Genomic DNA, 54,162 nt, shown 5'->3' with positions numbered 1-54,162 from the left:
ATCGGCGGGCGGCCCGGCACATGCACCAACTGGGCTCTGGTGTCGATATGCTCTGCCGCTCCCAGCACCACGCGGGCGCCGGCAAAACGGGCGAGGCGGACCAGGTCAATGTCCAGCTCCTCGCGCCCGTAATGGCCTGCAACAAAACCGGGCAGCATGCCGGAATAGGGCGCGGTAGGGCCAGGGTTGATGACGGTCAGCCGGGCACCGGGCAGGGGTTTCATGCCCCATTTGCGCAGCACCAGCGCGTGGGTGTGGCCGCCGCCGACCAGCACCAGATCTCGGGTTAGCGGCAAGCGGGAGGTGTCCATCACGGTTTGTGCCTTCCTGACTGCCCCGCACTTACTCTTCGGCGGGCGGGTTATGGGCTGCGTGCCGGCGTTCCTCGTCCTCAGGCGTGTCGTGGGTGGCCCAGTGATCGTCGCCGCCGGCCTCGGGCATGGTTTCGCGGGTCTCCTGCCGGTGGATATGCACCTTGGCGATGAAGTTCGCGGTGATCGGCGCGGTCAGGAACAGGAACAGGGTGATCATCAGTTCGTGGTAGGAGAAGTGCTCCTCGAACGCGGCCGCATGCAGCATCGAAGCAAGCAGCACGCCGCCGACGCCCAGGGTGGTGGCCTTGGTCGGGGCGTGCAGCCGCGACATCGGGTCGTTCAGCTTGATCAGCCCGAATGAGCCGACAATGCCGAAGATCCCGGCAATCACCAGGAAGGCGGCAACGAGGAGTTCAAACAGGTTTTCCATGGATTTGCCCTCACTCGATAATGTTGCCGCGCAGGATAAAGCGCGCGTAGGCCACGGTGGAGACAAAGCCGAGCATGGCGATGATCATCGCGGCCTCGAAGAAGATCTCAGTTCCCAGGGCCATGCCGTAAAGGACCATCAGGGCGATGGCATTGATGAACATGGTGTCGAGTGCCAGGATACGGTCGGCCACGTCGGGGGCGGTGACGACCTTCCAGAGGTTCATCAGCATGGCGAGCGCGAAGCAGGCGAAGGCGAAGGTGGCAGCGCTTTCGATCATTCGAAAATCTCCATCAGCCGGCGCTCGTAGCGCTGTTTGATCTCATCCCGCACCGCGTCCGGGTTGGGGGCGTCCAGGCAGTGGACCAGAAGGGCGTGGCCCTCGTCTGAGACATCCGCCGACAAGGTGCCGGGGGTCATGGTGATGGTGCCCGCGAGGGCGGTGATCGCCTCCGGGGTTTTCAGCTCCAGCGGGATGGTGATCCAGTTGGGGCGGCGGTCGGCGTTGGGTTTGAACAGCACGATGCGGGCCACGATGATATTGGCTTGGATGATGTCCATCAGCACCACCAGAATGTACTCCGCGATCTTCAGCGGGCGGCGCAGGTTGGGGCGGTTGGGCCAGTAGGGCTGTGTCACGAAGGGGATGATCACGCCTAGCATGAAGCCGAAGACCAATGAGTTCAGCGACCAGCGGTTTACCATCAGAAGCCAGGTGAGGGTGAGCAGAAGGGTGAGAAACGGGTGCGGGAACAGCCGCCAGATCAGTTTCATTCCGCGGTCCTCCCAAGCACGGTGTCGATATAGGCTGCAGGCGCATAGAGCTGCGCAGCCGTTGCCTCGGCATAGCGTGTGGCGGGGCCTGCAAAGACAGTGAGCGCCACCAGCCCGCCAAGGAGGCCGAAGCACGCCACAAAGGGCAGCTGCGCCGGTTTGGCGGGCAATGTGTCCACGGGCGGCGCCTCGCTGGTGGCGGGTTCTTCGGACTCCAGCCCATGGCCCTTCCAGAACAGTAGCGAGCCTGCGCGGGCCATGCCGATGATGGTGACGAGCGAGCCCAGCAGGATCACCCCCCAGATCCAGGGCGCCAGATCGGCGCCGCGGGTGGCGTCCAGCACCAGGAGCTTGCCTAGGAAGCCCGACAGCGGCGGCATCCCCGCCAGCGCGATGGCGGCAGCGAAGAACAGCGCCGAGATCAGCCCGGTCTGCGGCATTGGCAGTTGCGGCAGGATCCACTGGCCCTGGCGTTCCATCACTAGGTCGGCAACCAGGAACAGCAGCGCTGCGGCGAGGGTGGAGTGCACCAGGTAGTAGAGCGCAGCGGCGGCGGCGGTTTGGGTGAACAGCGAAACCGCAATCAGCAGCGTGCCCATGGAGGCGATGGCGCCGAAGGCCGCGAGGCGCCCCAGCTTCTTGGAGCCGAGCACTCCGATGGCGCCTGCGCCAAGTGTCAGCAGCGCGGCGGGCAGCAGCCAGGCCTCCGTCAGGCCCGCTGTGGCCTCGACCTCAGGGCCGAAGACCAGCGTGTAAATGCGCAGGATCGAATAGGCGCCGACCTTGGTCATGATCGCAAAGAGCGCCGCCACCGGCATCGGCGCGTTGGCATAGGCCGAGGGCAGCCAGAAATGCAGCGGCAGGAGCGATGCCTTGATGGCGAAGACCAGCAGGAGCATCACCGCGCCGACCCGCAGGAGGGCCGTGTCCTCTGCCGGGATCTGGGCGACCTTCACCGCGAGGTCGGCCATGTTAAGCGTGCCGGTCACCGCATAAAGCGTGCCAAGCGCAAACAGAAACAGGGTGGAGCCCAGGAGGTTGAACACCACATACTGCACGCCGGCATGGAACCGGCGGGTGCCGCCGGAGTGGATCATCAGGCCATAGGAGGCGATCAGCAGCACCTCGAAGAAGACGAACAGGTTGAAGGCGTCGCCGGTCAGGAAGGCGCCCATGATGCCCATCAGCTGGAACTGGAACAGCGCGTGGAAGTTGCTGCCGCGGGTGTCCCAGCCGGAGCCGATGGCATAGAGCAGCACCGGCAGCGCCAGCAACGACGTGAGCACGATCATCATGGCTGACAGCCGGTCCAGCACCAGCACGATGCCAAAGGGCGCGGGCCAGTCGCCCAGCTCATAGACCTTGACGGTGCCGTCCGCGGCCTGTGCGGCCAGCGCCAAGGTGATGCCTGCCAGCAGCACCGCGCTGGCGAGCGAGAAGATCCGCTGCAGGTCCAGATGGTGGCGCAGCACCATGATGATGAAGGGCGCAACAAGGGCGGGCAGCACCACCGGCGCGATCAGCAGATGCTCCATCATGCCTCCTCCTCTGCGCCGTCTGCCTCAACCGGCATGGCGGTGCCGTCATCGCGAGACGAGAGGTAGGCCCCCAGCGCGATCATTACCACCACGGCGGTCATGCCGAAGGAGATCACGATGGCCGTGAGCACCAGCGCCTGCGGCAGCGGGTCGGTATAGGCGACTTCCTTGTACTTGTTCAGGATTGGCGGCGCACCGGTGACCAACCTGCCGGTGGCGAACAGGAACACGTTGACCGCATAGGTCAGCAGCGACAGGCCCAGGATCACCGGGAAGCTGCGGCGGCGCAGGATCAGGTAGACGCCGGCCGCCGTCAGGATGCCCACGGCCGAGGCAACGAGAAGTTCCATTCTTATCCCTCCGTCCCGGTCTTGGCCGCTTCGTCGCGGGCCGGGTTGATGTCCATTGCGTGCTCAGAGCTGATGCCCGGCTGCCAGGCGAAGCGCGACAGGCTTTCCAGTGCCAAGAGCACCGCGCCCACAACGGCGAGGAAGACGCCGAGGTCGAAAAGCGCGGCGGTGGCCCATTCGAACTCCTCCAGCGGCGCCCAGTGCAGGTAGCCGAAATCGCTGGTCAGGAACGGCTTTCCGTTGAACCAGGCCCCCATGCCGGTGGCGGCGGCGATCAGCACGCCTGAGCCGATGATGGCGTGATAGGGGTAGCGCTGCCGCTCGGTCGCCCAGGCAAAGCCGGAGGCCATGTATTGCATGATGATGGCGATTGCGGCGACCAGCCCGGCGATGAAGCCGCCGCCCGGCAGGTTGTGGCCGCGGAAGAAGATATAGGCCGCAACCATCAGCGCCAGCGGCATCATCACCCGGGTCGCTACCACCATCATCAGCGGATGGCTGTCGCCTGCCTGCGGCAGGTCCGGTTTTCGGTTCAGCAGATAGGCACGGACCTTGGAGGCCAGCACCGCCTCGGTCAGGGCGAAGATCACCATGGCGGCGATGCCCAGCACGATGATCTCGCCGAAGGTGTCGTAGCCGCGGAAGTCGACGAGAATCACGTTCACCACGTTGGTGCCGCCGCCGCCCTTGTAGGAATTGGCGAGGTGGAAATCCGATATCGTCGGGAAGGCAAAGTCCCGCATCAAGAGCGCATAGATCAGCCCGCCGGCGCCCAGTCCCGCCACCACCGAGATCGCGCCGTCGCGCAGGCGGGTGAGGGCCGGGGTTTCCACCGGGGTTTCCTTGGGCATGAAGTTGAGGGCCAGCAGCATCAGGATGATGGTGACCACCTCAACCGAGATCTGGGTCAGCGCCAGGTCGGGGGCCGAAAGGTAGTTGAAGGCCATGGAGACGACCAGGCCGACGACGCCGATCAGAACCAGCGCCAGCAGTCGGTTGCGGTGCTTGGCGACGATGAACAGCGTCGCCACCACCAGCGCGAACCAGCCGACTACCGGAAGCATGCCCGGCTCCTGCAACTGGCGGGTCTCAGTGCCCAGGGTGCCGCCGCGGTAGGCAAAATAGCCGATTGCCACTGTGAAGGCGACCATGATTGCGGCGTACCGGGTCAGGACACCGTTGTGCAGCCCTTCGGTCACGAACTGGCTGAGACGGGTGAAGGCGCCGATCAGGGCATCGAATATGGTCTTGGCCTCAGGCCGGGGCAGGGCGTTCCAGATCCGCTGCAGGGGCGCATGCAGCGCCAGCAGGGCGAGGCCGCCGATGGTGGCTGCCACCGACATGTAGAGTGCCGGGGTCAGCCCGTGCCAGAGCTTGAGCGAGTAATAGGGCAGCTCGCCGCCGCCGGTCACCGCGCCTGCGGCTGTCGCGACCATCGGGCCTGCAATCTTGGCCGAGGCGAGGCCGATCAAAACCACCAGTACCACCAGGAACGCCGGGCCGATCCACATGCCGGTGTTCGGGTCATGCGGGTGTCCGGGATAGTCGTCGCGCTTGCGGCCGAGGAACACATGGGCGATGAAGCGGAAGGAATAGGCGGCTGAGAACAGCGCCGCCACCGTGGCCAGAGCAGGCACGATCAGATGCGAGCCGTTCCAGATGGTGTGGGCGGTTTCCTCCAGCATCATCTCCTTGGACAGGAAGCCGTTGAGCGGCGGGATGCCGGCCATCGACAAAGCCGCCACCATGCCGATGGTGAAAGTGACCGGCATCAGGTGGCGCAGTCCGCCCAAGCGCTTGATGTTGCGGGTGCCGGCCTCGTGGTCGACGATGCCCGCAGTCATGAACAGCGCCGCCTTGAAGGTGGCATGGTTGATGATGTGGAAGACCGCCGCCACCGCCGCGATCTTGGTGCCGAAGCCCAGCAGCATGGTGATCAGGCCCAGGTGGCTGACGGTGGAGAACGCCAGCAGCGCCTTGAGGTCGTCCTTGAACAGAGCAATTACCGCGCCGACCAGCATGGTAACAAGGCCTGTGGTGGCGACGATGTAGAACCACTCCGGCGTGCCGGCCAGCACCGGCCACAGGCGGGCCATCAGGAACAGCCCCGCCTTTACCATGGTGGCGGAGTGCAAATAGGCCGAAACCGGTGTTGGCGCCGCCATCGCGTGCGGCAGCCAGAAATGGAACGGAAACTGCGCCGATTTGGTGAAGGCACCCAGCAGGATCAGGATCAGTGCGGGCAGGTAGAGATCCGAGGATTGGATCGCTTCCTTGTTCTGGAGAATGACACTGAGATCATAGGAACCTGCGATATGACCCAGCATCAGCATGCCGGCAATCATCGCCAGCCCGCCGGAACCGGTGACGGTCAGCGCCATGCGCGCGCCTTGGCGGCCTTCGGGCAGGTGTTTCCAGTAGCCGATCAGCAGGAAGGAACTAAGCGAGGTGAGCTCCCAGAAAACCAGCAGAAGCAGGATGTTGTCGGACAGCACGATGCCGACCATCGCGCCCTGGAACAGCAAGAGGTAGCTGTAGAACTGCCCCATCGGATCTTCGCGCGACAGGTAGTAGCGGGCGTAGAGGATGATCAAGAGGCCGATGCCAAGGATCATCGCCGCAAACAGGAAGCCGAGCCCGTCGAGAAAGAAATGCGCGTTGACGCCGAGTGCGGGCAGCCAGTCCACGGCGGCGTAGACTGTCTCGCCGCGGAACACGGCGGGAATGTGCAGCATCAGCCCGATAAAGGCGAGCAGCGTGGTCAGCCCGGCGGCCGAGGCCGCAGCATTGCGCCCGGCGCGGATCAATAGCGCGGGAAAGACGGCTCCGAGGAAGGGCAGGGCCGCAATCAGGAAAAGGGACACGTGCAAGTCTCCTGTCGGGTTGGCGCTTCGTTGTTATTGGGCCAGTGCTAGACAATTTTGTTGCCCGCAGCCACCCGGCCGCCCCTGGTGCAGTGGTAATACCGCAGCCAGAGGCGGAGTGAATACGCTTGTTACGGGCATAATTGGGCAACGGACGCGCAATAACAAGAACTTGACCGGCGGATTCGGTCTGTTTCTGGTGATTGACGGCGCCTGTGCTGCTAGTTCTGGGGGCAGGCCCGCCAGCGGGCCGGTGCAAACTGCAGGCGGCGGAGGAAGGATGCCTGAGGCAGAGGTGCAGAGCCCGAAGCTTACGCGGCGGCTGATGCTGCTGGGCGGCGCCGCGGCGGCGGCGGGCTACGGCTATTGGTGGCACCGGCGGCAGCCGCCGGTGCATGATCATCCGCGGCTAACGGCAACAGAGGCTTTCGCGCTGGCGCAGGCAGGGGAGATTACCCTGGTGGACATCCGCACGCCGCGGGAATGGCGGGCCTCGGGGGTGCCTGCGGGCAGCCATCAGATCGACATGCGGCGCCCGGATTTCATCGAAGCCCTGCAGGCGGCAGCAGGACCGGACCCTGCGGCGCCGGTGGCGCTGATCTGCGCCCGCGGCGTGCGCTCCGCCCGGATGACGCTGGCGCTGGCTGAGGCGGGGTATTCCAACGTGATCGACGTGCCCGAGGGCATGCTGGGCTCCGGCGCCGGGCCGGGCTGGATTGCGGGCAATCTGCCGGTGGCCCGGTGGACAGAATGAGGAAAGCGCTGCTGGGCGCGGCGGCGGCAGCGGTCTTTGCGCTGCGGGCCGGCGTGGCGGCAGCCGGCTGCGGCGGGGAAGCAGCCAAGTGCAGTGCCGAGGGCGGCAACTATCATATCGCATTGCCGGAACGCGCCGCCGCCGCCCCGGTGGTGATGTTCCTGCATGGTTACGGCGGCAGCGGAAGCAGCGTTCTGCGCAACAGGAGCCTGGTGGAGGGGCTGACGCGGCGCGGCTATGCGGTGATTGCGCCCGAGGGGCTGAGGCGGGACGGCAGCGGCCCGCAGTCCTGGGGCTTCGGCCCGTTCACGGGCGGCCGGGACGAGGGCGCATTCTTTGCCGCGGTGCTGGCGGATGCGGCGGCGCGGTTCGGCACCTCAAAGTCGAAGACGGTGCTGGCCGGGTTTTCGGCCGGAGCCTTCATGGTGCATTACCTGGCCTGCCGCGATCCTGCAGCCTTTGCTGCTTATGCGCCGGTTTCGGGGGCGTTCTGGCGGCCGCAACCGGAGCGCTGCGCAGGGCCGGTGCGGCTGTTGCAAGTGCATGGCTGGAGTGATGAAGTGGTGCCGCTGGAGGGCCGGGTGCTGGGCGGCGGACGCTTCGAACAGGGGGATGTGTTTGCCGCGCTGCAGGTTTGGCGCGCGGCCAATGGCTGTGCCTCGCACGCGCCGGACCGGGCGTGGAGCGCCGAGGGCCTAATGCGCCGCCGCTGGGATTGCGGGGCGGGTGCGGATATTGAGCTGGTGCTGTTTGACGGCGGCCATACGCTGCCCGAGGGCTGGGCGGAGCTGATGGCGGATTGGTTCGAGGATCTGCCTGCGGTGCGCTGAGCAGCGGCAGCATTGCGCAAGACGCAAGAGCGCCCGCCCCTTTGCCCGAAAATCACAGATTTGCGGCAAAGCGTTGGGCCGGGCAGCGCGCCCTGGCGGGCGCGCTGCGGCCGTTATTCATGAAAAGAAGACGCTTGCGGAGCTGTTGCATGGCGTCTGCCGCGGGCCGCGCCGCGCATCAGCGCGGCGCCTGGTCCAAGGCTGCCAAGGCGTCCCGGCAAGAGCCGGGGCATCCCGCGGGTGCGGGTGCCGCTTGGTGCGACAGGCTTACTCTGCCGGGGTGCCGTGCGGCGCGCTGCCGTCCAGCAGGGCCTTCAGCTCGGCGCGGGCAGCACGGGCTGCGCGGGTGATCTGAGGCTCAGTGAACTCCTCCCGGGTAGCCATCCAGTGGCGGATGCGGTTGACGGTCTTGACGCCGGACAGCGCCGACAGCGGCACCGCCAGCACCAGCGACAGCGCAATCGGCGCCAGCCACAGCGACACGGTGCCGGTCAATATGCCGGCCCAGAGCGCAACGCCGCTGACGGTTTCCAGCGCGTGGCAAGTGATCAGCGTGCGCAGGGAATAGCTGCCGCCGTCGCGTGCCTGCGGCGCCCAGCCGCGCTGCAGGCCAAGCGCGGTGCGGAACACGGCGATCATCTGCTGCACCATCAGGATCGGCGCATAGAGGATGGCCAGCACCACCTCGGAGAGGAAGGACAGCGCGAAATGCACCGGGCCGCCGTACTCAGAAAACCGGCTGCCGGTCATCGGCAGCGCCGCTGCGGCCAGCATCTTGGGCGCCAGCAGCATTGCGTAGATCAGGATGATCACCAGAACATGCTTGGGCTCGGACATGTCCGGCCAGCTGGGGCGGAAGGGGTTGGCCTCGCTGAAGTAGCTGATCACCGAGGCTTCCTCGCTGCGGCCGATCACCGCCCAAAGCACCAGCAGCGCAAACCAGACCGGTGCCATCAGGTAGCCGATCGCGCCGGCAAACAGGTGGAAGCGGGAGATCGCGCGGAAGCCCTTGGCGTGCAGCAGGTTCAGGTGCTGCAGGTTGCCCTGGCACCAGCGGCGGTCGCGCAGGATGTGGTCGATCAGGGTGGCGGGGGTTTCCTCATAGGAGCCGCGGATGCGGGGCAGGAAGCGCACCGACCAGCCTGCCCGGCGCAACAGGCCTGCCTCGACGAAATCGTGGCTCATGATCAGCTTGTCGCCGCCGCCGAAGCGCGAGCGCAAGAGCGGCAGGCCGGCGCAGGCGGCAAACGCGCGGGTGCGGATGATGGCGTTGTGGCCCCAGTAGTTGCCCTCGTGGCCGGCCCAGCGGGCCAGGCCTTCGGCCAGCGCCAGGCCGTAGACGCCGTTGGCAAACTGCTGCATGCGGCCAAAGACCGACTGCGCGCCGATCAGCTGCGGGTAGCTCTGGATCAGGCCGGCGCCGGGATCGCGCGCCAGCGCATCGGCCAGCCGGGCGATGGCGCGGCCAGTCATCAGGCTGTCGGCGTCCAGCACCAGCATCGCCTCGTAGCCCGCGCCCCAGCGGCGCACCCAGTCGGAGATATTGCCGACCTTGCGGCCTTCGTTGTCGTCGCGGCGGCGGTAGTAAAGCTCAGTGCCTTCCGGCAGCATGGTGCGCAGCGCCTCGACGCTGGCACGCTCCTGCGCGGCAATGGCGTCGTCGCGGGTGTCCGACAGGATGAACATCGCGTATTCATGCAGGCCGCCACGGCCATGAAGCTCCTGCAGCATGGTCTGGGCGTTACCCAGCACATACCAGGGCACCTCGTTGTAGACCGGCATCAGCAGCGCCACCTTCATCGGCCGGGCCGCGCCGCGGGTGACCGTGCGTTCGCGGCGCGACAGACCGTAGAGGCCGAGCAGCACGGTGGAGACGGTGAAGGCGATCCAGAAGAAGTTGAAGGCGATCAGCGCCAGCAGGATCACCTCCAGCACCGAGAAACCGCCGTCGGTGAACCAGCCGCCCATGATCCAAGTGAGCACTCCTGTCGCCGCCATCGCAGGCGAGAAGGCCAGCAGGCGCCACAGCGCCACCTGGCCAGGCGCGGCGCCGCCGGGGGCGGCCGAGTCGCGGAAGTCCTTGCTGAAGTCCTGTTCCGGCATCGCCAGGGGCTGTTCCGGAGGCATCAGATCACATGCAGTCATGCGGTCCACCTGTAAAGCCAGACTTCGGAAGCGGGGCTGCCGCCTTTCCTGAGCTGGGCGCGAAGTTCGACGTGATCCCGGTCGCCGGGATCGAAGTAAAAGGCGAGCCGCAGACCGCCCGTTTCAGGGTTGCGCTGCAGCACGCCTTCGCTGGTCGCCACATGGGGAGAGTGGATGTGGACGTCAAGGGTCTCGGGACCGCCATCAAATAGCGGGTGCGCATCGAAATCGATGGTGACGATCCGGCCCGGCCCGCCGAAGATCCGCGCGCCCTCGGCGGTGTCGATAACCCGCGGCACCGACAGCACCGGTTCCTCGCCCCAGGTGAGGCGGTAGTTGAGGCTGATCTCCGATCCGGCGGCATAGGGCTCGCGCGGGCGCCAGTAGGCAACGATGTTGTCGTAGATTTCTTTGTCGGCGGGGATTTCCACCAGGGTGACGGCGCCTTTGCCCCAGTCTTTCCTGGGTTCCACCCACAGGCAGGGGCGGTCGTGATAGAAGGCTTCCAGGTCGTTGAAGTCCGACAGCCTGCGCGCGCGCTGCATCAGCCCGAAGCCCTTGGGGTTCTCATCGACGAAGGAGGACACCTGCAGGCGCTTTGGGTTGGCCAGCGGCCGCCACAGGGTTTCGCCATTGCCGTTCTGCACCAGAAGGCCGTCGCTGTCATGCACCGCCGGGCGGAAATCGTCGAAGCGGCTGCGGTTGGTGGCATCGAACAGGAACATCGAAGTGAGCGGCGCCAGCCCTGCGTGGGTCAGCTCCTCGCGGGCGAACAGGGTGGCCTCCACATCCATCACGGCGCTGCTGCCGGGGGTGATGGTGAACCGGTAGGCACCGGTCACGGAAGGGGAGTCCATCAGCGCATGCACCACCATGGAGCGCTGGCCGGGGGCGGGGGCCTCGAGCCAGAACTCGATGAATTCGGGAAATTCCTCGCCCTCGGGATCGGCGGTCTTCAGGGCCAGGCCGCGGGCCGACAGCCCGTAGGCATTGCCGGTGCCGATGGCGCGGAAGTAGCTGGCGCCCTGAAAGACGCAGAATTCGGTTTTCTTGCCGGGTTCGGATTGCTCGGTGCGCAGGCGCAGGCCGGAGTAGCCCAGATGCCCGTCGGTGGTCAGCTCCGGTGCCTTGTCGGTCTTGTCGAACAGCGACAGGTCGAAAGCCACCGGCTTGGCCAGGCCGTCTGCCACGGTGTTGATCTGCACGGCGCGCGGGAAATAGAGGCCGGGCAGGAAGAAATCGACGTTGTAGCTGCGGTCGGTCTTTGACCACAGCGCGTCCTTGGTGCGGAACCAGCGGGCCTTGTAGTCGTCATAGGACTGGTCCAGCCAGTCCTGCGGCACGGCCGGGCGCTCGGCATAGTCTTTGCTGGCAAGCGCGCGCGCCTTTTCCACGACCACGTCGCGGGTAAAGGTGGTGGCTTCGCTAGCCAAGGCAGGCAGCGAGGCCAGGGCGGTGCTGCCAAGCGCGGCGGCTAGGAACGATCTACGGGTAAAAGAGCTCATTTTTTGGCTCTCCAAGGCTGTGACTTGAACCAGGCTGCGGTGTAAGCGCAGACAATGATTAGGAAAAAGCCAACCAGGTTGGCGAATGCCGTGGTCATAACCGCGCGGTCGGTCTGGTCAAGCGCAAAGCCGATGAAACGGGCCAGCGCCATGGAAAAAACAAACACCGCAAGCGATTGCTGGCCGACCTTGGTCACAAGCTGCAGCAGCACTGCCCAGACGCGCGCGGCCAGAGAATTGCCGGTTGCGATCAGGCGCTTGCCGCCGGTACCTGCAGCCACCCAGCCGAGATAGGCCAGCGACAGGAAATGGGCGTAGCGCAGCAGGCCGAAGTCGGTCTTTTCGCGCCACTCCGCAGTGATCTCCCATGTTGGGCGGATCAGGTCGGCCAGATCCTTGTTCGCGGCTTCCACCCACAGGAACACTTTCCAGGAGCCGAACGGCGCTGACAGGATCACAAAGGCTGCGGCCAGAACAACCAGTGCCTTGGACACCGGCGGCGCGGGCAGCCAGCCCTTCATGAAGGCAAAGCCGGTAAAGAACAGCAGCTGCCAGCCGAGCGGGTTGAAGAACCACTCGCGGTCGGACCAGGGCTCGGCCGGGAAGGAGACGCCGTTGGGGCCGAGGCCGATCATATAGGGGTTCGCGGTGAGCCAGATCAGGATGCTGGCGGCGGCCACGGTCCACAGGCCCGCCTTCTCCAGCCCCATCATCAGCGGCATCAGCAGCAGCACCACCAGATACATCGGCAGGATGTCGAAGTAGTTCGGCACATAGGTAAGAGTGAACAGGCCGGTCAGTTGCTGCACGGTATTGGTGAAGAACCAGTGCAGGTTCAAGGAACCGATATAGCTCTTGTCGAAGCCACCATAGAGGTCGAGCAACGCCATTGAAGCGGCAAGGAAAAAGAACAGGCCGATATGGGCCCAGTAGACCTGCCAGCAGCGGAACACCACGCGGGCGGAGCCCAGCCACCATCCCTGCCGGGCAAAGGAACTGCCGAAGGCTATGGCCGAAGCCATGCCGGAGCAGAAGACAAAGATCTCGGTTGCGTCCGAAAAGCCGAACCGTGCCGGAATCCAGCTGGCCCAGCGGTTGCCCGGGATATGGGCCACGAGGATGATGAACATCGCAATGCCGCGGTAGAAGTCGAGCCGCGGATCGCGGACGCGCGGCTGGGCCGCCTGCGGCGGAGGTGCTGCACGGTTGGCGGCACTGGGATCTTTCTGAGGCCCGGGGAAGGGCGCAACGCTGGACATTGGATGTTTGGTCCTTGAGGGTCTTATTCGGCGGGAACGCTTTTGGCGCCGGAAGGGTTCCGCCCTTCGGCGATCAGGGAGCGGCGGGCGAGGGCGTAATTATCCTCGGTGCCACCGCGCTTGACGCGGCGGTCATCCAGGATTGCTTCGACTTCGTCAAGCCGTCCTGCACGCAGGCCGGCGTCGATGGTTATCCGTTCGAAAACATCGCGTTGCGCGTGGCTGCCGCCGGCCAGCACAAGGCTGTCGCGGGCTGTGGATAAATTTGTGAATGCGGCCTTGTAATTACCGTCTCCGAAGGCCTCCAGCCCGTCGGCGGCGGCGCAGCCGGGAGCCGCCATCCGCTCTTTGGCTTCCGAGCCGCCGGCCGCCGCATCGGCGTGAATCCGCTGAACCAGCCGGTGCGCCTCCTCCTTGCGGTGGCCGGTCAGGGCCAGGAGGTAGTGCAAATCGGCAAAAATCAGGCTTCCATCCTCGGTCCGGTTGGCACAGAGATTCGCCAGCTCCTCCCAGCGGGAGCCGACATCAATGCCTTCCAGCTCCAGCCGCATCAGCAGCGAGGTTGCATTGGAGATGTCGCGGTAGTCATCGGTCTTGTCCTTGCGGACCTCGGTGTCGTACAGCGCGAGCGCCTCATCCATCCGGCCCAGGTCCAGATGCATCAGCGCCTTGTGCCACCAGACGTGATAGCGGAAGTTGTTGCAGTGGGACCATGCTTCCTCGCGGCCTTCCAGCCACTCCAACCCCGCCTTGGCGTTGCCGGTCATGTCATGAACGTGCGCAACCGCGTGCAGGCCCCAGGCGTCATCCGGCGCCATCCACAGCGCCTGGCGGCCGGTGTTGGCGGCACGTTCGAATTCACCGGTTTCCTCCAGCGCGAAGGAGTGGCAGCCCAACAAGTAGCCGCGGCCCGCGTGGTCCGGCTCGTAAGACGGCAGCACCCGCTCGATCGAGGCTCGCATGCCGGCGGGGTCGCCCATCATGAAGCGGATGCCGTGGCTGAGTTTCATCGCCAGGGTGTCTTGCGGAAATGCGTCTAGGACTTCCTCCATCCGCTGAATCGCGAGGCTCGGGCGTCCTGCAAGCCAGTTCTCCAGCGCGTCGATATATTTACGTTCGCGCGGCAGCGCGCCTTCGTAAAAGCTCTTTGCGTCGCGCAGCGCCTCACGGGCGGTGGGCAGCAGTTCGCTGCGCCCCAGCATCAGCAGCGACAATCCTTTGAGCGCATGGGCCAAGGCAAACTCCGGAGCCGCCCTGAGCACGGCGCCCAGATGATCCGCGGTTGCAGCCGCGTGGGCCAGAACACCCAACTGCACGTCGTTCCAATCCTGCAGCGCGGCGGTGTCAGTCAGGCTGCTGTCCTGGCCGAAAATATCATGCGTCATCGGAGTCCAATCTCTGTTAATTTAAGCGCGGGTTCCTGTCCCGATGGAGAGTAGATCATAGCAACGGTCCGGGCGAACCCTGCTCGCGGTTTGGTGATGGGCTGTGTGCACTCGGCCTTGAAATTCGCCGGATGTGTAGGATTTCCCGGGAAAATTCCGCAAGAGGCCGGGCCCGCAGACAACAAAAACACCGCCGGTTTGGCGGTGTTTTGCCGGAAACTGTAACACTTGGCGGAATGCCGCCGCGGATTTCGGCTGTCAGGGCTGCCCGAAGGGGGCAGAGGCGTCCAGAATCTCCCCCGTGCCCTCGCCGCATTGGGGCGGCGCATGGCGGTATGTGACCGGCGTGCGGGAAAAATTCAGCGGGTTGCCCAGAAGCCTGACCGGGCCGGCCGCGGTGTCCATACCGATCGCCATGCCGCGTGCCTCGACCTGATCGGTGGCGAACAGGGTTTCCAGGTTTTGCACCGGGCCTGCGGGCACCTTGCGGGCCTCCATTGCCGCCAGCACCGCGTCCGTGGTGAAGCGCTGCACGGAAGGGATCAGCACGCTGTTCAGCGCGTCGCGGTTTTGCAGCCGGGCCGGGTTGGTGGCAAAGCGGGCATCCTCGGCCAGGCCTTCGAGCTTCAGGAACTCCATGAAACGGCGGAACTGGCTGTCGTTGCCCACGGCCAGGATCACATGGCCGTCCGCGGTTTCATAAACGCCATAGGGCATGATGCTGGGGTGTTCGTTGCCGCGTCGCTTGGGGATCTGGCCGGTGTTCAGATAGGCGACGCCTTCGTTGATCAGCCAGGCGATCTGTGCATCGACCAGCGCCAAGTCGATCTGCTGGCCCTCGCCTGTTTTCTCGCGGTGGTGCAGGGCCGAGAGGATACCGATGCAAGCATACATGCCGCACATTACATCGGCGATGCCGACGCCCGCCTTCATCGGCTGGCCTTCGGGCTCCCCGGTCAATGACATGATGCCGCCGAACCCCTGGGCCATGATGTCATAGCCGGGCTTGTGGCTGTTGGGGCCGGTCTGGCCGTAGCCGGAAATCGAGCAGAAGATCAGGCCGGGGAGCTCGTCCTTGAGGCTCGCGTAATCCAATCCGTATTTTGCCAGCCCGCCGGGTTTGAAGTTCTCGATCAGGATGTCCGCCTCTGCCGCCAGGCGGCGGATCGCCTGCTGGCCTTCCTCCGTGGCAATGTCGATAGCGACCGAGCGCTTGTTGCGGTTGGCGGCCATGAAATAGGCGGAGAGATCGGATTGCTGCCCGTCGGCATCCACGACATAGGGCGGCCCCCACTGGCGGGTGTCGTCGCCGCCGGTCTTGGGGTTTTCCACCTTTATCACCGTAGCGCCGAGATCGCCCAGCAGCTGGGTGCAGGTCGGGCCTGCCAGAATGCGGGAGAGGTCGAGAACCTTGACGCCCTTCAGCGCGCCGTGGGGGAGCATGTCAGATGCGGCCATCGTAGCCTCCGCGGTCGATCACTGCCGAGATGACGGTGAAGGTGTCTGCTTTCATTGCGTCCTGCAGCGCTGCGCGCAATTCGCTTCGGCTCGTGACCGTGACGCCGTTGCCACCAAAGGCGCGGCCCATCGCGGCAAAATCATGCGCGGCAAAATCGACGCCGCCATTGGCAAGCTGGCGCTGGCGCTGTTTCAGCTCAATCAGGGCGAGGCTGGCGTCGGCGAAGACCACGAAGATCGGCGCCACGCCCAGTTCCGCGGCGGTGGCAAGCTCGCCCGCTACCATCAGGAAGCCCGCATCACCGGAGAAGCTGACCACGGGCCGGTCCGGCTGTGCCAGCTTGCGCCCGATTGCCATCGGCACGGCGCAGCCCATGGTGCAGAGGCCGGAGGACTGGATCAGACCGCGCGGCTCGGAACACTCCCACATCTGGCTGAGCAGAATGCGGTGGGCACCGCTGTCGGCGGTGGCGAGGGTTTCCGGGGGCAGCGTGCCTCGGCACTCGCCGATGACGCCGGCCGGACCCCAGTCTTCATCCTGCGGGAAGGCTTTGGCTAGTGCGGATTTGACAGCTGCCGGGCGGCCATTGGCCCAGGTTTCGCGCGGGGCGGTGCCTTCGGAGAGGGCTTCCAGCGTTGGGGCGATGGCGGTCAGCAAGTTCAGCCCAGCCTGATGCATGTAATGGGTGTTGGCCTCCGGTGCGATGTCGATGGCGTTCTGGGTTTCCACGTCCCAGACATTGCGCCAGCCGGGGCGCATCTCGATCGGGTCATAGCCGATGGAGAGAACCAGATCGGCCTCCCGCACCAGGGGCAGCAGGTTCTTGTCCGCCAGCGGCGACAGGCCCGCGCCGCCCAAGGCAAGCGTGTGGTCTTCGGGGAGGATGCCCTTGGCCTTGTAGCTGGTGACGAAAGGGATCTGGTGTTTTTCGAGAAAGGCGTGCAGGGCCGGGCCTGCGTTTTCCTGCAGCGCATCGAGGCCGATTACCGCCACCGGGCGTTCGGCAGCCGCCAGCCAGGACCGCGCCTGCGCCAGCGCTTCGCCGCTTGGCGCGGCCGGGCTTGCAGGCGCGCGGCGGATGCCGCGGTCCCTGGCCGGAGTATCTGCCACCGAGATCGGCACGTCGATATGCACCGGACCGTTCCGGGGCTCGGTTGCGATGGCAACCGCCTTGTCTGCGATCAGGTCCGCAGCGTCTGGATCGAGCCGGAAAGTGGCCTTGGTGATCGGGGTGAACACCGCGCGGTGGTCGAGCACCTGGTGGGTGTAGCTCTGCTCCTCTGCCGCATCGACGCAGCCGGTGAGCACCAGCATCGGCACCCGGTCCTGATGGGCGTTGGCCACTACATTGATACCGTTCAGCGCCCCGGGGCCGAGGGTGGCTACCAAGATGACCGGCGCGCCGTCGGCGTGATGCACGCCTTCGCCCATGAAACCAGCGCAGTTTTCATGCTTGGCCAGGTGAAAGGTGATGCCCGCCTTGGTCAGCGCGTCGACCAGCGTCAGCACCTCGCCGCCGGGCATCCCGAAGGCATGGCGGCAGCCCGCCTCGTAAAGCCGCCGGGCCAGAACATCGGCTGTGCGCAGGGTCTCTGTCATCTTGTCCGTCCAATCCGTTGAATTGCCGTCAGATTGCCGAGGCTGCGCCTCTGCGCAAGCCCTCTCACGCCAGTGTGAGAAATGCTGCGGCGGGATTCGGCGCAAATGGCGGCGGTTCGGGGGATTGTGACTAGAATGAAGCAGTCGGCTATTTCTGCGCCCGTTCCGCGATCAGCGCAAAGCGGCGGTCGAGCTGGCCTGCCAGGGCAGCCAGTCCCGCGCCGCCCTCATCCGCATAAGGCGCAAAGACATGAGTGGGCAGCTTGTAGGACAGGGTGGCGCTGCCGTCCGCCTCTTCGGTCACATACATGCGCACCGGCGCCTCGATCATCGCCGCGGTGGAGAGCGCCAGGATTTTCACCGCGAAGTCGTTGTTGAAGAGGCCAATCACCCTGTTGCCGGGGATGGTGATGCCGCGGGCGGCGGCGGCCTGGGTCGGGCCAGCCTGGGTGACAACGCCGAGGCCCTCTGCCTTGGCGGCGGCTTTGACGTCCGCGATCAGCTGTTCGAATGGTTTGGAGGTTTCATGTACTGCCCAGCCGTCGCGCGGGGCGATGCTGCCTGCAGAGGCTGTTGCGGCAGTCAGGATCAATGCGGCGGTCAGGTGTCTGAAAAACATGGGGCTCTCCAAGGCGTGCTTGCCCACATTTAAGGCATCGCTGCGGGTTTGAGGCTCACAATCGCGTGCGGCAGGCGGCGCCGGGTCAGGTGGCGATCTTACCGCCGCCCTGTCTGGTCACCACCACCACCGAGGGGCGCGGCGGCATCTGCGGGTCGAAATCGGGCCAGCGGGTGGCCGGGTCCTCGAAGGTGGAGTCGCGTTCGAAACCTTTCAGGTTCCTGGTGCCGTCGGTCCCGGGGTGCTGGACCGCCAGGAACAGGGTTTCCCCGCTCGGGGTGAAATAGGGGCCGCAGAGCTCTGCCCCGACCGGGCAGCGGAAAAACAGCTTGGAATGGCCGCGCAAGCTGCCTTCGGTCTCGACCCCGTAAAGCCCGTCGGATTTGCCGGTCTTGTCCCACCTGCGGCCCTGGTCGGTGGCGACCCAAAGCCGCCCGCCTGCATCAATGGCACTGTTGTCCGGGGAGGCGAACCAGCCGTTTTCCGAGGTATCCGGGTTCCACTGGGCGCCCACGGCGGCAATGCCCGGATCGCCGCATTGCACCAGGATGGACCATCTGCCGCGGGTTGCAGCGTGGTCGCCGTTCTCTTCCTTGATCTCGATGATGTGGCCGAAATCCGATTCTGCCCGAGGGTTGGCGGCGTCGGTCTGGCCGGGTTTGCGTTTGGAATTGTTGGTGAGCATCACATAGGCGGTGCCGTCGCCGCGGGGCGAGACATCTTCGGGCCGGTCCATCGGTGTAGCCCCCAGCGCATCCGCGGCCAGACGCGCATCAATCAGCACATCCGCCTGGCTGGCAAAGCCGTTCGCAGCCGTCAGTGGCCCGTGCCCGTGCACAAGCGGCAGCCAATGCAACGAGCCGTCCGGGTCAAATCGTGCGGCGTAGAGCGTGCCTTTGCTCAGCAACCGGGAATTGGCGGCGCGGTCCTCTGACACTGCGCCGTCGGAGACGTATTTGTAGACGTATTCAAAGCGTGCGTCGTCCCCCATGTAGATCACCAGGCGGCCGTCCGGGGACAGCGTGGTCTCCGCACCTTCATGCGCGAAGCGGCCGAGGGCGGTGTGCTTCACCGGCCTGGCCTCAGGGTTGCGCGGATCCACTTCAACCACCCAGCCGAAGCGGTTCACTTCATTGGGTTCTTTGGCGATGTCGAAACGGTCGTGGTATTTGCCCCAAGCGTACCACATGGAGGGGACATTGTAGCGCTGCATCTGCCGGGCCTCGGCCTGGCCGGTCACATCGGGCTCGCCATCGGCGTCCAGCTGGTCGGTCCAGAAGTAGCCGTGGAAGTTCTCTTCGGCCATCAGCCAGGTGCCCCAGGGGGTCATGCCGCCAGCACAGTTGTTCAAGGTGCCGATGACTTCGCGCCCCTTTGGATCAGCGCTGGTCTGCATCCGCGGGTGGCCCGCGGCAGGGCCGTCAATCCCCATCACAGTGTTCAGGGGCGAGATGCGGCGGTTCAGCTTGCCGTTCCGGACCACATGCCATTTGCCATCTGCGTTGCGGGCGATTTCCACCACCGAGCCGCCATGGGCGGCCATTTCGATGTCCACCAGCTCCTTCGTCATGCCGGTAAACTCCGCCTTGTCCTGACGGCCTAGGCCGGGGAACATCACCTCTTCATTGGTGTATTCATGATTGACGCACAGGAGGCCCCGGGAGCCCTCAGCGTTCAAGGGCAGGAAGCCAACATAGTCGTTGTTGTAGCCAAACTGCTGCAGCTGGGCCTCTGCGCTCTGGTTCATCACGTCGAACTCCGGCGCGTCTGCGGTGATGGGATCGCCCCAGCGCAGCAGGATGTCCGCGTCATAGCCGGCGGCGACGTGGTGGGTCTCGTCAACACCCGCCTCCAGTTCATCAAAAACATAGCGGCTGCGCGCGGCAGCGGCGGCAGCACTGGCCTGGCGCGCCGCGGTGAGGGCAGGGGCGCCGAACAGGGCAGCGGCGGCAGAAACGCCGAGCATCCCCTTCAGCATATTCCGGCGTCCGTAACGGGTGGCGATCACGCTGCCGATGGTGCGGGAAAGGTCCGGGTTGGCTGGAATGTTGTCTGCGGCCTCAAAGGTTTCCGCCTTGTTTCCGGTCTGCGATGCGCCGGTGATCTGCTTGCGGTTCATTGCCGGCCTCCGGTGTGCGTGCGGTCTGGCGAGGGCAGTCTTGCGATCTGCCGCAGGCGCTAGCGTCCCTGTGCGGCCAGCCTTCAGCCGCTGTCCTTGCAAAACAGTTCGTAGACAACTTCGAGGATACGGCGCGGCTTGTCATCTGCCAAGCGGTAGTAGATTGCCTTGCCTTCGCGGCGGGGCAGAACCAGGCCTTCCAGGCGCAGCCGGGACAGTTGCTGGGAAACGGCGGCCTGGCGGGCCGACAGCAGCGCTTCCAGTTCGGTAACCGATTTCTCGCCGGAGACCAGATGGCACAGGATCATCAGCCGGCCTTCGTGGCTAATGGCCTTGAGGAAGCTGGAGGCCTTGGTTGCGTTCTCAACCATCTTGTCCATCTCTTCCGGATCCATATCGGCGGAAATCTGCGGTAGGGCCATCTTCGTCTCCCGGGTGGCGCTGGCGCGCTGCGCTCCTGTTGCTTACCCGGTTCAGGCCGTCACTGCTGCCCCGGGGTGTGCGTATAGTCAGCATATCTTGCATGAGCGCTTAGCAAATCTGCAAGCTGTGGCCAAAGAAAACTTGTTCCGGGCAGCGATTTAGGTCCGGCGGCCTGCAGCGATTGCGCCCGACCGCTGCGCTCTGCACCGGCGGACAGGCAGATTTCACCGCAACGGCGGGCGGCCAGGCTCCGGGCGGGCTGGTGACGCTGTTAGGGCCAGGCATTCTGTGCCGCAGGCCCGTTGCGGCACGGCTGGGCGTGCGTTTTAAGCAGGCTCGCCTGCGGCCCTTTTCAGCTCTGCGGCTTCCGCCCGGTTCAGCATTTCGCCCTGCTTGCGCTTCTGAAGCGCCGCGCGGGCCAGCTCGTATTGCGGGTCCTGCCAGAAGATGAGGCAGCCGTTGCATCCCTTGCCGCAGCATCCTTCGGTGCCGACGCGGTTGGTCTTGAAGCGCCTCTCGTTGCTGTCCTGCGCAATGCTGTCCGCCAACGCGTCGCGGCGGCGCGCATAGGCTTTGGGATTGTCTTTTCCAGATATTTCAAGCGCCTGCGTCAGCTTGTCAAAGCGGACGCGGTTCCATTGCTCCTCCGTCAGGGCGCGTTCCTTGCGCAAGACGGTAAAGGCAGGGAAGCGGGCCTTGAGGGCGTCGATATCCTCATGATCGAACAGGGTGAACGGCAGGCGGATCACGGTCTGGGTACTGCCATGCACCACCTCCGTGCGGCCGCCGTCCTTGGCCACCTCGAAGTCATAGACCCGCAGCAGCACCGTTTCGCGGGCGATGGGGGAAACGAACTCCAGCACTTCGCCAGCGGTCAGCTTGGCCTTGACCAGAACGTGGAAGGCGTCATCGGCTACTTCGGTCACAACACCGGCGTATTCCCATTGCGCCAGCGAGGCCGTGTGTTCGTAGTCATGCGCGAGGTTGCTGAGGCGACCGTCGTGGAAGGCGAGCGTGTAGCCTCGGTTGCCGACGGCCTCCAGCTCGCGCATGTAGGGCTTCGGGTCCCAGTTTTCCGGGTCGGCGTAATAGTCGTCGATCGCCATCCGGTAGGCGCGGGCAACGATGGCGGCGTAATATTCCGATTTGCCGCGGCCCTCGACCTTGAGGCTGTCGACCCCGATCTTCAGGTACTCGTCAAGTTTCGGCATGATGCAGAGATCGCGGGAATTCAGGATGTAGGAGCCGCGGCCGTCTTCCTCGATCGGCATCAGCTCGCCGGGGCGGCAGCCTTCCTCCAGCAGAAACTCGAACATGCCCGCATTGCTTTCGTTGATGTCCAGCTCCTGCACGGTGCCGTCCTTGAGCCGCATCCGCACGCCGTAGTTCCAGCGGCAACTGTTGGCGCAGTTGCCCTGGTTGGCGCCACGTTCTGCCATAAAGTTCGACAGCAGGCAGCGGCCCGAATAGGTCATGCACATGGCGCCGTGGACAAAGGCCTCAAGCTTGATCTCCGGGCATTTCTCCCGGATCTCCACCAATTCCGGGTAGGAGACCTCGCGCGCCAGCACCACCAGATCGGCCCCCTGGTCCTGCCAGAATTTCACTGACAGCCAGGAGCAGATGTTGGCCTGGGTGGAGACATGCAGCGGGATTTCCGGCGCGCGGTCCTTCACGTACTGGAACACCCCCGGGTCGGCGATAATCAGACCGTCCGGCTGCACCTTGCGGACGGTCTCGATGTACTCGTCCAGCTTGGGGATGTCCTTGTTGTGCGAGAACAGGTTCAGCGTGAGATAGGCGCGCCGGCCGTGCCGGTGGCAGAACTCCACCCCCTCGATCACCTCCTCCAGCGAGAACTCGGACTTAGTGCGCAGGCTCATGTCCGGGGTGCCGAGATAGACGGCATCGGCGCCATAGAGGATTGCCATTTTCAGTTTGCGCAGATTGCCCGCGGGCATCAGCAGTTCAGAGCGCTTGGAAGTCATCGGTCCGGCCTGGCGAAAAGGAGTGTTTGAGGTGCTCCTTTACGCAGGTATTCCGTTCCGCGATTTGCGCTGGATCAAACCGGGGCGTTCAGCTCCAGCCCTTGCGGAAGAAATGCGGGGATGCGCCGAACTTGCGCTTGAACTGGCGCGAGAAGTGGGTGGCGGAGTTGAAGCCCGAGGCCAGCGCGATTTCGGTCACGCTCATCGAGGTCTCGTTCATCAGCGCAAAGGCATGGCTGAGGCGCATGTCGAAATAGACGTGCATCGGGCTCTGGTTCAGATAGCGCGAGAACAGCCGCTCCAGCTGGCGGCGGGAGATGTCGAGCCGGTCGCACAGCTCGCCGATCGACAGCGGCTCCTCGATCGATTCCTGCATCAGCTGCAGCGCATTCAGAAGGCGCTGGTTGCGGCTGCCGATGGCCACAGCGTAGTTCGACTTTTGCGGCGCCGCCTGGCCACCAGAGCGCACGTGGAGGCACATGTCGGCGACGATGATCGCCAGCTGCTTGCCGTGGCGCTCCTCGATCAGGTGCAGCATCATGTCGGTTGCGGCATTGCCGCCGCCGCAGGTCATCAGCGGACCGGAAATCTCAAAGATATTCGGCGAGGGCTCCAGGTTCGGATAGCTTTCCAGAAAGCCCGGCTGGTTCTCCCAGTGCAGGGTGAACTTGTGATTCTTGATCAGCCCGGCCTGGGCCAGCGCAAAGGCGCCGGTGCAGATGCCGCCGATGGACCGGCCAAAGCGGCTTTCGCGGCGCAGCCAGTTCAGGGTGATTTCGCTGGCAGCGGCGTGCGGTTCCACCCCGGCGCAGACAAACCCCATAGAATCCGAGGGCAGCGGCTGCAGCTGGGTGTCCGGCGTCACCACCATGCCGTTGGAGCAGCGCACCGGCTGGCCGTCCTCTGTCATGATGAACCAGCGGTACAGCCGGGTGCCGGTCACCTGGTTGGCAATGCGCAGGGGTTCGATGGCGGCGGCCACCGGCAGCATCGTCGCCTTGGGCAGCAGCAGGAAATAGAAGTCCTGCGGCTCGCCCTCGAACGGAATGGCGAGATTGGCGGCGGCGCCTTTCTGAACGAAACTGTCATCGGACATGGCGGAACCCCAGCGCGGCGCCCGGGTTTATGCACCGGGCGGGTATCGGACTTGATTGTGCTTCCTAAGGCGCCGCTGCCCGATGCAGCCGGAGAATAGCGACAGCGTTCCAGCGGATTGCGACACCGGATACAGGTTTGCGTCATCGCGAAAATGCCCGCCGCCCCTTGCAGGTCAAAAGGGGCGATACTAAGACTCGGGTAACACACTGTCGGGTATGGTGCCGGACATAAACAACGCAGGCAGGTCGCAATGATTGATCCCAGAGAAACATACATGAACACCCTGGTCCCGATGGTGGTTGAGCAGACCAGCCGGGGCGAACGGGCCTATGACATCTTTTCCCGCCTGCTGAAGGAGCGGATCATCTTCCTGAACGGCCCGGTGCACGACGGGATGAGCTCCCTTATCGTGGCGCAGCTGCTGCACCTTGAGGCGGAAAACCCGTCCAAGGAAATCTCCATGTACATCAACAGCCCCGGCGGTGTGGTGACCTCCGGCCTGTCGATCTATGACACCATGCAGTACATCAAGCCCAAGGTTTCGACCCTGGTGATCGGCCAGGCGGCCTCGATGGGCTCGCTCTTGCTGACCGCGGGTGAGCCGGGCATGCGCTTCTCGCTGCCGAACTCCCGCGTGATGGTGCACCAGCCCTCCGGCGGCTTCCAGGGCCAGGCCACTGACATCATGATCCACGCCGAGGAAACACTGAAGCTGAAGAAGCGCCTGAACGAGATCTACGTCAAGCACACCGGCCAGGACTACGACACCATCGTCGGCGCGCTGGAGCGCGACAATTTCATGTCGCCGGAAGAGGCCAAGGAATTCGGCCTGATCGACGAGATCGTCGAGAACCGCGCCAAGGGCGATGACGAGCAGGCCTGACGCCTGAGCTTGTGAACAGCCGTGTGCCCCGGTGTTTCAGAAGGGGCGCACTTTCACATTGTGGCGGCCTAAGCACTGGCTTAAGCTGGCCAAAAGATGGATTGCCCCGCAGCGCGGGCGCAGCGGACCGGGCGGACTGAAAGGTAGACCATGGCGACGAATTCAGGCGGCGACAGCAAGAACACTCTCTATTGCAGCTTCTGCGGCAAGAGCCAGCATGAAGTGCGCAAGCTGATCGCAGGCCCCACCGTTTTCATTTGCGATGAATGCGTTGAACTGTGCATGGATATTATCCGTGAAGAGACCAAGGCGTCCGGGCTGAAGGCCACTGACGGCGTGCCGACGCCCAAGGACATCTGCCAGGTTCTGGATGACTACGTGATCGGCCAAGCAACCGCCAAGCGGGTGCTGTCGGTTGCGGTGCACAATCACTACAAGCGCCTGAACCACGCCCAGAAGGCTGGCTCGGACATCGAACTGGCGAAATCCAACATCCTGCTGATCGGCCCCACCGGCTGCGGCAAGACGCTGCTGGCGCAGACGCTGGCGCGGATCCTGGATGTGCCCTTCACCATGGCGGATGCAACCACCCTGACGGAGGCCGGTTATGTGGGCGAGGATGTCGAGAACATCATCCTGAAGCTCCTGCAGGCGTCGGAGTACAACGTCGAGCGCGCGCAGCGCGGCATCGTCTATATCGACGAGGTCGACAAGATCACCCGCAAGTCGGAAAACCCCTCGATCACCCGCGACGTGTCGGGCGAGGGCGTGCAGCAGGCGTTGCTGAAACTGATGGAAGGCACCGTGGCCTCGGTTCCGCCGCAGGGCGGGCGCAAGCATCCGCAGCAGGAATTCCTGCAGGTGGACACCACCAACATCCTGTTCATCTGCGGCGGCGCCTTTGCCGGCCTCGACAAGATCATCGCGCAGCGCGGCAAGGGCTCGGCGATGGGCTTTGGCGCCGATGTGCGCGACAATGACGAGCGCGGCGTCGGCGAGATCTTCAAGGATCTGGAGCCGGAAGACCTGCTGAAGTTCGGCCTGATCCCGGAATTCGTCGGCCGTCTGCCGGTTCTGGCAACGCTGGAGGATCTGGACGAGGACGCGCTGGTCACCATCCTGACCATGCCAAAGAACGCCCTGGTCAAGCAGTACCAGCGCCTGTTCGAACTGGAAGACACCGAGCTGGACTTCACCGAGGAAGCGCTGAGCGCGATTGCCAAGAAGGCGATCGAACGCAAGACCGGCGCCCGCGGCCTGCGCTCGATCATGGAGGACATCCTATTGGATACCATGTTCGACCTGCCGGGCATGGACAGCGTCACCAAGGTGGTCGTGAACGAAGAGGCGGTGACCTCCGATGCGCAGCCGCTGATGATCCATGCGGATGCCGAGAAAGAGCCGGCCTCGGCGGGCTGATAGGCGAAAATTTCTAATTGAGCGGCGCGGTAATTTCCGCGCCGCTTTCATGTTGAGGAGAGAAACATGATCAAACGGATTTCTTCGGGCGGCGAGTTCGAGGCCAAGATCGGCTATAGCCGCGCCGTGGTTGCAGGCGGTTTCGTGCATGTGGCGGGCACCGTCGGCCAGGGCGATGACGTTGTTGCCCAGTGCCGGTCGGCGCTGGACACCATCGCGGCGGCGCTGGAAAAGGCGGGCGCCAGCTTTGCCGATGCGGTGCGGGTGAACTATTACCTGCCGGACGCGGCGGAGTTCGAGTCCTGCTGGCCCGTTCTGGCGGAAACCTTTGGCGCCAACCCGCCGGCGGCGACCATGGTGGAGTGCAATCTGATCGATCCCAAGTTCCGGATCGAGATCGAACTGACCGCGCTGGCGCCCGCGGAGGGCTGATCCGGCTGGCGGCGCATCAGCCGCTGAGGCAAAACTGCCAAATCCCGCCAAGTTACAGGCTGCCCAAGGCGCAAGCCACTGGACCTTGGCGGGAAATTGGGCCATATCGAAGTCGGAAAAATCCGGAGGCACCCATGGGAATCCTGAACACTCTTCTGCGCGCTGTGACCTGGTGGAACGGCTCCACCCTGAACACCCGGATCTTCACCGCCCGCAAGGGCATCAAGGTGGGTGAGGATGACCAGGGCAATGTGTTCTACCGCAATGCGGACGACAGCAAGCGCTGGGTGATGTTCAACGGCGAAGTGGAAGCGTCCCGCATCAGCCCCGACTGGCACGGCTGGCTGCACCGCACCTTCGACGAGGTGCCGAGCGAGAAGCCGCTGAAGCACAAGGCCTGGGAAAAGCCGCATCAGGAAAACCTGACCGGCACCATGATGGCCTATGCGCCGGCAGGGTCGATCCGCGCGGGCGGCGAGCCGAAAGAGCGCCGCGACTACGAGGCCTGGGTGCCGGAATAAACACATCTGCCAAAAGGCTGATTTCATGTCCCACAATCCCACTGAAGTTCTTGCCGGCGGCGTCGTGCTGGCGGCAGCCATCGGTTTTGCCGTCTACGCAGGGCAGGCGGCCGGCCTGTCCCGCAGCGGCGCGACTTATGACCTGAACGCGTCTTTCCGGTCGCTGGAAGGCGTTAGTGTCGGCACCGACGTGCGGCTGGCTGGGGTCAAGATCGGCACCGTGACCGGCGTTGACCTGAACCCGGAAACCTTCCGTGCCGACACCGTGTTTTCGGTGAAGGACGGAATTGAAATCCCCGATGACAGCGCCGTTGTGATCTCCTCTGAAGGTCTCTTGGGCGGCAATTTTGTCGAGATCATGCCGGGCGGTTCTGCGTTTGCTTTTGAAGCAGGGGATGAGATCGAGGATACCCAGGGCGCGGTCAGCCTGATTTCGCTGCTGGTCAAATTCGTGGCAGGCGGCGGGGAAGAGTCGTGAGACGCCTTGCTGCTGCGCTGACAGCCGCCCTTCTGGCCATGCCTGCCTGGGGGCAGGAGCAGGCCGCGCAAGGATCCGCGGCGGTCCTGCGGGCGCTGGACAAGGTCAACGGCCATTTCATGGATGCCGAGGTTGCTGTTGGCGCCAGCGCCGAAATGTTCGGCCTGCTGGTCAGCGTTTCGGAGTGCCGCTATCCGGCCGAGAACCCGACAGGCGATGCGTTCGCCTATCTTTCGGTGCGCGATCCAAGGGACGGGGCCGAGCATTTCAGCGGCTGGATGATTGCTTCCAGCCCGGCGCTGAACGCGCTGGACCACAACCGTTATGATGTCTGGGTCATCCGCTGCAAAAGCAGCTGAGGCTGCGGCACCGCTGGCACTGAGAAATCCGCATCTTTGTCCAGGGCCTCGCGCAGCAGCGCGCGGTATCGCGCGCGCGTGACCTCGATTCCGCCGAGCGAAGCCAGATGCGGGGTCAGGAACTGGGTGTCGCACAGGGTAAACCCCGCCTGCACCAGCCGGTCGGTCAGATAGGCCAGTGCCACCTTGGAGGCGTCGCGTCGGCGGGAGAACATGCTCTCGCCGAAGAACGCGCCGCCCAGCGAGACGCCATAGGTGCCGCCGGCCAGCTCGCCCTGGTGCCAGACCTCCAGCGAGTGGGCGTTGCCCATCAGGTGCAAATCCAGGTAGCGGTCGCGGATTTCGCTGTTGATCCAGGTCTCTGCCCGGTCGGCGCAGCCGTCCACCACGCCTGCAAAGTCGCGGTTCACGGTGATCTCGAAGCCGCCGTTGCGGATGCGCTTGGCCAGGGAGCGGGAGATGCGGAAGCCATCAAGCGGCAGAATCCCGCGCCGCTTGGGGTCGACCCAGAACACTTCGGGATCGTCGCGGTGTTCGGCCATCGGGAAAACACCGGCGGAATAGGCGTGCAGCAAGAGATCAGCAGTCAGGCTCATGGTGCCGCCAGTATAAAGGGTAAAGGCAGGGAAATGTAAAACGGGGCGCAACCGGATGGTGCGCCCCGAATGTTTCAGCCCGGTGTGTTTTCTTCCAGCCAGCGTTCCAGCCAGTGGATGCCGTAGTTGCCGGTGTGGATGTCTTCTTCCTGCAGCAGCGCGTGGAACAGCGGCACGGTGGTGTCGATGCCATCGATGATCAGCTCGCCCAGGGCACGGTTCAGGCGCGCCAGCGCCTCGGTCCGGTCGCGGCCGTGCACGATCAGCTTGCCGATCAGCGAGTCATAGTAGGGCGGGATCGAGTAGCCGTCATATAGCGCCGAATCCATCCGCACACCCAGGCCGCCGGGGGCGTGGTACTGGGTGATCTTGCCCGGGCAGGGCGAGAAATTCGGAAGCTTCTCGGCGTTGATCCGCACCTCGATGGCGTGGCCGTTGATCTCCAAGTCGTCCTGGGTGAAGGACATCGGCAGGCCTTCAGCCACCCGGATCTGCTCGCGTACCAGGTCAACGCCGAAGATGGCCTCGGTCACCGGGTGCTCCACCTGCAGGCGGGTGTTCATCTCGATGAAGTAGAACTCGCCGTCCTCGTAGAGGAATTCGATGGTGCCGGCGCCGGAATAGCCCATCTTGCCGACCGCGTCGGCGCAGATCTTGCCGATGCGGGCGCGCTCTTCCGGGCTGATGCAGGGGCCGGGGGCTTCCTCGAACACCTTCTGATGGCGGCGCTGCAGCGAGCAGTCGCGTTCCGCAAGGTGCACGCCGGTGCCCTTGCCGTCGCCAAAGACCTGGATTTCGATATGACGCGGCTTCTGGAGGTATTTCTCCATATAGACTTCGTCATTGCCGAACGCGGCCTTGGCCTCGGAACGGGCCGTGGAGAAGGCCGAAACCAGCTCTTTCTCGTCCTTGGCGACCTTCATGCCGCGGCCGCCGCCGCCGGCGGTGGCCTTGATGATCACCGGATAGCCCATGTCCTTGGCGGCCTTCTTGGCCGCCGCGATGTCGGGCACGCCGCCTTCGGAACCCGGCACAACCGGAATGCCGAGGTTCTTGGCGGTTTCCTTGGCGGTGATCTTGTCACCCATGATGCGGATGTGCGCCGCCGAGGGGCCGATGAAGGTCAGGCCGTGGTCTTCGATGATCTGCACGAAATTGGCGTTTTCCGACAGAAAGCCGTAGCCCGGGTGGATCGCCTGCGCGCCGGTAATCTCGCAGGCCGAGATGATGGCCGGAATCGACAGGTAGCTTTGGGCGCCGGAGGGCGGGCCGATGCAGACCGATTCATCGGCCATGCGGACGTGCATCGCATCGGCATCCGCGGTGGAGTGCACCGCGACGGACTTGATGCCCATCTCGCGGCAGGCACGGATCACGCGCAGGGCAATCTCGCCGCGGTTGGCAATCAGGATCTTGTCAAACATTGCAGATCCTTACTCGATGATGGCCAGGGGGGTTCCGAATTCCACGGCGGCGCCGTCTTCGACCAGAATGCGCTTCACGGTGCCGGACTTGGGCGCCGGAATGTGGTTCATGGTCTTCATCGCCTCAACGATCAGCAGGGTGTCGCCTTCGCTGACCTGTGCGCCAACAGAGATAAAGGAGGGCGCGCCGGGCTCCGGCTGCAGGTAGACGGTGCCGACCATCGGCGAGGTCACGGCGCCGGGGTGGCTGGCCGGATCGTCGTTTGCGGCTGCGGGGGCGGCAGCGGCAGGCGCGGCTGCGGCAGCAACCGGCGCGGGGGCAGCAGCGGCAGGAACCTGTACCTGCATCGGGGCAGCCGCCATCGCGGTCTGGCGCGACACGCGCACGTTCAGGCTGTCATCATCGCCGTAGTCGCGCTTGACCTGCAGCTCGGTCAGGTCGTTTTCGCGCAGCAGCTCCGCCAGCGCCTTGATGAATGCCACGTCAGCTTCGTGAGTTTTGTTTGTCATATTGTCCTCAGCCAATTCCGACAGGCCCGCCGGTTAGGGCAGGCAGGAAATTAGGGCGCTTATAGGGCAAGGATTACCGCAAGGAAAGCACTCCTGAACTGCGCGGTAACATGAGGTCTATGGCGCGGATTCGCAATTGCCGGCGTGAAATTCCTGGTCAGAGCGGCATTCCGGTCAGTTTTGCCACCAGTTCCGGCAGCTTGCGGGCGCCGAACTTCTGCAACAGATGCGCCCGGTGGCTTTCCACCGTGCGGTAGGACAGGTCCAGCTGCTTGCCGATTTCCTTGGCGGACAGCCCCTTGCAGGTGAGGATCGCCACCTCGCGCTCGCGGGGGGTGAGGGAAACGACGGGGCGGTCGTCGGAGATATCGGCAAAGGACCAGATGCCGGTCTGAAACGGCGCCTCCGGCGTCACCGAGCGCCCGCGCACCCGGCACCAGAACAACCCGCCCGCCCGGCGGCGCATGATGCGCTCGTCGCTGTAGCTGCCGCCCTGCGCCTCTGGCTGCTGCAGCAGGGCGCCAATGCGGTTGAAATCCTCCTGGCTGGGATAAAGCTCTGCAATCAGCATGCCGGTATAGTCGCCGGGCGCGCCGCCAAAGGTCGCGGCGAATTGCAGGTTGCACCGGGTGATGACGCGGCGTTCCAGTACAGCAAGGCCCACAGGGGCATGGTCAAAGGCAAGATCGCTCATATGGTATTCTTACGCAGGTATTTTTGCGGAATTGAAGGGGCTTGGGCCTGCGTGCCAGTTTCCGGCCGCAACAGCAAGCCGGGGAGGGGCAGCAGATGAACATTGCAGTATGGCTGGCACGGATGGCCGCGGCAGAGGGTGCGCGGCCGGCTCTGTACCTGGGGCAGGCGCTGGTTGCGGATTATGCCGGGTTTCATGCGCGCGCAGCCTCGGTGGCGGGCTGGCTGCAGTTGCAGGGCATCATGCCCGGCGACCGTGTCGGCATCTTCATGAAGAACTGCCCGGACTACCTGATCGCGCTTTACGGCATTTGGTATGCCGGCGCGGCGGCTGTGCCAATCAATGCCAAGCTGCACGGCAAGGAGGCCGAGTTCATCCTGCAGAATTCCGGTGCCGGGCTGGTCTTCACCTCACCGGGGCTGACGGAGGCGGTTGCGGAAACTGAGGCCGAGGTGCGCTGTGTGGACATCACCGGCCCGGAGTATGCGGATGCCTTGCAGGCTGATCCGGTGGCGGAGCCCGCGTCGCGACTGCCGGATGATCTGGCCTGGCTGTTCTACACTTCCGGCACCACCGGGCGACCCAAGGGGGTGATGATCACCCACCGGATGCTGATGAACATGGCCATCGCCTATTTCGCGGATGTCGATCAGGTGAGCGCGGAGGACCACGCGCTTTATGCCGCGCCGATGAGTCACGGCGCAGGGATCTATGCGATACAGCATGTGCTCGCCGGCGCGCGGCATGTCTGCCCGGTTTCCGGCGGCTTTGACGAGGCGGAGATTTTCGATCTGGCTGCGCATTTTGGCCGCGTGCACATGTTTGCCGCGCCCACAATGGTCACGCGGATGACGGCTGAAGCGAAACGCCTGGGCCGAAAGGGCGAGGGCCTGCGCACGGTCGTCTATGCCGGCGGCCCGATGTATGTCGCCGATATCATGGAGGCGGTGGAGCATTTCGGCCCGGTCTTTGTGCAGGTCTATGGGCAGGGCGAATGCCCGATGGCAATCACCGCGCTGCCGCGCCACGACGTGCAGGACCGCGCGCATCCGCGCTGGAAGGAGCGGCTGGCCAGCGTCGGCCGGGCGCAGAGCGTGGTTGAGGTGCGGATCGGCACGCCGGAGGGTGATTTCCTGCCAGCGGGGCACCACGGCGAGATCATGGTGCGCGGCGATACGGTGATGCCCGGGTACTGGGAGAACCCGGAAGCGACAGGGAAAACCCTGATCAACGGCTGGCTGATGACCGGCGACATGGGCGTGCTGGACGAGGACGGCTACCTGACCCTGCAGGACCGCTCCAAGGACATGATCATCACCGGCGGCTCCAACGTCTATCCGCGCGAGGTGGAGGAAGTGCTGCTGATGCACCCGCAGGTGCGCGAGGTCTCCGTGGTGGGCCGTGCCCATGCGGACTGGGGCGAGGAAGTGGTGGCCTTTGTCGTGGGCGATGCGCCGGATGCAGAGCTGGATGAGCTGTGTAACAGCCAGATTGCGCGGTTCAAACGTCCCAAGGCCTATATCCGCATCGAAGCGTTGCCCAAGAACAACTATGGCAAGGTGCTGAAGACAGAGCTGCGGAAGATGGTCTGAACGCGGATCAGGCCGGGCGGGAAGCCGCGCCTTCGCCCGTGTCCGGCTGCCGCTGCCCCATCATGGTGTCAATCAGCAGGCTCATCAGCTCGGCCCGGTTTCCGGTGCCGGATTTGCGGTAGATGGCATTTAGCTGCGCCTTGACGGTGCCTTCGGCACTGCCGCGCATGGCGGCGATTTCGGCGGTGCTGAGGCCTTTGACCAGAAAGGTCGCGACGTCCAGCTCGGCGGGCGTCAGGCCCCAATTGGCAAACTCGGCGTCGATCACGTCCTGCACCGCAGCCTGGGCGGCGTTCAGAGTTTCCTCCAGATGCGCCTTGCGGCGCAGCAGCCACAGCAGGATGCGGGTCTCGATCACGATTGCCGCTGCCAGCGCCAGCGCCGCCAGCCCCTCGATATAGGCGTGCGGGCCTTCGCCATGCTCGGCTTCTCCCGCTTCCAGACCGCCGAGATCGGCAATCATGTCGCCAAGAAACACTGCCGCGCAGAGGGCCTGCACGGCAATGACGGCAATCAGGATCCAGGGTCTGGCCGGGTCTTGCCGGTGTGGGCGCATTGTCGGGTCTCCGCTGAGGTGCCGGGCATCTCCTTGTAGCCAGTGACCATTGCGCGCGCCAGATTGACTTTGGTGCGGCGGCTTTCGAACAGCACCGCTGCCACATGCAGCACGACCGAGAATTCTGCCCAGGCGGCCAGCGCCTCATGCAGCTCTTCCGGCCATTCGATGCCCCAGAACAAATCCGTGGTCATCAGCCAGCCGGTCAGGGCGATGCCGCTGACGGTCAGCAGCAGATTGTAGATCATCAGCGCACCGAGCGGCGTATGCCCCAGGTGCCGCTGGACCCGGCCAGTTGCGATGTCGCTCAGCTGCCCGGCTGCGGCGCCTGGATCAGGCGGAAAGCTGGAAAACCGCGCATAGCGGCTGCCGGTCATTCCCCAGAGCACCCGGACGGCGATCAGCGCGGCCACCCCATAGCCGATGTAGAGATGAAGATCGCCCTCCGGATCGGTGATCAGTGCGTTGGCGGCAAATCCCGCCGCCAGCGACCAGTGAAACAGCCGGACCACAGGGTCCCAGACGTATGTGCGGCGCATGCCGGCCCTCCTGCAATGACCGGGCACGGTATTGCGCCCGGCAAATTGTGATTTGTGCCGGTCAATCGTCTTCTTCGATCTTCACCACCTCGATCTTGTCGTTGAGGTAGAATTCGTACCTTTTGCCGTCCTTCAAGGCATAGGCTTCGTAAAGACCGTCTTCGGTTTCGATCTTGCGCACTTCATAGCCCTGGCCGGTCAGCAGATCGCGGATTTTGGCCTGGGTTTCGGCACTGGGGGTGCCGTCAGAGGCAAGCGCCGCTGCGGCTGGCAGTGCGAGGGCGAGGGCGGCGAGTTTCAGGGTTTGGCGCATCGGGTGTCCTTTCTGTGTCCTGCCGGGTGCCGCACCGGAATGGCGCGGGCCGTGGCAGAGATTTCGGGGACAGAACGGCGGAAAAGAATAGGCGCCAGGGTGGAAAGGACGCAAAAGCCGCGGGCGTATAACCAGGGTTTATTGCAGTGAAAACTGATCTTTACAGACGGCGGCTGCAGCTGTTGCCCAAAAAAGGAGGCCAGCCCTGAACAGAGCCGGCCTCAGTGACCCTGTGCCGGCACGCGGGCGGCCGGCACGGCGGAGATGATGACTTGGATGCGGTTCAGATCGCCAGGTATTCGGCGCGCAGCTCTTCGTTTTCCAGAACCTCGGCGGCGGTGCCGTCAAAGACGATGCCGCCGGTATCGAGGATCACCGCACGGTCCGCCAGTTCCAGGGCGCGGACCGCATTCTGCTCGACAATGATGGTTGTCATGCCCTGTTCCTTGATATGGATGAGGGTCTTTTCAATCTCGTCCACGATCACCGGGGCGAGGCCTTCGTAGGGTTCGTCCAAGAGCAGCACCTTGATGTCGCGGGCCAGCGCCCGGGCAATCGCCAGCATCTGCTGCTCGCCGCCCGACAGCGTCACGCCTTCCTGCTTGCGGCGTTCGCCAAGGCGCGGGAACAGGTCGTAGAGACGCTCCAGCGACCAGCCGATGGGCGGCGCGATCTGCGCCAGCTGCAGGTTTTCCTCGACCGTCAGGCCGGGAATGATGCGGCGGTCTTCGGGCACCAGGCCCAGCCCGGCCGCGGCGGCCTCGTGCGAGGCCATGTTGTGCAGCGGTTTGTGGTCCAGCCAGATCTCGCCGCGGGTCACCATGGGGGAGCCGGTGCGGGCGATGGAACGCAGGGTCGAGGTCTTGCCTGCGCCATTGCGGCCCAGAAGGGCCAGGATCTCACCCTCGTGGACGTTGAAGCTGATGCCCTGCACGATGTAGCTCTCGCCGTAGTAGGCATGCACATCCCAGACCGACAGGAATGCCGGTGCGGTGGTGGCGACGTTGGCGTTCTTGGAGAAATCGGGTTTTACGTTCATCTTGGTTCCTCCTTACGCCGACTCGCCCAAGTACGCTTCGCGCACCTTCGGGTTGCCGCGGATGTTCTGGGGGTCGTCCTCCACCAGGGGTGTGCCCTGAGCCAGCACGGTGATCCGGTTGGCGAGGCTGAACACCACATGCATGTCGTGCTCGATGATGGCGATGGTGATGTCGCGCTCGTCGCTGATCTGCTTCAGGAGATCGATGGTGTTGTTGGTGTCGGCCCGCGCCATGCCGGCGGTGGGCTCGTCCAGCAGCAGCAGGCGCGGTTCTTGGCTCAGGCACATGCCGATCTCCAGCCGCCGCTTGTCGCCGCGGGACATGGCGGCGGCGTGCATGTGCCGCTTGTCCGCCATGTTCATCTCTTCCAGCATGTGCTCTGCCTTTTGCAGAATGTCCTTCTGGCGCAGCACTGCAGACAGGGCGTTCAATTCAAACGCACCGTCTCTCTTGGCAAAGCAGGGGATCATCATGTTCTCCAGCACCGTCAGGTCGCCGAAGATTTCCGGCGTCTGGAACACGCGGGAAATGCCCATCTGGTTGATCTCGTAAGGCGCGCGGCCCAGCACCGACTGGCCGTCGAACATGACGGAACCGGTGTCGGGGATCAGCTTGCCCACCAGGCAGTTCAACAGAGTGGACTTGCCTGCGCCGTTCGGCCCGATGATCGCGTGGACCGAGTTTTCCTGAACGCTGAGGTTCACGTTCGAGAGCGCCTGCAGGCCGCCGAACCGTTTCCCCACGTCTTTGACTTCAAGGATGCCCATTGTTCTGTCTCCTTATTCCGCGGGGTTGGTTTCGCCGGCAGCCTTGCCGCTGTCTTTGGCCTTGCGTCGGCTGAGCCAGCCCTTGATCCGCTGGCCGCCCTCAACCAGGCCGCCGGGCAGGAAGATCACCACCAGCATGAACAGGATGCCCAGGGTCAGGTGCCAGCCCTTGCCGATGAAGGGGTGGATGATGAAGACCACTGCGTCCTCCATCCCGTCCGGCAGGAAGCTGAACCAGGTGTGCAGCACGTTGTCGTTGATCTTGGAGAAGATGTTTTCAAAGTACTTGATGAAGCCTGCGCCCAGCACCGGGCCGATCAGCGTGCCGGCACCGCCGAGGATGGTCATCAGCACCACTTCGCCGGAGGCGGTCCACTGCATCCGCTCAGCGCCCGCCAGCGGGTCCATCGAGGCCATCAGCCCGCCTGCAAGACCTGCATACATGCCGGAGATCACGAAGGCCGCCAGGGTGTAGGGACGGGTGTTGAGACCGGTGTAGTTCATCCGCTGCTGGTTCGATTTCACCGCCCGCAGCATCATGCCGAAGGGCGAACGGAAGATGCGGATCGCCAGGTAGAAGGCGGCCAGCATGATCAGCGCGCAGAGGTAGTAGCCCGCGTTGAACTGGAACGCCCAGGGGCCGAGCGCCAGTTCAAAGGTGGAGCGCATTTCCAGGCCGAACAGGTTGGTCACCGGGATTGAACCGTCCGCGGTGGCGGAGACGCCCAGGACGCGGGGGTCTTCCAGCGTCAGCTGCAGGCCTGTCTCGCCGTTGGTGATCGGGGTCAGCACCGAATAGGCGAGGTTGAAGGACATCTGCGCAAACGCCAGCGTCAGGATCGAGAAGTAGATGCCGGAGCGGCGCAAGGATACGAAGCCGATGAGCAGCGCAAACAGGCCCGCGACAATGACCGACAGCATGATTGCCGGGATTACGTTCATGCCGATGAGCTTGAACATCCAGACCGCGGAGTAGGAGCCGACTCCCAGGAAGGCCGCATGGCCGAAGGACAGGTAGCCGGTGAGGCCGAAGAGGATGTTGAAGCCGATGGCGAAGATCCCGAAGATCACGAAACGCTGCATCAGGTCCGGATAGCCCGCGTTGAACTGCGCCATGGCGCTCTCTGTCGGGAAGGGGTTCAGGATGAAGGGGGCGAACAGCGTCAGGATGGCGACGATGATCAGCATAGAAGTGTCTTTTTTATCCAGTCCGAACATGTCTTAGTCCTCCATCACGCCTTTGCGGCCCATCAGGCCCCGCGGACGGGTCAGCAGAATGATGATTGCGACCACATAGATGATGATCTGGTCGATGCCGGGAATCAGCGACTTGATCTCGTTCATCGAGGCAAAGCTTTCGAGCACGCCCAGCAGGAAGCCTGCCAGCACCGCGCCGGGCAGGGAACCCATGCCGCCGACAACCACCACCACGAAGCTGAGGACCAGGAAGTCCATGCCCATGTGGTAGTTGGGGGAGTTGATCGGCGTGTACATGACCCCCGCAAGGCCCGCGACAGCGGCCGCAATGCCGAACATGATGGTGAAGCGGCGGTCGATGTTGATGCCCAGCAGGCCCACCGTCTCGCGGTCGGCCATGCCGGCCCGCACCACCATGCCGAAAGTGGTGAATTGCAGGAAGGAGAAGATGCCGCCGATGATCAGCACGGCAAAGAAGAAATAGACCACGCGCCAGACCGGATAGACGATATCCATGCCGATGGCCGCGCCCAGGTTCACCACGCCGTTTAGCGCGTCAGGGGCCGGTGTCTGGATCGGGTTGGCGCCGTAGAAGTATTTCACCACTTCCTGCAGCACGATGGCGAGGCCGAAGGTCACCAGAATCTGGTCGGCGTGCGGGCGCTTGTAGAAATGCTTGATCAGGCCGCGCTCCATCACGTAGCCGACGCCGATCATGATCGGGATTGCAAACAGGATCGCCAGGGGCACTGCCCAGTCGATGATGCTGCCGCCGATATCGGGGCCGAACCAGGCCTCCACATAGGGGGTTTTGACCTTGAGCGGGTTGCCCAGGAAATCTTTCTGGGTTTCGTCCACGAGCTCAAAGCTGAGGTTCAGGATGCGCTGCAGGGTGACAGCGCAGAAGGCGCCGATCATGAACAGCGCCCCATGGGCAAAGTTCACCACGCCCAGCGTGCCGAAGATGAGTGTCAAACCCAGCGCGATCAGCGCATAGGCCGAGCCTTTGTCGAGCCCGTTCAGGATTTGCAGGAGAATGGCGTCCATGGGTCCCACCGTGCGTCAGGTTAGGATTGGCCCGCCCGGCGGGGGAGGCGGACGGGCCGGTTGAGGCAGCCGGATTCCGGTCCGTAATCCGGACCGGAGATTTTACAGAATGCCGGTGCCCTGTGGCTGGCTTATGCGCCCGGGTTGCAGGCGCCCAGGTTGCCGCCGGCGAACATCGGGTGGTCCGGTGCGTACTCCACCTGTGCCCGCGGGGTGACTTCGACAACTTCCAGAAGGTCGAATTCCGAGGTCGGGTTTTCCTTGCCGCGCACCACCAGAACATCCTTGAAGCACTGGTGGTCCTCGGCGCGGTAAAGGGTTGGGCCGTTGCCCATGCCATCGAATTCGAACCCTTCCAGCGCTTCGACGACGGCGCAGGGGTTGAAGCTGCCGGCCCGCTCCACCGCATCCGCGTAGAGCATGGTCTGCACATAGCAGGTGTGCGCGGCCTGGCTCGGCGGGAAGCCGTATTTGGTGCCGAAGGATTTCACGAAAGCCTTGGAGCCTTCATCCTGCAGCGTCCAGTGCCAGTTGGTGGAGCCGTGGATGCCCTTCACGTTCTCGCCTGCGCCCTTGGCCATCAGGCGGGAGTAGAGCGGAACGACGATCTCGAAGTTCTTGCCGTTCACGACCTTTTCGCGCAGGCCGAACTGGACCGCGTTGGTCAGCGAGTTCACCATGTTGCCGCCATAGTGGTTCAGAACCAGCACGTCGGCGCCCGAGTTCAGCACCGGCGCGATATAGGACGAGAAGTCGGTGGCTGCCAGCGGGGTGCGGACCTTGTTCACGGTCTGCCATCCCAGCGCCTCGGTGGCGGCGGCGATCGATTCTTCCTGGGTCCAGCCCCAAGTGTAGTCGGCGGTCAGGTGGTATGCGATGCGGTCGGTGCCGTAGAGGTTTTTTAGCACCGGCGCCAGCGCCGCACCCGACATGTAGCCGTTGAAGAAATGGCGGAAGCCGTTGGCCTTCTTGTCCTTGCCGGTGGTGTCGTTGGAGTGGGTGAGACCGGCCATGAAGATCACGCCTGCCTCCTGGCAAAGGCCCTGAACGGCAATCGCCACACCGGAGGAGGAGCCGCCGGTGATCATCACCGCGCCGTCCTTCTCGATCATCGACTTGGCGGAGGCGCGGGCGGCGTCCGATTTGGTCTGGGTGTCGCCGGTGACATATTCCACCTTCTTGCCCAGGATGCCGTTGCCCTGCAGCGCCTTGGAGCTGAAGGTGTTCATCATGCCGCCGTCGCCGCCGCCGTTCAGATGCTCGACAGCCAGCTCATAGGCGCGCAGCTCGTCAGCGCCTTCGTCGGCGTATGGGCCGGTCTGCGGCACGTTGAAACCCAAGGTGACGGATCCGCCGGTCGGCTCGTTGGTAAAAGCCGCGGCAGAAGAAGCGGTAAAGATGGTCGGCAGCGCCACGCCGGCGCCTGCAATTGCGCCGGACTTAAGGACTCTGCGGCGCGATACGTCAAATTTGGACATGTATTCCTCCCTGATATGATTGGTGCCTTGCAGCTCCTCACTTCTGCGCGGTACCAGCACTTTGCGTGCAAAATCAGTATGAGGGCCTCATGTAAACTCAGGCAATAAAACCCTTTTATCGCTTGAAAATTCTGTAAATAACTGAACAATATTTTCAAGGCGTCTGTAAATTACCTTATTTTGCATTGCAGAAAGCCCTTGAAATGGAAGTGTTTTGGGAGACCCGTCCGCATGGCACGCGACACCCTAACCGGCAGCCGGATCCGCGAGCGCAGGCTGATCCTTGGATTGCGCCAGGCCGAATTGGCGCGGGAGGCGGGGATCTCGGCCTCCTATCTCAACCTGATCGAACACAACCGGCGCAGAATCGGCGGCAAGCTGCTGGTGGATATAGCCGGCGTTTTGGGGGTGGAGCCGTCGATGCTGAGCGAGGGGGCGGAGGCGGCGCTGATTTCCACCCTGCGCGAGGCCGCGGCAGACAGCGGTGTGCCGGTGGCGGAACTGGACCGGGTCGATGAATTTGCCGGCCGTTTTCCGGGCTGGGCCGAGGTTCTGGCGGCCGGCCACCGCCGCATCGCCACGCTGGAGCGCACGGTCGAGACGCTCTCGGACCGGCTGACCCATGATCCCAACCTGGCGGCCTCGGTGCATGAGGTGCTGTCGACAGCCGCCGCAATCCGCTCCACCGCCTCGATCCTGGCGGAAACCGGAGAGCTTGAGCCGGAGTGGCGGGACCGGTTTCACAAGAACCTGAACGAGGATTCGCTGCGGCTGTCGGAAAGCAGCCGCGCCCTTGTCAGTTTTCTGGATGAAGGGGACGCAGGCGAGGACCGCCGCGGCATGCCGCAGGAAGAGGCAGAGGCTTTTTTTCAAAACAACGGATTCCATTTCCCGGCATTGGAGGAGGGTTCAGCAGAGCCTGAGGACCTGCTCGAGAACGAACCGGCGCTGGCAAGCGAGGCGGCACGAAGCCTTGCCCGGGCTGCGCTGGAGCAGTACCGGGCCGATGCCCGGGTGATGCCGCTGAAAGCGCTTGCGCGGGAACTGCAGTCCACCGTGATCTCTCCCGTGGCGCTGGCGCGCCGGTTCGGCTGCGGCTTGCCTGCGGTGCTGCGCCGCCTGGCGGCGCTGCCGGAGGAGGTTCTGGGGCATGAGGCCGGGCTGGTGATCTGCGACGCCTCAGGCACCCTGCTGTTCCGCAAGCCCGTCACCGGGTTTGCAATGCCGCGCTTTGGCGCCTCCTGTCCGCTGTGGCCGCTTTACACGGCTCTGGTCAATCCGCATGTGCCGGTGCGGCGCAACGTGGTGCAGCAGGGGCGCAACACGGCTGCGTTTGACTGCCTGGCCGTGGCCTGGCCGCAGAATCAGCCGGATTTCGGCGAAGATCCCCTGTACCGCGCGGTGATGCTGATCCTGCCCGGTGCCAAGGACGCGCAGGACCCGCAGCCGGTGGGCGCCAGCTGCCGGATCTGCCCGCGCCGGGGCTGCACCGCGCGCCGGGAGCCGTCGATCCTGAAGGAAGAGTTTTGACACTGGTGCGGGCCGGCGGCTAACCTGCGCAAAAATGAATGCGCGGCCCGGCGGGAGGCCAAGGACCGCGCCTGGAGGAAATTCTGCTGATGGGCAGGCATGTTGTTCTGATCGAGGATGAGCCGAATATCACTGAGGCGATCCGCTTTCTTCTGACCCGCGACGGCTGGAGCGTGGATGCGCACACCGATGGCGCCACCGCGGTGGAGGTGATCCGGGACGCCAACCCCGACCTGGTGATTCTGGATTTGATGCTGCCGGGCAAAAGCGGGCTGGAAATCGTGCGTGAGCTGCGCGGCGGCGAGGGCATGACGGCCCTGCCGGTCCTGATGCTGACCGCCCGCGGCCAGATGCGGGACCGTGAAATGGCCGAGAAGGCGGGGGTCACCCGGTTCATGACCAAGCCGTTCTCCAATGCCGAAGTGCTGACAGCCGTGCGCGACCTGCACGCCCAGGCCGGGCAGGGATGACCCGCGACGGCGGCCCCAAGGCGCAGACCGGCACCCGCGCAGAGCGCCAGACCTACCGCCGCCGCCGCCTGATGGACATCGCCCGGCTGCTGCCGGTGCTGGGGGCGCTGCTGCTGGCGCTGCCGCTGTTGTGGCCCGAAGCCGCGTCCCATCCTGCCGGGCGCGGCGGGGTCAGCATGTCGGCGGCCATTATTTACGTCTTTGCCGTCTGGACCGGCCTGATCGGCGCCTGTTTCGTGTTCAGCCTGGCCGTGCAGCGTTGGGCGGACCATTGGACCGGCGGCGGGCCTGACGGGGCTTCGGTCCCGGACAGCGGGGAGGACGGCTGATGGCCTCTCTGAACCTGCTCGCCTTTGTCTGCCTGGCCTATGTGGCCTTTCTGTTCTTCATTGCCTTCTGGGCCGACCGGATGGCGTCCCGCGGCCGCAGCGCCGCCTGGATGCGGTCGCCGCTGATCTACACCTTGTCACTGTCGGTCTATTGCACCGCCTGGACGTTCTACGGCGCCGTCGGATATGCGGCGCGCTCGGGGCTGGAGTTCGTGACGATCTACATCGGCCCGTCGCTGGTGATGATCGGCTGGTGGTGGGGCCTGCGCAAGCTGGTGCGGATCGGGCGCAGCCAGCGGATCACCTCCATCGCCGACCTCCTGTCGTCGCGCTACGGCAAGTCGAACCTTCTGGCGGCCGGCGTCACCATTCTCGCCGTGATCGGCGTCACCCCGTATATTTCGCTGCAACTGCAGTCCGTTACGCTGTCCTTTGCAATCTTTGCCGAGGCCGATCCGCTGCGCGGCTATAACGAGACCTCGACGGTGTTCTGGGTCGCCGCGGGGCTGGCGGTGTTCGCTATCCTGTTCGGCACCCGCAACCTGAACGCCAACGAGCGCCACCACGGCGTCGTCACCGCGGTGGCGCTGGAGGCGGTTGTCAAGCTGGCCGCCTTGCTGGCCGTCGGCGTCTTTGTGGTCTGGGGTGTGGCCGGCGGGGTCGGCGAAACACTGGCCCGGATCGACGCTTCGCAGATCGGCCAGTGGAATGTCGACGGCAGCCGCTGGGCCGCAATCACCTTCCTGGCGGCAGCGGCCTTTGTCTGCCTGCCGCGGATGTTTCAGGTGATGGTGGTGGAGAATGAGGACGAACGCCACCTGCGCATCGCCTCCTGGGCGTTTCCCCTGTACCTGCTGCTGATTTCGATGTTCGTGGTGCCGATTGCTGCGGTGGGCCTGGATCTGATGCCCGCAGGGTCGAACCCGGACATGTTCGTGCTGACGGTGCCCCTGCAGCAGGGGCAGCAGGGGCTTGCGATGCTGTCCTTCCTCGGCGGATTCTCCTCGGCGACCTCGATGGTGATCGTGGCGGCGATGGCGCTGTCGACGATGGTGTCGAACCACATCGTGATGCCGGTCTGGTTGCGGCTGCAAAGCCGCCAGGCCTCGGTATCCGGCGATGTGCGCGACGTGGTGCTGCTGTCTCGCCGGGTGTCGATCGCGGCGATCATGGCGCTGGGGTATTTCTACTACCACCTCTCCGGCGGCGCAGCGGCGCTCGCGGTGATCGGCCTGATCTCCTTTGCCGGGGTGGCGCAGATCCTGCCGGCGCTGGTCGGCGGGCTGTTCTGGCGCGGCGCCACCCGCAGCGGCGCGCTGGCCGGGCTGACGGTGGGATTCGGCATCTGGCTGTATACCATGCTGCTGCCCGCCCTGGGCGGCGGGCTGCTGCCGGAGCATATCCTGCGCCACGGCCTGTTCGGTCTCAGCTGGCTGCGCCCGGAGGCGCTGTTCGGGATCGAGGGCATGGACCCGACCGTCCACGCGGTGATGTGGTCGATGAGCCTCAACGCGCTGGTGTTCTGCCTGGTGTCGCTGATGACCTTTCCCAGCCCGCTGGAACGGCTGCAGGGCGCCCAGTTCGTCAATGTGTTCGACCATTCGGCCGGCCCGCGCGGCTGGACCGGATCGGTGGCGCAGTGCGAGGACCTGATGATCATGTCGCAGCGGATCCTGGGTGCCGAGGAAGCGCAGGCGTTTTTTGAGCGTGAGCGGCTGCGCCAGGGCGGCCGCGGGCCGCTGCCGGAGCCGACACCTGCCTTCCTGGAGCGGTTGGAGCGCGAGTTGAGCGCCTCGATCGGGGCGGCGGCGGCGCATGCGATGATCGGCCAGATCGCCGGCGGGTCGTCGGTGTCGGTGGCGGATCTGCTGGCGGTTGCGGATGAGACTGCGCAGATGCTGGAATACTCCAGCCGCCTAGAGGCGCAATCGGCAGAGCTGTCGGCAACCGCGCGCAAGCTGCGGGAAACAAACGAGAAGCTCACCCAGATTTCGGCGCAAAAAGACGCTTTCCTCAGCCAGGTCAGCCATGAACTGCGGACGCCGATGACCTCGATCCGGGCGTTTTCGGAAATCCTGCGCGATGACGGGCAGCTGGGGCCGCAGGACCAGCGCCACTATGCCGGCATCATTCACGATGAAACGCTGCGGCTGACCCGGCTGCTGAACGACCTGCTGGATCTCAGCGTGCTGGAAAGCGGGCAGGTCAGCCTGAACATGTCTGCAGGCACTTTGACAGAGGTTCTGGATCACGCGGTTTCCGCGGCGCTTGCGGGGTCGGAGCGGCCGCTCCGGGTCCGGCGCGATCCCGAAAGCGAAAACTTCCGCATTTCCTCCGATCTCGACCGGCTGGCCCAGGTGTTCATCAACCTGATTGCCAATGCCCAGAAATACTGCGACGCGGAAAATCCCGAGCTGACGATTTCGGCCAGTGCGGCCGGGGGGCGGCTTCACATCGACTTTACCGACAACGGAAGCGGCGTTCCGGCAGACTCGCAGCAGATGATTTTTGAGAAGTTTGCGCGCGTCAGCCCTGAACGGGCGGGCGGTGCCGGGCTGGGCCTGGCAATCTGCCGCGAGGTCATGCAACGGCTTGGCGGCGATGTGTTTTACCTGCCGGGGCGCAGCGGCGGCGCGTTCCGGGTTTCCCTGCCGGCAGCGGGTGAAAAGGCGGCGTGAAGCCTGCCGTCATACAGAAGTTGTTAACCTCCTTTCCGCTAAAACAGGGCAAACGGGACGCGCAAGGGGCAGGTTAAACAGCCTATGTCTGAAACAGAAGCAGCAGAGGCAGGCAGCGGCAGGCAGAGTGTGCTTGCACGCAAGCTGGCGGCGACCAAGGAAGGCGCCGGGGGGCTGACCAGTTCCCTGACGCTGAAGGCGCTGCGCCGTTCGGTTGCGCGCGCGGCTGCGGACCTGTGCGATCTGCCGATGGCGGTGCTGGCCGCGCGCCAGTCCAACCGGTTGTCGGATGATCTGGCCGGGCAGTTGTCGGACAAGGATCTTCTGGTGGTGCTGGATTGCCCGCAGGGCCGCATGGGGGCTGCCTGCATGGATGCAGCCACCGTCACCGCCCTGATTCAGCAGCAGACCATCGGCGCGGTGATCGGCAAGGCGCCCGATGAACGCCATTACACCCCCACAGACGCGGCGATGACGGCAGAGTTCCTGGAGCGCACCTTTGCCAAGGTGGTGGCGATGCTGGACGGGCAGGCGGACCAGGCCCTTTTCTCCGGTTACCGTTACGGCGCGCAGGTCGAGACCGTGCGCAGCCTGGTGCTGGGGATGGAAGCTGATGACTACCGGGTGATCGAGCTGAACATCGACCTGGCCTGCGGCGCCATGCAGGGCGTGATGAAGCTGATTTTGCCGGAACCCACGGCTGAGGAAATGACCGGTGGCCAGGGCGGTTCCCAGGGCCCGTCGTTGGGCGGCAACCTTGATTCGATCCGGGCAGAGCTGACGGCGGTGCTGTGCAAGATGCGGGTGCCGCTGCAGGATTTTGCAGGCCTCAAGGTCGGGGACACGCTGCCGCTGGATTCGGCGTTTCTTTATGAAACGGATCTGCTGACCATCGGCGGCAAGCCGGTTGCCCAGGGGCGTCTCGGCCAGATGAACGGCGCGCGCGCCGTGCGCCTGAATGGGCCCAAGTCTGGCCAGCAGGGCGGCACTGGGGCTGATGCCATGGCCTTCTCCGAAGGCGGCGGCATGGAAGCGCTGCCAGACACCCCTATGCCGCTGGATTTGGGGATCGCCGCGCAAGGGCTGCAGGACCCGATGGATGACATGGGCCTGCCGTCGCTTGACGCCGGCCCTGGCCTGGACGCGGCTGCCCTGGATCTGGGCGCTGACAGCGGCCTGCCTGCGCTTGGCGGCGAGGGTCTGGATGGCGGAATGGATCCCATGGGCCTGCCCGCACTTGAAGGCGGGGATGCAATGAGCATGGACAGTCTGGGCGGCGGGATGCCCGATCTGTCCGACCTGCCTGAACTGGCCGGTCTGCCAGCGGATGATCTGGGCGATTTCCCGGCCGGAGATGCGCTTGATCTCTCGGATCTGGCCGGTCTCGAGGGCGCGCTGCCGGAGTCCTGAACCCCTGCCGGGAATGAAGGGCGCAGCGTTCGGTTCGGCAGCCAGGATTCAGCATGTGCGGCCGGAGACCGGGTTCAGACGCTCCAGATACCGGTCAAGATCCGTCAAAAAAGGAGCTGCAGCTTAGGCTGGCGGGCCAAATCTGCAGACGATCTTCCAAGGGTAATGATCATGACGGCCAGCGAAGCCTCGGGTGGTCAGTACCTTCCTGCCGCTGTCTGTTGAACCCGGCTGCTGGGACCGGAACCGCCATTTCAGCGGTTCCTTCGTTCGCTCAGGCACCAGCCAAAGATTCCAGCGCAGGGCGAAGGCCGTCCAGCTGATAGCCTGCAGCCTCGGTTTTCTTCAGAATGTCGTCGGCCGCCATGTCGCCGGCCTGGCTCAGCGCCCAGACCACCGAACAGCGGGTGCCAGAGGCGCAATAGGCCAGAACCGGGCCTTCGCATCCCTCGTACAGCTCCCGCTGCCGCGCCACATTGTCCGGGGTCATTGTCTGATGGGTAAGCGGCAGCAGCTCGAACCGCAGTCCCGCAGCCTCGGCGGCGGCGCGGATCGCCTCCGCCTGATGGCTGGGGGGAACCTCCTCGTCCGGGCGGTTGCAGATCACCGTCTTGTAGCCGGCATCGGCAATGGCGGGCAGGTCCTCGGCAGAGATCTGCGGCGAGACCGAATAGCGGGGGGTGATTACGCGTGCATCCATGGTCCGAGTCTTTACGCGTTTGCAGCCGCCCGGTCCAGATGCCGGCTGAGCGCCGGAGCGGCCAACATGCCGCAGGCCATCGCGGTAAAGAACAAGGCCCCCTCCCAGCCGTTATAGCTGAGCGAGGCGATGGCGGGACCGGGGCACAGCCCCGCCAGCCCCCAGCCGGCGCCGAACAGGACGGACCCGAGGATCAGCCGCCGGTCCAGCTCCGCCTTCGGCGGGGCCGGGAAGCTGCCGCCGGCTGCGGGTCTGCGCCCCTCCGTCAGCCGCCAGGCCAGCGCCATCGGCAGCAGCGCGCCGCCCATCACGAAGGCAAGCGTCGGATCCCAGTTGCCAAAGATATCCAGCCATCCCTGCACCTTGGCGGTGTCGGTCATTCCCGAAAGCATCAGACCTGCGCCAAACAGCCCGCCGGCGCCAAGGGCCAAAAGCATCCGCAGCATCAGATCACCCCCAGGATCTGGCGCAGAACCGCCAGTGTCAGAATACCGGCCAGCATGAAGACGGCGGTGGCCGCAATTCCGCGCAGGGACAGCCGGGAAATGCCGCAGACCCCGTGGCCGGAGGTGCAGCCATTGGCCACCCGGGTGCCGATCCCCACCAGCAGGCCCGCGGCAATCAGCACCGCCGCGTTGCCGGTGACATGCGTGTCCGGGGTGCGCTCGGTGGCCAGGCCGATCAGCAGCGGCACCAGGACCACTCCGGCAAGGAAGGCAGACCGCTCCGCCGCGGTGGACTTGCCGCTGCCATCCAGCAGACCGCCCAGGATGCCGCTGGCCCCCATGATGCGGCCGTTGCCCAAAAGGTAGACCGCGCCGCCCAGGCCAATCAGCAGGCCGCCGCCCAGCCCCCAGATCCAATCCGCTTCCATTTCTGCTCGCCTCCTTGTCTGCTCAGAGCTTGTTGACCGGGATTTTCAGAAACACGTCGCCCTGCTCGTCCGGCTCCGGCATCTGGCCGGCGCGCATGTTGACCTGCAGCGAAGGCAGGATCAGCCGCGGCATACCCAGCGTTGCGTCACGGGCGTTGCGCATTTCGACAAATTCCTCGATGCTGCGGCCGGACCCGACATGCACGTTCAGCGCCTTCTGTTCGCCCACCGTGGTTTCCCAGGCGAAGTCATCGCGTCCCGGCGCCTTGTAGTCGTGGCCGACAAACACGCGGGTTTCATCCGGCAGTGACAGGATTTTCTGGATCGAGTTGTACAGATCCGCTGACGAGCCGCCGGGAAAATCGCAGCGGGCGGTGCCGAAGTCGGGCATGAACAGGGTATCCCCGACAAAGGCCGCATCGCCGATCACATAGGTGAGGCAGGCGGGCGTGTGGCCCGGCGTGTGCAGTACCTCGCCGCGAATCTGGCCAATCATGAAACTGTCGCCTTCGCGGAACAGGCGGTCGAACTGGCTGCCGTCGCGCTGGAATTCGGTGCCTTCGTTGAACACCTTGCCGAAGGTGTCCTGAACCACCGTGATCTGGTCGCCGATGCCGATCTTGCCGCCCAGCTGCTCCTGAAGGTAGGGCGCAGCGGACAAGTGGTCGGCGTGGACATGGCTTTCCAGGATCCACTCAACCCGAAGGCCTGTTTCCTTTACCCAGGCGATGATGGCATCTGCCGATGCGGTGCAGGTGCGCCCGGCAGCCTGGTCATAGTCCAGAACCGAGTCGATAATGGCGCAGGCTGAGCCTTCGGGTTCGCGCACCACGTAAGAGACGGTGTTGGTCGCTTCATCGAAGAAGGCCTTGACGGCGGGGGTCATTTCTCGCTCTCCCTTGGGTTTGAGAAATCATATATTGATTTGAGAATATGTTTCAAGCGCAGCGGTCCGGAAACCGCCATCGCGTGAAATCATCGCAGCCGTCTGATTTGTGTCAAGGCAGGCTGCTGCCGGGTCGGGCTATGCTCCGGCCGCGTAACAAATTCGCAAAACCAGAAGGAGAGTGTAAATTATGCGCAAAAAATCGCCGTGCCGCTCACCTTTTTTCGGGCTTTCGTATTCCTGTTGCGAAAAGCTGGCATAATCGCCGGACGTAGGGAGGACTGCTTATGACTCAGGAAGATCTGCTGCACACTGTCGAGAACCTGGAATCACGGATCCGCAAGGAAACGGGTTCAGCCCGTCTGGCCATGCGGCCCGAGTTCATCCGGCTTTTGGACTACATGCGCAGGAACGGGGCAGAGGTTCCGGGCCGCCTCCGCCGCCTGGAGGCAACGCTGTGCGAGGAAGCGGTCGAGGAGATGTTCGACAACGTGCCGGTCTAAGCAGTCAGCCGGGGCAGACGGGGCCGGGCGTCAACCCAGAAAGATGCCCACCATCACCAGCATCAGCCCCAGCACCGACAGCAGGAGGGCGCCCAGATTGTAGGGCAGCACCGATTGCACCACTGCGCGCAGGGCCTCGTCATCGAGGTTCCGGCGGCGGGCGCGGGCAACCTTGGCGATGCACCAGACCAGCCCCAAGAGGCCGGCAACGGACACGGCGGCTCCGGCCCAGACGATGAGATCGAACATAAGCGTGCTCCTGCGGGGGTTGCGTTGCGCCGCGCCTAACCGATCCGCACTGCGCGTGCAAGCATTGCGCCCCCGGACCGGGCTTCCGGGGCGCCGGTTTTTGCCGCTCCGCGCCGCTTCGCCGCTTTCCCTTCTTGCGGCGCGGCGGGCAGGGCGCTATCCCCTTGCTCCGACAGCAATTGACAGCATGTGCCGACGGAGCCGCAGATGGATATCACCGAAGACGAAAAAAGCGAAAACTACCGCGTGACCGCTGGCGAACTGCGCCAGTTCATCGAACGGTTCGAGCGGCTGGACGAAGAAAAGAAAACCATCGCCGAGCAGCAGAAAGAAGTGATGGCCGAAGCCAAGGGCCGCGGCTACGACACCAAGGTGATGCGCAAGATCATCGCCCTGCGCAAACGCGACGAGAACGACATCGCCGAAGAAGAGGCGGTGCTGGAAATGTACAAGGAAGCGCTCGGCATGTAAGCCGTGCCCCCGCGCTGAATTATGCAACCGCGCAGGTCCCGGGCCTGCGCGGTTTTTGTTTTCGGGCTTCGGCGGCAAGAAATTTTAAGCTTGAAATAAATGCTGCGGCAGCGCTAAGGTCAGCCCAGGCAGTATCAGCAAAAGGAGTTCCGCCATGCCGGCCATCAGCGTGCATCCCGAAGGGTGGAAGCCCGCAAAAGGCTATGCCAACGGCATGATGGCAGAGGGCAGGCTGCTGTTTGTCGGCGGCCAGATCGGCTGGACAGCGGACCAGGTGTTCGAGGCGCAGGATTTCATCGGCCAGATGAGCCAGGCGCTGCGCAACATCCTGGAGGTGGTCGAGGCCGCGGGCGGCACTGCCGAGGATATCACCCGGCTGACCTGGTATGTGACGGACAAGGCGGAATACCTGGCCCATCAGGCGGAGGTCGGCAGGGCCTACCGTGCGGTAATGGGCTATCACTTCCCGGCGATGACCATGGTTGTGGTGTCCGCCCTGGTCGAGGACGAAGCCAAGGTGGAAATCGAAGCCACCGCAGTTCTGCCGTCCTGACACCGCAGAAACAGCGCCGGAAAGCCGCTTTTTCGCGCCGTTCAGGCTGCGGAACGGCATGTCCAAGGCGCTTGAAACGGTGCTCAATTGCTGTTTCTGCCCGATTTTCCCAATAATCAGGCTGAAACTGGCCGAACGGCGATCCCGCATAACCGCGCGTTTTCAGACCTTTGCAAGCCGCTCCTCCGGGGGCGGCATATTTTTTGCCCGGTTAAAAATTTTACCAGTTGATAAAAAATCAGACTGTGGCACTCTGATATCAAGAACAACAGAAAATCAGGGAGACACCCAATGGCGACCAGCCATCAGGCATCCGGCATTCAGGCAGCGCGTCTTGACGCTGCCGGCATTGCTGAGAATTTCTCGGACCTGCACCCAGCCTATGACGCGCACGAGGCAGCCGTGGCGGCGGACCGCTGCTATTTCTGCTATGACGCGCCCTGCATGACCGCCTGTCCGACCACCATCGACATCCCCCAGTTCATCCGGGAGATTCAAGCGGGCCACCCCGAAAGCGCGGCCAGGACCATTCTGGAGCAGAACATCCTTGGCGGCATGTGCGCCCGGGTCTGCCCGACCGAGACGCTGTGCGAGGAGGCCTGCGTGCGCGAAACCGCCGAAGGCAAGCCGGTCGAGATCGGCCGCCTGCAGCGCTATGCCACCGACACGCTGATGGAGAAGGGGGTACATCCCTTCACCCGCGCTGCCGCCACCGGCAAGAAGGTTGCTGTTGTTGGCGCCGGACCCGCGGGCCTGGCTGCCGCGCACCGGCTGGCGATGCTGGGCCACGACGTGGTGGTCTATGACGCCAAGTCCAAGGCCGGCGGTCTCAACGAGTTTGGCATTGCTGCCTATAAGTCCACCAATGATTTCGCTGCGCGCGAAGTTGACTGGCTGCTGCAAATCGGCGGCATTACAATGGACTACGGCAAGAAGCTGGGCGCGGAGCTGTCCCTGGACGCGCTGAAGGACAGCTATGATGCAGTGTTCCTGTCGATCGGTCTGGCCGGGGTGAACGCCCTGCGTGCGCCGGGCGAGGACAAGGACGGCGTGCGCGATGCGGTGGACTTCATTGCTGAACTGCGCCAGGCCGAGGACCTGACCGCCTTGCCGGTGGGCCGCAACGTGGTGGTGATCGGCGGCGGCATGACCGCGGTCGATGCGGCCGTGCAGTCCAAGCTTCTGGGCGCCGAAAACGTCACCATCGCCTACCGCCGCAGCCGCGAGGATATGGGTGCCAGCCGGTTCGAGCAGGACCTGGCGGCCTCCAAGGGCGTGAAGCTGATGTTCAACGTCATGCCCAAGGCGGTGCATGGCAACGGCGCAGCCGCCGAGATCGAATTGGAGTATACTGCGGTCGCGGACGGCAAGTTTTCCGGCACCGGTGAAACCGTGCGGCTGGCGGCCGATCAGGTGTTCAAGGCCATCGGCCAGACGCTGGAAGGCCAGCCCGATGCGCTGGAGCTGGAGGGCCGCAAGATCAAGGTCAGCGAAACGGGCCGCACCTCGGTGGCCGGGGTCTGGGCCGGGGGCGACTGCGCCTCGGGCGGCGAGGACCTCACAGTAACTGCCGTGGCCGAGGGCCGTGACGCTGCAATGGACATTCACTCCAGCCTGATGGGCTGAGCCAGTTCGGGGGCAGTTCTGCTGCCCCCAAGCTAGCCTTAAGAGGAGAGATCAAATGGCTGATCTGACAACAGAATTTCTGGGTATCAAATCCCCCAACCCGTTCTGGCTGGCTTCTGCGCCGCCGACCGACAAGGAATACAACGTCCGCCGCGCCTTTGAGGCCGGCTGGGGCGGCGTGGTCTGGAAGACCCTGGGCGCCGAAGGTCCGCCGGTGGTCAACGTGAACGGCCCGCGCTACGGCGCGATCTGGGGCGCCGACCGGCGCCTCTTGGGCCTCAACAACATCGAGCTGATCACCGACCGGCCGCTGCAAACCAACCTGGAGGAAATCACCCGGGTCAAGAAGGACTACCCGGACCGTGCCGTGATCGTGTCGATCATGGTGCCCTGCGAGGAGCAGGCCTGGAAAGACATCCTGCCGCAGGTCGAGGCCACCGGCGCGGACGGGATTGAGCTGAACTTCGGCTGCCCGCACGGCATGGCGGAGCGCGGCATGGGCTCCGCCGTGGGGCAGGTGCCGGAATACATCCAGATGGTCACCGAGTGGTGCAAGAAATACTACTCCAAGCCGGTGATCGTGAAGCTGACCCCGAACATCACCGACATCCGCAACCCGGCCCGCGCGGCAAATGCGGGCAATGCGGATGCGGTGAGCCTGATCAACACCATCAACTCGATCACCTCGGTGGACCTCGACAATATGGCGCCGGAGCCGACCATCGGCGGCAAGGGCACCCACGGCGGCTACTGCGGGCCGGCGGTGAAGCCGATTGCGCTGAACATGGTGGCGGAAATCGCCCGCGACCCGCAGACCCGCGGGTTGCCGATCTCTGCCATCGGCGGCGTCACCACCTGGCGCGATGCGGCGGAGTTCATGGCGCTGGGTGCCGGTAACGTGCAGGTCTGCACCGCGGCGATGACCTATGGTTTCAACGTGGTGAAGGAGATGATTTCCGGCCTGTCGAACTGGATGGACGAGAAGGGCTATACCTCCACGCAGGACTTCATCGGCATGGCGGTGCCGAATGTGACCGACTGGCAGTATCTGGACCTGAACTATGTCACCAAGGCGAAGATCAGCCAGGATGACTGCATCAAATGCGGCCGCTGCTACGCGGCGTGCGAGGACACCTCGCATCAGGCGATCGCGATGAGCGAGGACCGGGTGTTCACGGTGAAGGACGACGAATGCGTCGCCTGCAACCTCTGTGTGAACGTCTGCCCGGTGGAGGGCTGCATCACCATGGAAGAGGTCCCGGCAGGCCAGGTCGACGAGCGCACCGGCGAGGTGGTCTCGGGGGAATACGCCAACTGGACCACGCATCCGAACAATCCGTCGGCAACCGCTGCGGAATAACCGAAACGCGCCTGGAAGGGCGCGCTGTCTCCCCGTTGACTTTACGCCCCGGCTTTCTGGCCGGGGCTTTTTTTGAGTTGGCTTTGGGACGGGGCGCGCTGCGCTTCGGAGATTCAGGGCTTCGGTAGGCAGCTTCAGCTTTCCGGCGTAAGCATCCGCCGGTAAAGGGTTTCCAGATATTTCGGCGCGGCGTCGAACGGATCTTCATCACCCATCAGCGTGCGCACCTGGGCGTCGAAATCGGCGTAGTGCTGGGTCAGCGACCAGATCGAGAACAGCAGATGCTTTGGATGCGCGCGGTTGATCCGCCCGGCATCCATCCAGCCCTGCAGAAGCTGCGCCTTTTCCTCGACCAGTACATACAGATCGCTGGCAATCACGTCATGCAGCCGCGGTGCGCCCTGGACGATTTCATTGGCATACAGCCGGCTTTCGCGCGGGAAGTCGCGGCTCATCTGCAGCTTGCGCTGCACATAGGCGAGGATCTCCTCCAGCGGCTCGCCGTCCGGGTTCAAGGCCCGCAGCGGGTCCAGCCAGGTGTCCAGCAGACCGGCCATCAGCTCGTTGAAAATCGCCTCCTTGGAAGGGAAGTAGTAGAGCAGGTTCGGCTTGCTGAGCCCTGCCGCCTTGGCGATCTGGTCCACGGTGGAGCCGCGGAAGCCATGGCTTGAAAACACATCCAGCGCGGCCTCCAGAATGGCGGCGCGATTCTTTCTCTGAATGCGTGTGGGCGCGCGGTCTGCGGGCATGTCCGTCCTGTCTCTCTCAGCGGCCCCGCATCAGCGAAAGCGCGGAATTTCACCTATTTCCGGCAAAAGCACCGATTTTTTCAAGGGCCACGCGGCAATTTCTTGACTGGTGGTGAACCCGTGATAGCGTGAGTTTGACCAGTTGGTCAAATCAAAGGCGGGCGCGCAATTTCCACAGCTTTGATGAGACCGGCACTCAAAGCCACCTAACACGGCGCCAAGCCGGACAGCCCGCAAAGACGGGCGCACAGGGAAGGAAGCTGTTGATGACGTCGCTTGGACAGAATCTGAAAATCGATGGTGACAGGCTGTGGGACAGCCTGATGGAGATGGCCAAGATCGGCCCCGGCGTTGCGGGCGGCAACAACCGACAGACGCTGACGGACGAGGATGGAGAGGGCCGCGCGCTGTTCCAGAAATGGTGCGAGGAGGCGGGATGCACCATGGGGCTTGATCAGATGGGCAACATGTTTGCG

Annotated in this window: 56 protein-coding genes (2 of these 56 running past the window's edge); 20 read left to right on the top strand and 36 right to left on the bottom strand. The window is 64.3% G+C overall.

The window, feature by feature from the left end; translation table 11 throughout:
- The 7 genes in view from selD to KUW17_RS04335 are tightly spaced (at most 31 nt apart) and all read right to left on the bottom strand, a layout consistent with a single transcriptional unit that may run on beyond the window.
- Positions 1–311: the 5' portion of a selenide, water dikinase SelD gene (gene selD / locus KUW17_RS04365; protein WP_222476208.1), read on the bottom strand. 1,852 nt of this gene lie to the left of the window's left edge; the window shows 311 of its 2,163 coding nt (coding positions 1–311); the start codon lies at positions 309–311; the stop codon falls past the left edge of the window.
- Between the two features lie 31 nt (positions 312–342).
- On the bottom strand, positions 343–744 hold the full coding sequence (locus KUW17_RS04360; RefSeq protein WP_222476206.1) for a Na+/H+ antiporter subunit G: 402 nt from the start codon (positions 742–744) through the stop codon (positions 343–345).
- A gap of 10 nt (positions 745–754) precedes the next feature.
- Positions 755–1,024, bottom strand: coding sequence for a K+/H+ antiporter subunit F (locus KUW17_RS04355; protein WP_019295814.1), 270 nt, complete (start codon positions 1,022–1,024; stop codon positions 755–757).
- Complete coding sequence (locus KUW17_RS04350; protein ID WP_222476204.1) at positions 1,021–1,518, bottom strand: Na+/H+ antiporter subunit E; 498 nt, start codon at positions 1,516–1,518, stop codon at positions 1,021–1,023. The genes KUW17_RS04355 and KUW17_RS04350 overlap by 4 nt, the downstream gene beginning before the upstream one ends.
- Entirely contained in the window at positions 1,515–3,053 is a 1,539-nt protein-coding gene (locus KUW17_RS04345; protein ID WP_222476317.1) for a monovalent cation/H+ antiporter subunit D, read from the bottom strand. Before KUW17_RS04345 ends, KUW17_RS04350 begins: the two co-directional genes overlap by 4 nt.
- The gene (locus tag KUW17_RS04340) at positions 3,053–3,406 is read right to left on the bottom strand and encodes a Na+/H+ antiporter subunit C (RefSeq protein WP_222476202.1); all 354 of its coding nucleotides are present in this window, start codon (positions 3,404–3,406) and stop codon (positions 3,053–3,055) included. Before KUW17_RS04340 ends, KUW17_RS04345 begins: the two co-directional genes overlap by 1 nt.
- A gap of 2 nt (positions 3,407–3,408) precedes the next feature.
- Entirely contained in the window at positions 3,409–6,270 is a 2,862-nt protein-coding gene (locus tag KUW17_RS04335; RefSeq protein ID WP_222476199.1) for a monovalent cation/H+ antiporter subunit A, read from the bottom strand.
- Positions 6,271–6,550: 280 nt separating this feature from the next.
- Here KUW17_RS04335 and KUW17_RS04330 point away from each other — a divergent pair, with 280 nt between their 5' ends.
- Entirely contained in the window at positions 6,551–7,024 is a 474-nt protein-coding gene (locus tag KUW17_RS04330; protein WP_222476198.1) for a rhodanese-like domain-containing protein, read from the top strand.
- Positions 7,021–7,854 carry an alpha/beta hydrolase family esterase gene (locus KUW17_RS04325; protein ID WP_222476197.1) on the top strand — a complete coding sequence of 278 codons (834 nt, stop codon included), beginning with the start codon at positions 7,021–7,023 and terminating at the stop codon, positions 7,852–7,854. The genes KUW17_RS04330 and KUW17_RS04325 overlap by 4 nt, the downstream gene beginning before the upstream one ends.
- A gap of 267 nt (positions 7,855–8,121) precedes the next feature.
- Here the strand turns inward: KUW17_RS04325 and mdoH are convergent, their stop codons facing one another.
- The 11 genes from mdoH to KUW17_RS04270 all read right to left on the bottom strand — a co-directional run bounded on the left by mdoH (position 8,122) and on the right by KUW17_RS04270 (position 23,451).
- Positions 8,122–9,999 carry a glucans biosynthesis glucosyltransferase MdoH gene (mdoH, locus tag KUW17_RS04320; RefSeq protein WP_222476196.1) on the bottom strand — a complete coding sequence of 626 codons (1,878 nt, stop codon included), beginning with the start codon at positions 9,997–9,999 and terminating at the stop codon, positions 8,122–8,124.
- Positions 9,996–11,504, bottom strand: a complete 1,509-nt coding sequence (locus KUW17_RS04315; protein ID WP_222476195.1) for a glucan biosynthesis protein — start codon at positions 11,502–11,504, stop codon at positions 9,996–9,998. The genes mdoH and KUW17_RS04315 overlap by 4 nt, the downstream gene beginning before the upstream one ends.
- Positions 11,501–12,763 (bottom strand): OpgC family protein, encoded by a 1,263-nt coding sequence (locus KUW17_RS04310; protein ID WP_222476194.1) that lies wholly within the window; start codon positions 12,761–12,763, stop codon positions 11,501–11,503. Before KUW17_RS04310 ends, KUW17_RS04315 begins: the two co-directional genes overlap by 4 nt.
- Before the next feature lie 23 nt (positions 12,764–12,786).
- Positions 12,787–14,148 carry a tetratricopeptide repeat protein gene (locus KUW17_RS04305; RefSeq protein ID WP_222476192.1) on the bottom strand — a complete coding sequence of 454 codons (1,362 nt, stop codon included), beginning with the start codon at positions 14,146–14,148 and terminating at the stop codon, positions 12,787–12,789.
- A gap of 258 nt (positions 14,149–14,406) precedes the next feature.
- Positions 14,407–15,606 (bottom strand): CaiB/BaiF CoA transferase family protein, encoded by a 1,200-nt coding sequence (locus KUW17_RS04300; protein WP_222476190.1) that lies wholly within the window; start codon positions 15,604–15,606, stop codon positions 14,407–14,409.
- A complete protein-coding gene (locus tag KUW17_RS04295; RefSeq protein WP_222476188.1) occupies positions 15,593–17,206 on the bottom strand; it encodes a thiamine pyrophosphate-binding protein in 1,614 nt (537 codons plus the stop codon). The genes KUW17_RS04300 and KUW17_RS04295 overlap by 14 nt, the downstream gene beginning before the upstream one ends.
- Before the next feature lie 148 nt (positions 17,207–17,354).
- Positions 17,355–17,825, bottom strand: coding sequence for a DUF302 domain-containing protein (locus KUW17_RS04290; RefSeq protein WP_222476186.1), 471 nt, complete (start codon positions 17,823–17,825; stop codon positions 17,355–17,357).
- Positions 17,826–17,910: 85 nt separating this feature from the next.
- A complete protein-coding gene (locus KUW17_RS04285) occupies positions 17,911–19,944 on the bottom strand; it encodes a PhoX family protein (protein WP_222476184.1) in 2,034 nt (677 codons plus the stop codon).
- 83 nt (positions 19,945–20,027) lie between these two features.
- Positions 20,028–20,366 carry an ArsR/SmtB family transcription factor gene (locus KUW17_RS04280; protein ID WP_222476182.1) on the bottom strand — a complete coding sequence of 113 codons (339 nt, stop codon included), beginning with the start codon at positions 20,364–20,366 and terminating at the stop codon, positions 20,028–20,030.
- Between the two features lie 327 nt (positions 20,367–20,693).
- Positions 20,694–22,355: a peptidase U32 family protein gene (locus KUW17_RS04275; protein WP_222476180.1), complete on the bottom strand. Its 1,662-nt coding sequence runs from the start codon at positions 22,353–22,355 to the stop codon at positions 20,694–20,696.
- Positions 22,356–22,443: 88 nt separating this feature from the next.
- Positions 22,444–23,451, bottom strand: a complete 1,008-nt coding sequence (locus tag KUW17_RS04270; protein WP_222476179.1) for a GlxA family transcriptional regulator — start codon at positions 23,449–23,451, stop codon at positions 22,444–22,446.
- A gap of 252 nt (positions 23,452–23,703) precedes the next feature.
- Between KUW17_RS04270 and KUW17_RS04265 the strand changes: the two genes are divergently transcribed.
- The 6 genes from KUW17_RS04265 (at position 23,704) to KUW17_RS04240 (ending at position 27,545) form a co-directional block, all read left to right on the top strand.
- Complete coding sequence (locus tag KUW17_RS04265) at positions 23,704–24,336, top strand: ATP-dependent Clp protease proteolytic subunit (protein WP_174144454.1); 633 nt, start codon at positions 23,704–23,706, stop codon at positions 24,334–24,336.
- A 150-nt stretch (positions 24,337–24,486) separates the two neighbouring features.
- On the top strand, positions 24,487–25,755 hold the full coding sequence (gene clpX, locus KUW17_RS04260; RefSeq protein ID WP_222476178.1) for an ATP-dependent Clp protease ATP-binding subunit ClpX: 1,269 nt from the start codon (positions 24,487–24,489) through the stop codon (positions 25,753–25,755).
- Between the two features lie 66 nt (positions 25,756–25,821).
- Positions 25,822–26,187: a RidA family protein gene (locus KUW17_RS04255; protein WP_222476176.1), complete on the top strand. Its 366-nt coding sequence runs from the start codon at positions 25,822–25,824 to the stop codon at positions 26,185–26,187.
- A 134-nt stretch (positions 26,188–26,321) separates the two neighbouring features.
- Positions 26,322–26,708: an NADH:ubiquinone oxidoreductase subunit NDUFA12 gene (locus KUW17_RS04250; protein WP_039182305.1), complete on the top strand. Its 387-nt coding sequence runs from the start codon at positions 26,322–26,324 to the stop codon at positions 26,706–26,708.
- Positions 26,709–26,733: 25 nt separating this feature from the next.
- Positions 26,734–27,186: an outer membrane lipid asymmetry maintenance protein MlaD gene (gene mlaD / locus KUW17_RS04245; protein ID WP_222476174.1), complete on the top strand. Its 453-nt coding sequence runs from the start codon at positions 26,734–26,736 to the stop codon at positions 27,184–27,186.
- Complete coding sequence (locus KUW17_RS04240) at positions 27,183–27,545, top strand: DUF2155 domain-containing protein (protein WP_315899380.1); 363 nt, start codon at positions 27,183–27,185, stop codon at positions 27,543–27,545. The genes mlaD and KUW17_RS04240 overlap by 4 nt, the downstream gene beginning before the upstream one ends.
- Here KUW17_RS04240 and aat read toward each other — a convergent pair.
- From aat to KUW17_RS04220, 4 genes are all read right to left on the bottom strand, one after another.
- Positions 27,509–28,141, bottom strand: coding sequence for a leucyl/phenylalanyl-tRNA--protein transferase (aat, locus tag KUW17_RS04235; RefSeq protein WP_222476173.1), 633 nt, complete (start codon positions 28,139–28,141; stop codon positions 27,509–27,511). The genes KUW17_RS04240 and aat overlap by 37 nt on opposite strands.
- A 74-nt stretch (positions 28,142–28,215) precedes the next feature.
- A complete protein-coding gene (accC, locus tag KUW17_RS04230; protein WP_222476172.1) occupies positions 28,216–29,565 on the bottom strand; it encodes an acetyl-CoA carboxylase biotin carboxylase subunit in 1,350 nt (449 codons plus the stop codon).
- A gap of 9 nt (positions 29,566–29,574) precedes the next feature.
- Positions 29,575–30,075, bottom strand: coding sequence for an acetyl-CoA carboxylase biotin carboxyl carrier protein (accB, locus tag KUW17_RS04225; RefSeq protein WP_222476171.1), 501 nt, complete (start codon positions 30,073–30,075; stop codon positions 29,575–29,577).
- A 157-nt stretch (positions 30,076–30,232) separates the two neighbouring features.
- A complete protein-coding gene (locus KUW17_RS04220; protein ID WP_222476168.1) occupies positions 30,233–30,769 on the bottom strand; it encodes a LuxR family transcriptional regulator in 537 nt (178 codons plus the stop codon).
- Positions 30,770–30,864: 95 nt separating this feature from the next.
- Here KUW17_RS04220 and KUW17_RS04215 point away from each other — a divergent pair, with 95 nt between their 5' ends.
- Entirely contained in the window at positions 30,865–32,361 is a 1,497-nt protein-coding gene (locus KUW17_RS04215) for a class I adenylate-forming enzyme family protein (RefSeq protein ID WP_222476165.1), read from the top strand.
- A 7-nt stretch (positions 32,362–32,368) separates the two neighbouring features.
- Here KUW17_RS04215 and KUW17_RS04210 read toward each other — a convergent pair whose 3' ends face one another.
- From KUW17_RS04210 to KUW17_RS04175, 8 genes are all read right to left on the bottom strand, one after another.
- The gene (locus KUW17_RS04210; RefSeq protein WP_222476163.1) at positions 32,369–32,917 is read right to left on the bottom strand and encodes a helix-turn-helix transcriptional regulator; all 549 of its coding nucleotides are present in this window, start codon (positions 32,915–32,917) and stop codon (positions 32,369–32,371) included.
- Positions 32,875–33,456 (bottom strand): cytochrome b/b6 domain-containing protein, encoded by a 582-nt coding sequence (locus tag KUW17_RS04205; RefSeq protein ID WP_222476161.1) that lies wholly within the window; start codon positions 33,454–33,456, stop codon positions 32,875–32,877. The genes KUW17_RS04210 and KUW17_RS04205 overlap by 43 nt, the downstream gene beginning before the upstream one ends.
- Before the next feature lie 61 nt (positions 33,457–33,517).
- On the bottom strand, positions 33,518–33,769 hold the full coding sequence (locus KUW17_RS04200) for a PepSY domain-containing protein (protein WP_222476159.1): 252 nt from the start codon (positions 33,767–33,769) through the stop codon (positions 33,518–33,520).
- A 283-nt stretch (positions 33,770–34,052) separates the two neighbouring features.
- Positions 34,053–34,808, bottom strand: coding sequence for an ABC transporter ATP-binding protein (locus KUW17_RS04195; RefSeq protein WP_019295845.1), 756 nt, complete (start codon positions 34,806–34,808; stop codon positions 34,053–34,055).
- Positions 34,809–34,820: 12 nt separating this feature from the next.
- On the bottom strand, positions 34,821–35,576 hold the full coding sequence (locus tag KUW17_RS04190; protein WP_222476156.1) for an ABC transporter ATP-binding protein: 756 nt from the start codon (positions 35,574–35,576) through the stop codon (positions 34,821–34,823).
- A 12-nt stretch (positions 35,577–35,588) separates the two neighbouring features.
- On the bottom strand, positions 35,589–36,794 hold the full coding sequence (locus tag KUW17_RS04185; protein ID WP_222476154.1) for a branched-chain amino acid ABC transporter permease: 1,206 nt from the start codon (positions 36,792–36,794) through the stop codon (positions 35,589–35,591).
- Positions 36,795–36,797: 3 nt separating this feature from the next.
- On the bottom strand, positions 36,798–37,820 hold the full coding sequence (locus KUW17_RS04180; RefSeq protein ID WP_222476151.1) for a branched-chain amino acid ABC transporter permease: 1,023 nt from the start codon (positions 37,818–37,820) through the stop codon (positions 36,798–36,800).
- Positions 37,821–37,951: 131 nt separating this feature from the next.
- On the bottom strand, positions 37,952–39,298 hold the full coding sequence (locus tag KUW17_RS04175) for a substrate-binding protein (RefSeq protein WP_222476148.1): 1,347 nt from the start codon (positions 39,296–39,298) through the stop codon (positions 37,952–37,954).
- Positions 39,299–39,529: 231 nt separating this feature from the next.
- Here KUW17_RS04175 and KUW17_RS04170 point away from each other — a divergent pair, with 231 nt between their 5' ends.
- The 5 genes from KUW17_RS04170 (at position 39,530) to KUW17_RS04150 (ending at position 45,715) form a co-directional block, all read left to right on the top strand.
- Entirely contained in the window at positions 39,530–40,828 is a 1,299-nt protein-coding gene (locus tag KUW17_RS04170) for a helix-turn-helix domain-containing protein (RefSeq protein WP_222476145.1), read from the top strand.
- An 89-nt stretch (positions 40,829–40,917) separates the two neighbouring features.
- On the top strand, positions 40,918–41,298 hold the full coding sequence (locus tag KUW17_RS04165; protein WP_222476143.1) for a response regulator transcription factor: 381 nt from the start codon (positions 40,918–40,920) through the stop codon (positions 41,296–41,298).
- Positions 41,295–41,627: a hypothetical protein gene (locus tag KUW17_RS04160; RefSeq protein WP_222476141.1), complete on the top strand. Its 333-nt coding sequence runs from the start codon at positions 41,295–41,297 to the stop codon at positions 41,625–41,627. The genes KUW17_RS04165 and KUW17_RS04160 overlap by 4 nt, the downstream gene beginning before the upstream one ends.
- The gene (locus tag KUW17_RS04155; protein WP_222476139.1) at positions 41,627–44,305 is read left to right on the top strand and encodes an ATP-binding protein; all 2,679 of its coding nucleotides are present in this window, start codon (positions 41,627–41,629) and stop codon (positions 44,303–44,305) included. Before KUW17_RS04160 ends, KUW17_RS04155 begins: the two co-directional genes overlap by 1 nt.
- Before the next feature lie 84 nt (positions 44,306–44,389).
- The gene (locus KUW17_RS04150) at positions 44,390–45,715 is read left to right on the top strand and encodes a FliM/FliN family flagellar motor C-terminal domain-containing protein (protein ID WP_222476137.1); all 1,326 of its coding nucleotides are present in this window, start codon (positions 44,390–44,392) and stop codon (positions 45,713–45,715) included.
- A 274-nt stretch (positions 45,716–45,989) separates the two neighbouring features.
- On the opposite strand, the gene KUW17_RS04145 is transcribed toward KUW17_RS04150, so the two are convergent.
- Genes KUW17_RS04145 through KUW17_RS04130 form a run of 4 tightly spaced genes read right to left on the bottom strand, consistent with a single transcriptional unit; the run spans position 45,990 to position 48,175 of the window.
- Positions 45,990–46,415, bottom strand: a complete 426-nt coding sequence (locus tag KUW17_RS04145; protein WP_222476134.1) for a TIGR01244 family sulfur transferase — start codon at positions 46,413–46,415, stop codon at positions 45,990–45,992.
- 11 nt (positions 46,416–46,426) lie between these two features.
- The gene (locus KUW17_RS04140) at positions 46,427–46,861 is read right to left on the bottom strand and encodes a DUF6691 family protein (protein ID WP_222476132.1); all 435 of its coding nucleotides are present in this window, start codon (positions 46,859–46,861) and stop codon (positions 46,427–46,429) included.
- A complete protein-coding gene (locus KUW17_RS04135; protein ID WP_222476129.1) occupies positions 46,861–47,289 on the bottom strand; it encodes a YeeE/YedE family protein in 429 nt (142 codons plus the stop codon). The genes KUW17_RS04140 and KUW17_RS04135 overlap by 1 nt, the downstream gene beginning before the upstream one ends.
- 22 nt (positions 47,290–47,311) lie before the next feature.
- On the bottom strand, positions 47,312–48,175 hold the full coding sequence (locus KUW17_RS04130; RefSeq protein ID WP_222476128.1) for an MBL fold metallo-hydrolase: 864 nt from the start codon (positions 48,173–48,175) through the stop codon (positions 47,312–47,314).
- Positions 48,176–48,462: 287 nt separating this feature from the next.
- Here KUW17_RS04130 and KUW17_RS04125 point away from each other — a divergent pair, with 287 nt between their 5' ends.
- Positions 48,463–48,678: a hypothetical protein gene (locus tag KUW17_RS04125; RefSeq protein WP_222476126.1), complete on the top strand. Its 216-nt coding sequence runs from the start codon at positions 48,463–48,465 to the stop codon at positions 48,676–48,678.
- Between the two features lie 30 nt (positions 48,679–48,708).
- Here KUW17_RS04125 and KUW17_RS04120 read toward each other — a convergent pair whose 3' ends face one another.
- On the bottom strand, positions 48,709–48,927 hold the full coding sequence (locus tag KUW17_RS04120; protein ID WP_222476124.1) for a hypothetical protein: 219 nt from the start codon (positions 48,925–48,927) through the stop codon (positions 48,709–48,711).
- A gap of 207 nt (positions 48,928–49,134) precedes the next feature.
- Between KUW17_RS04120 and KUW17_RS04115 the strand changes: the two genes are divergently transcribed.
- The 4 genes from KUW17_RS04115 (at position 49,135) to preA (ending at position 52,937) form a co-directional block, all read left to right on the top strand.
- Positions 49,135–49,398, top strand: a complete 264-nt coding sequence (locus KUW17_RS04115) for a DUF2312 domain-containing protein (protein ID WP_008553759.1) — start codon at positions 49,135–49,137, stop codon at positions 49,396–49,398.
- Positions 49,399–49,552: 154 nt separating this feature from the next.
- Entirely contained in the window at positions 49,553–49,951 is a 399-nt protein-coding gene (locus tag KUW17_RS04110) for a RidA family protein (RefSeq protein WP_222476122.1), read from the top strand.
- Positions 49,952–50,242: 291 nt separating this feature from the next.
- Positions 50,243–51,577, top strand: coding sequence for an NAD(P)-dependent oxidoreductase (locus tag KUW17_RS04105; protein WP_222476119.1), 1,335 nt, complete (start codon positions 50,243–50,245; stop codon positions 51,575–51,577).
- A 55-nt stretch (positions 51,578–51,632) separates the two neighbouring features.
- The gene (gene preA, locus KUW17_RS04100) at positions 51,633–52,937 is read left to right on the top strand and encodes an NAD-dependent dihydropyrimidine dehydrogenase subunit PreA (RefSeq protein ID WP_222476118.1); all 1,305 of its coding nucleotides are present in this window, start codon (positions 51,633–51,635) and stop codon (positions 52,935–52,937) included.
- A gap of 134 nt (positions 52,938–53,071) precedes the next feature.
- On the opposite strand, the gene KUW17_RS04095 is transcribed toward preA, so the two are convergent.
- Positions 53,072–53,686, bottom strand: coding sequence for a TetR family transcriptional regulator C-terminal domain-containing protein (locus tag KUW17_RS04095; RefSeq protein ID WP_222476116.1), 615 nt, complete (start codon positions 53,684–53,686; stop codon positions 53,072–53,074).
- 266 nt (positions 53,687–53,952) lie between these two features.
- Between KUW17_RS04095 and KUW17_RS04090 the strand changes: the two genes are divergently transcribed.
- On the top strand, positions 53,953–54,162 hold the start of the coding sequence (locus KUW17_RS04090) for a Zn-dependent hydrolase (RefSeq protein ID WP_222476114.1). It continues 1,041 nt past the right edge of the window; only the first 210 of its 1,251 coding nucleotides appear in the window; it begins with the start codon at positions 53,953–53,955; the stop codon falls past the right edge of the window.

This window comes from Leisingera aquaemixtae, assembly GCF_019801145.1.
GTDB classification, from domain to species: Bacteria; Pseudomonadota; Alphaproteobacteria; order Rhodobacterales; family Rhodobacteraceae; genus Leisingera; species Leisingera aquaemixtae_A.
This window is presented reverse-complemented; position numbering and strand designations above follow the sequence as displayed.

What these genes read in the sequence shown, in the direction of transcription:
- KUW17_RS04360 (WP_222476206.1), bottom strand. Translation starts at nt 744, where the DNA reads ATGGAAAACCTGTTTGAACTCCTCGTTGCCGCCTTCCTGGTGATTGCC.
- KUW17_RS04355 (WP_019295814.1), bottom strand. Translation starts at nt 1,024, where the DNA reads ATGATCGAAAGCGCTGCCACCTTCGCCTTCGCCTGCTTCGCGCTCGCC.
- KUW17_RS04350 (WP_222476204.1), bottom strand. Translation starts at nt 1,518, where the DNA reads ATGAAACTGATCTGGCGGCTGTTCCCGCACCCGTTTCTCACCCTTCTG.
- KUW17_RS04345 (WP_222476317.1), bottom strand. Translation starts at nt 3,053, where the DNA reads ATGGAGCATCTGCTGATCGCGCCGGTGGTGCTGCCCGCCCTTGTTGCG.
- KUW17_RS04340 (WP_222476202.1), bottom strand. Translation starts at nt 3,406, where the DNA reads ATGGAACTTCTCGTTGCCTCGGCCGTGGGCATCCTGACGGCGGCCGGC.
- KUW17_RS04330 (WP_222476198.1), top strand. Translation starts at nt 6,551, where the DNA reads ATGCCTGAGGCAGAGGTGCAGAGCCCGAAGCTTACGCGGCGGCTGATG.
- KUW17_RS04325 (WP_222476197.1), top strand. Translation starts at nt 7,021, where the DNA reads ATGAGGAAAGCGCTGCTGGGCGCGGCGGCGGCAGCGGTCTTTGCGCTG.
- mdoH (WP_222476196.1), bottom strand. Translation starts at nt 9,999, where the DNA reads ATGACTGCATGTGATCTGATGCCTCCGGAACAGCCCCTGGCGATGCCG.
- KUW17_RS04315 (WP_222476195.1), bottom strand. Translation starts at nt 11,504, where the DNA reads ATGAGCTCTTTTACCCGTAGATCGTTCCTAGCCGCCGCGCTTGGCAGC.
- KUW17_RS04310 (WP_222476194.1), bottom strand. Translation starts at nt 12,763, where the DNA reads ATGTCCAGCGTTGCGCCCTTCCCCGGGCCTCAGAAAGATCCCAGTGCC.
- KUW17_RS04305 (WP_222476192.1), bottom strand. Translation starts at nt 14,148, where the DNA reads ATGACGCATGATATTTTCGGCCAGGACAGCAGCCTGACTGACACCGCC.
- KUW17_RS04300 (WP_222476190.1), bottom strand. Translation starts at nt 15,606, where the DNA reads ATGGCCGCATCTGACATGCTCCCCCACGGCGCGCTGAAGGGCGTCAAG.
- KUW17_RS04295 (WP_222476188.1), bottom strand. Translation starts at nt 17,206, where the DNA reads ATGACAGAGACCCTGCGCACAGCCGATGTTCTGGCCCGGCGGCTTTAC.
- KUW17_RS04290 (WP_222476186.1), bottom strand. Translation starts at nt 17,825, where the DNA reads ATGTTTTTCAGACACCTGACCGCCGCATTGATCCTGACTGCCGCAACA.
- KUW17_RS04285 (WP_222476184.1), bottom strand. Translation starts at nt 19,944, where the DNA reads ATGAACCGCAAGCAGATCACCGGCGCATCGCAGACCGGAAACAAGGCG.
- KUW17_RS04280 (WP_222476182.1), bottom strand. Translation starts at nt 20,366, where the DNA reads ATGGCCCTACCGCAGATTTCCGCCGATATGGATCCGGAAGAGATGGAC.
- KUW17_RS04275 (WP_222476180.1), bottom strand. Translation starts at nt 22,355, where the DNA reads ATGACTTCCAAGCGCTCTGAACTGCTGATGCCCGCGGGCAATCTGCGC.
- KUW17_RS04270 (WP_222476179.1), bottom strand. Translation starts at nt 23,451, where the DNA reads ATGTCCGATGACAGTTTCGTTCAGAAAGGCGCCGCCGCCAATCTCGCC.
- KUW17_RS04265 (WP_174144454.1), top strand. Translation starts at nt 23,704, where the DNA reads ATGATTGATCCCAGAGAAACATACATGAACACCCTGGTCCCGATGGTG.
- clpX (WP_222476178.1), top strand. Translation starts at nt 24,487, where the DNA reads ATGGCGACGAATTCAGGCGGCGACAGCAAGAACACTCTCTATTGCAGC.
- KUW17_RS04255 (WP_222476176.1), top strand. Translation starts at nt 25,822, where the DNA reads ATGATCAAACGGATTTCTTCGGGCGGCGAGTTCGAGGCCAAGATCGGC.
- KUW17_RS04250 (WP_039182305.1), top strand. Translation starts at nt 26,322, where the DNA reads ATGGGAATCCTGAACACTCTTCTGCGCGCTGTGACCTGGTGGAACGGC.
- mlaD (WP_222476174.1), top strand. Translation starts at nt 26,734, where the DNA reads ATGTCCCACAATCCCACTGAAGTTCTTGCCGGCGGCGTCGTGCTGGCG.
- aat (WP_222476173.1), bottom strand. Translation starts at nt 28,141, where the DNA reads ATGAGCCTGACTGCTGATCTCTTGCTGCACGCCTATTCCGCCGGTGTT.
- accC (WP_222476172.1), bottom strand. Translation starts at nt 29,565, where the DNA reads ATGTTTGACAAGATCCTGATTGCCAACCGCGGCGAGATTGCCCTGCGC.
- accB (WP_222476171.1), bottom strand. Translation starts at nt 30,075, where the DNA reads ATGACAAACAAAACTCACGAAGCTGACGTGGCATTCATCAAGGCGCTG.
- KUW17_RS04220 (WP_222476168.1), bottom strand. Translation starts at nt 30,769, where the DNA reads ATGAGCGATCTTGCCTTTGACCATGCCCCTGTGGGCCTTGCTGTACTG.
- KUW17_RS04215 (WP_222476165.1), top strand. Translation starts at nt 30,865, where the DNA reads ATGAACATTGCAGTATGGCTGGCACGGATGGCCGCGGCAGAGGGTGCG.
- KUW17_RS04210 (WP_222476163.1), bottom strand. Translation starts at nt 32,917, where the DNA reads ATGCGCCCACACCGGCAAGACCCGGCCAGACCCTGGATCCTGATTGCC.
- KUW17_RS04205 (WP_222476161.1), bottom strand. Translation starts at nt 33,456, where the DNA reads ATGCGCCGCACATACGTCTGGGACCCTGTGGTCCGGCTGTTTCACTGG.
- KUW17_RS04200 (WP_222476159.1), bottom strand. Translation starts at nt 33,769, where the DNA reads ATGCGCCAAACCCTGAAACTCGCCGCCCTCGCCCTCGCACTGCCAGCC.
- KUW17_RS04195 (WP_019295845.1), bottom strand. Translation starts at nt 34,808, where the DNA reads ATGAACGTAAAACCCGATTTCTCCAAGAACGCCAACGTCGCCACCACC.
- KUW17_RS04190 (WP_222476156.1), bottom strand. Translation starts at nt 35,576, where the DNA reads ATGGGCATCCTTGAAGTCAAAGACGTGGGGAAACGGTTCGGCGGCCTG.
- KUW17_RS04185 (WP_222476154.1), bottom strand. Translation starts at nt 36,794, where the DNA reads ATGTTCGGACTGGATAAAAAAGACACTTCTATGCTGATCATCGTCGCC.
- KUW17_RS04180 (WP_222476151.1), bottom strand. Translation starts at nt 37,820, where the DNA reads ATGGACGCCATTCTCCTGCAAATCCTGAACGGGCTCGACAAAGGCTCG.
- KUW17_RS04175 (WP_222476148.1), bottom strand. Translation starts at nt 39,298, where the DNA reads ATGTCCAAATTTGACGTATCGCGCCGCAGAGTCCTTAAGTCCGGCGCA.
- KUW17_RS04170 (WP_222476145.1), top strand. Translation starts at nt 39,530, where the DNA reads ATGGCACGCGACACCCTAACCGGCAGCCGGATCCGCGAGCGCAGGCTG.
- KUW17_RS04165 (WP_222476143.1), top strand. Translation starts at nt 40,918, where the DNA reads ATGGGCAGGCATGTTGTTCTGATCGAGGATGAGCCGAATATCACTGAG.
- KUW17_RS04160 (WP_222476141.1), top strand. Translation starts at nt 41,295, where the DNA reads ATGACCCGCGACGGCGGCCCCAAGGCGCAGACCGGCACCCGCGCAGAG.
- KUW17_RS04155 (WP_222476139.1), top strand. Translation starts at nt 41,627, where the DNA reads ATGGCCTCTCTGAACCTGCTCGCCTTTGTCTGCCTGGCCTATGTGGCC.
- KUW17_RS04150 (WP_222476137.1), top strand. Translation starts at nt 44,390, where the DNA reads ATGTCTGAAACAGAAGCAGCAGAGGCAGGCAGCGGCAGGCAGAGTGTG.
- KUW17_RS04145 (WP_222476134.1), bottom strand. Translation starts at nt 46,415, where the DNA reads ATGGATGCACGCGTAATCACCCCCCGCTATTCGGTCTCGCCGCAGATC.
- KUW17_RS04140 (WP_222476132.1), bottom strand. Translation starts at nt 46,861, where the DNA reads ATGCTGCGGATGCTTTTGGCCCTTGGCGCCGGCGGGCTGTTTGGCGCA.
- KUW17_RS04135 (WP_222476129.1), bottom strand. Translation starts at nt 47,289, where the DNA reads ATGGAAGCGGATTGGATCTGGGGGCTGGGCGGCGGCCTGCTGATTGGC.
- KUW17_RS04130 (WP_222476128.1), bottom strand. Translation starts at nt 48,175, where the DNA reads ATGACCCCCGCCGTCAAGGCCTTCTTCGATGAAGCGACCAACACCGTC.
- KUW17_RS04125 (WP_222476126.1), top strand. Translation starts at nt 48,463, where the DNA reads ATGACTCAGGAAGATCTGCTGCACACTGTCGAGAACCTGGAATCACGG.
- KUW17_RS04120 (WP_222476124.1), bottom strand. Translation starts at nt 48,927, where the DNA reads ATGTTCGATCTCATCGTCTGGGCCGGAGCCGCCGTGTCCGTTGCCGGC.
- KUW17_RS04115 (WP_008553759.1), top strand. Translation starts at nt 49,135, where the DNA reads ATGGATATCACCGAAGACGAAAAAAGCGAAAACTACCGCGTGACCGCT.
- KUW17_RS04110 (WP_222476122.1), top strand. Translation starts at nt 49,553, where the DNA reads ATGCCGGCCATCAGCGTGCATCCCGAAGGGTGGAAGCCCGCAAAAGGC.
- KUW17_RS04105 (WP_222476119.1), top strand. Translation starts at nt 50,243, where the DNA reads ATGGCGACCAGCCATCAGGCATCCGGCATTCAGGCAGCGCGTCTTGAC.
- preA (WP_222476118.1), top strand. Translation starts at nt 51,633, where the DNA reads ATGGCTGATCTGACAACAGAATTTCTGGGTATCAAATCCCCCAACCCG.
- KUW17_RS04095 (WP_222476116.1), bottom strand. Translation starts at nt 53,686, where the DNA reads ATGCCCGCAGACCGCGCGCCCACACGCATTCAGAGAAAGAATCGCGCC.